This window comes from Streptomyces sp., assembly GCF_035563135.1.
In the GTDB taxonomy this organism is placed as follows: domain Bacteria; phylum Actinomycetota; class Actinomycetes; order Streptomycetales; family Streptomycetaceae; genus Streptomyces.
Genome location: NZ_DATMVN010000885.1, coordinates 1 through 45,545, shown reverse-complemented (window position 1 = coordinate 45,545; position 45,545 = coordinate 1). Strand labels below are relative to the sequence as shown.

Sequence of the window (45,545 nt, the reverse complement as noted above, 5' to 3'; positions counted from 1 at the left end):
CCGCTGGAGAGACGTACGGCTGCCCGGCGGTGGTCCGGTCCGCGCGCTCATGCCCCCGGCCGGCCTGTCCGGAGTCATCCCGCGGATGGGCCCCGTGCCCGCTCTGGGAGAGCACACCGACCGTGTCCTCGCCGAACTCGGATACGACACGGCCAGGACGGATGCCCTGCGCTTCGACGGCGTCATCTGACCGGTTCGTCCGCTCGACGCGTCCGGACCGGGCGGACATGTCGCTCCACCGGACAAGGAGGGCCGCAGTATGGGCACGCTGGACGTCCTGCCCGAGGACGAGAGACTTGTGGTGCGCACCGTGCGTGACTTCGTGGACAGGGACGTCAAGCCTGTTGTCCGCGAGCTGGAACACGCCGACACCTACCCGGAGTCGCAGATCGAGCAGATGAAACGGCTCGGCATCTTCGGGCTCGCCATTCCCGAGGAGTACGGCGGTACGCTCGTGTCCACCTCCTGCTACGTCCTGGTCACCGAGGAACTGGCCCGGGGCTGGATGAGCCTGGCCGGGGCGATGGGCGGCCACACTGTCGTCGCGAAGCTGCTTCTGCACTTCGGCACCCGGGAGCAGAAGCACCGCTACCTGCCGAAGATGGCCACCGGCGAGATCAGGGCGACCATGGCCCTCACCGAACCCGGTGGCGGCTCCGATCTCCAGGCGCTGCGTACGGTGGCCCGCAAGGAACCGGTCGGTGGATACGTCATCGACGGCGTCAAGACCTGGATCACCAACTCGCGCCGCTCGCAGTTGATCGCGCTGCTGTGCAAGACCGATCCGGCGGCCGCACCCGCGTACCGAGGCATCTCCATCCTTCTCGTCGAGCACGGCGCCGGCCTCACGGTCTCCCGAGATCTGCCGAAGCTCGGCTACAAGGGAGTCGAGAGTTGCGAGTTGTCGTTCGCGGGCTACCGGGCGCCCGCGGACGCCGTACTCGGGGGCGCCGAGGGCCAGGGATTCACGCAGATGATGAAGGGCCTGGAGACCGGGAGACTGCAGGTCGCCGCGCGGGCACTGGGCGTCGGCCGCGCAGCGCTTGAGGACTCCCTGACGTATGCCCAGGAGCGCCACTCGTTCGGCAAGCCCATCTGGCGGCACCAGTCGGTGGGCAACCACCTCGCGGACATGGCCACGTCGCTCACCGCGGCGCGTCAGCTGACCCTGTACGCCGCGCGCGAGGCCGACGCGGGGCGCCGCGTCGACATGGAGGCGGGCATGGCCAAGCTCTTCGCCTCGGAGACCGCCATGCAGATCGCCCTGAACGCGGTCCGGGTCCACGGCGGCTACGGCTACTCGACCGAGTTCGACGTGGAGCGCTACTTCCGCGATGCGCCCCTGATGATCGTCGGCGAGGGAACCAACGAGATCCAGCGGAACGTGATCGTGCGCCAGCTCGTCGAGCGCGGAGGCCTTGACGCGTGAGGAGGGTGCCGGCGGCAGGAACGGGAGGGCGGCGGACGCGTTGATGGTCCGTCGCCTTGGTGATCCCTCCCCCGCCGGCAGCCGTGTGCCGCCCACCGGGCCCCTGTCAGCGACGGCTTGAGGCGGCCAGCAGCGGCAGCGAGACCGTCTCCGCCTGCGCCCGGTGGCCCGCGATGTTCACATGAATGCCGTCGCCGATGTCGTAGCGCTTGTCGATGCTGTTGGGCGCGACCGGATCTTTGATCACGTGATCGAAGTCGATCACTCCGTCGCAGGCACCGCCGCAACTCCCCTGATTGCGCAGGTACGTGCCCACGTCCCAGCGGTAGCGGTTCATCCGGTCCGTGTAGATGGGGCGGGGCGTGGTCGGAACGACGTAGACCTCGATGCCCGCGCGGTGCAGCCGCGCGATGCTCTCCCGGTGGGCGGCGATCACTTGTTGCGAGGTGCAGCCGTGCTGGAGATCGTTCGTGCCGTAGAAGAAGATCACGCCGGTGACGCCGTGCAGAGCCAGGACGTCGCGTTCGAGGCGGGCGCCTGCGTCAAGTCCGGCGACCGACGACGGAGTGCCCGGGCAGTGCGCGGACGCGGTCGTGCCGTTGACTCCCGCGTTGGCGACGGCCAGCTGCCGGTCGGCGGGCAGCTCCCGGACGATGCGACGGGCGAGCACGTCGGTCCAGCGGTTGTCGGTGCTCGGCGGCTTGCAGCCGGGACCGCAGTCGGTGCTCCCGGCTCCGTCCACGACGGAGCTGCCGTAGGCGACGATCGTTCCCTTGACGCGCGGGTTGCGGACGTCCACGGCACTGACCAGGTAGGTGGCGTATGTCGTCTGCGTGTACGCCGTCGCTCCGGTGTCTCCGACGTGGTCACCGCTGCCCGGCTCGGTGAGGTAGTTGCCGCGCCAGGAGACGCTGTGCTCCCCGGGGCGGATGGTGCCGGGGACATGCAGGCTGACGGCGAGGTCCGTCTGTGGCGTGGTACCCAGGGACACCGGGTCGCTCCATACCTCGCCGCCGGCGGGCACCGTGACGCCGCGCTGCCCGCGGAAGGCGAGTGGGCGGGTGGTGCCGGGGCGGGTGGCCGGCCCGCCGGCGCTGATCGCCACCGCCCCCCGGCCGATGGTGAGAGGCCCGTTCGCGAACTTGTTCTGGATGCGCACGCGTACGGCGTCCCCGCCCTGGCTCAGGCGGGCGATGGAGCGGACTGTCTGATCGGTGAGGGACGCCGATGCGAGACCCTGCTGGGACTGCGCCCACGCGGTGTGCCAGGCCTGGCCGCCCGGCGCCCCGACGGTCCCGCCGGCTCCGAAGGCAGGTGCCGAGGCCGTGAGGGAGGCGAGGAGTACGCCGGTTGCCGCGAGTGTGCCGGTCTTCGTGGTGAGGCGCATTGTGATCCTGTCTCTCGGTCGGTTCCGATCACGCGGTGGGCCGGTGCCCGGGGCGCGTCCTGTGCGCGCTGTCAGTCCGTTGCGGTGAGGTGCTGGCGTCCGGCACTCGCGAAGGAGCGCAGCTCGCGCCGTACGTCGGGACCGGTGGGCGTGTAGACGACCTCCTGGAAGCCGTAGGAGGCGAGCCGCGCGAGCTGGACACCCACCCGGTCCGGGCCGCCCACCATGCGCCTGACATCGATGTGTTCGAGCAGCCGCCTGTCGCGGGGGAGCAGGTGGGTGACGTGGCCCTCGTAGGCCAGCAGGTGGCGTTGGTCCTCCGGGGCGAGCGACTCCAGTTCTTCACGCCAGGCCCGGCCGCCGGGCAGCGCGTCGACGCCTTCCGCGCCCTTTGTGGCATAGGCGTTGTGCCAGTCGACGACCCGCCATGGTCCGACTGCTTCGCGGACACGGTCGGAGGCCGGGTCCTCGCCGGATTCGAGCACGGTGCCGGATGCGATGGTCGCGGTGGGCAGGGTGGGATGGGGCGGGCCGATGACGCCGTCGGCCGCTTCGGCCGCGAGAGCGGTACCGCGCGGTCCGAAGGCACTGATCCACAGGGGTACCTCGACCGGCCGTGGTGCCGTGAGCCCGTCGGCGTGCAGCATCCGGGCCGGGGCACCGGCCACCTCCACGACGTCCCCTGCGAGCAGGCCTCGCACCGCACTGACGTAGTGCCCCAGCCGGACCAGCGTCATCGGACGCTGCCCCATGGCAAGGCGTGCGGTGGAACCCGTCCCGAAGCAGGCCCGGAACCGGCCCCGTGAGATGCGGGCCACGGTGGCGATGGCAGAAGCCATCGCCATCTCCGACCGCTCGTCCGGGATGAGGACGGCGGTCGCCAGACCGATCCGTGTCGTGCGCCGCGCGGCGAGGGCGAGGTGGACGAAGGGGTCCTCCCACAGCGGCGCCGAATCGTAGATCCACACGCGGTGGTAGCCCAACTGCTCAGCCAGAGCGGCCAGGTCGGCGAAGTCGGGTCCCGGTGGCAGGCCGCAGGACAGCTCCAGATCAGCCATGCCGGTGACCGCCGCTCGTATGTCCGCCCTGACGGTTCCTCACCGTGTGCCCTCCTGACCCGGGGCCCGCGCCGGCGGGTCGAAACCAGCGACGATGACGGCGTTGGTGACCGCTGCGGCCTGCCGCAGGGGTCTGGCCTCCTGGTAGCCGGCCGACTCGTACCAGGCACGTGCCGCTTCCACCGAGGCGAACTCGACGACGACGGTCCGGTCGCCGTGCCATTCGCCTTCCAGCACCTGGGGGCAAGGGTCGACGGCCCGGACGCGAGCGCCGCCCTCCACCATCGACGCGGCGGATGCCTTGCCGTAGGCGGCCATGCCCTCCTCGTCCCGGATGGCCTCGGTCATGATGACGTAGCCCTTGGGCATCGGGTCTCCTTTTCGTTCGGCCGAGCGTCAGCCCGTTGTCGTGATGGCGTGCTCGGGGCACATGGCGGCGGCCCTGCGGACCGACTGTTCGTGCTCGGCGGGTATCTCGGACAGGAGCACCACGGAGAATCCGTCGTCGCTCAGGTCGAAGACCTCGGGACAGATGCCGCAGCACACACCGTGTCCGCGGCAGCGGTCGTCATCGACCGTGACCTTCATCGCCCCTCGCTCTCGGCGGTGTCGAATTCCAGGTGCAGTTCGGTCAGCCCGCGCAGAATGAACGTCGGGACGTAGCTGTAGTGCCGCGCGTCCACCGGGCCGTGCGCCCGCTCGGAGATCCTGATGTCCTTCGTGCGGTCCAGGAGGCGTTCGATCACCACCCGTGCCTCGGCCCGGGCCAGTGGGGCGCCCGGGCAGCTGTGGATCCCGCGGCCGAAGGCGAGATGGCGCCGTGCGTTGGAGCGCTCGACGTCGAAGACCGCCGGATCCTCGAACTGGCGCGGGTCGCGGTTCGCCGCACCGTTGACGAGCATCACCGTGGTTCCGGCGGGCAGCTCGACACCGCCCACGGTCGTGGCCTTCCTCGACAGCCGGAAGTCGCCCTTGATCGGGCTCTCCGTGCGCAGCGACTCCTCGATGAACAGGGGAACACGCCGGCGCTCGGCCCGCAGCAGCCGCTGGAGGTCCGGGTTCTCGGCGAGGGTCCGGAGCGCCGAACCGAGCAGGCGCACCGTGGTCTCCTGGCCGGCCGCGAACAGATTGGCGGCCACGCGCACCACGTCGGCGACCTCGGGCGTCGTCCCGTCGGGGAAGGTGGCGGCGGCCAGCCCGGTCAGCACGTCCTCGCGTGGATGACGACGGCGCTGCTCGATGTACGTGGTGAACCGTCCGTAGAGGAACTCCAGGGGCGTGTGCTCCATCGTCTCCTCGCCGGTGCTGCCGATGCCGGGCTCGTCCGCCTCCGGGCGCTGGAGCCTGGCCCGGAACTCTGCCCGGTCCTCCTCGGGCACGCCGAGCAGGTCGGCTATGACGAGCATGGTGAACGGTCCCGCGAAGTCGCGGACGACGTCTCCCTCTCCCCGGGCCAGATAGGTGTCCAGCAACTCGTCGGCGATGTGCCACATGGCGGCCTCGTTCTCCTTGAGGCGCTTGGGTGTGATGAGCCGCATCAGCAAGGCGCGATGGGCGGTGTGCACGGGCGGGTCGAGGGTCGGCAGCTGATCGCTCATCGGCAGCTCGTCACGGTGCCGTGTGATCAGCTCGCTGACGTCGTCCCCCTCCAGGGGGACCGGGAATCCGGGGAACGGGCCGGTGACCGAGGTGCATGACGAGAACGTCTCGTGGTCGTTGTAGATCTGTACCGCCTCGTCGTAGCCCGTGACCATCACCACGTCATGGTGCGGTTCACGCTGTACAGGACACCGCGTGCGCAGATGTTCGAAGTAGGGATAGGGGTCCGTGACGAGCGCGTCGTCCCGGAAGAAGTCGATCGCGTCGTAATCCGTCATGGGTGGGAACCCTCCATTCGTCGTGCCGTTTCGGGTGCGCCGACGGCTCAGGGCCGCGTCCGGGGGAGGAACGGACAGGCAGCCCGACCGCACGGACCGGGCCGTACAGCGTGGGCCCCCGCATGACGCGTGCCACCGCGTCACCTCCTGTGTGTCACGGACAACGAGGACGATAGCTTGCCTCTCCCTGTCGGAGAAGAGCGTTATCGCCAACCTGTCGGCGCTTGGCGGACGGAGCCGCCGTCCCGGGGCTGCGTCGACTCGGTCGCAACGGAAGTGCATGCGGGACGGCTTGACGATTACGCAAAATTGAGAATACCGTTCTCGCGATCAGAGATCGCTGTTGCCGAGTGAAGTGAACGAGCGGCGTCGTAAACTGGAGGAACCGACCCCATGGCGCATTTCAAGAAGCCCGAAGAGGGCACCTGGACCGAGCACCTCAAAGTCGACACGGAGCCGGTCTCCTACGCGGACTCGACCTCGCCCGAGCACTACGAGCTGGAGCGGGAGGCCATCTTCAAGCGGACCTGGCTCAACGTCGGTCGTGTCGAGCAGATCCCGCGCAAGGGCAGCTACTTCACCAAGGAACTGGACGCGGCACGGACCTCGGTCATCGTGGTGCGCGGCACCGACGGTGAGGTGCGCGCCTTCCACAACGTGTGCCGGCACCGCGGCAACAAGCTGGTGTGGAACGACTTCCCACGCGAGGAGACCAGCGGCGTCTGCCGCCAGTTCACGTGCAAGTACCACGCTTGGCGCTACGACCTGGACGGCAAGCTCGCCTTCGTCCAGCAGGAGGGCGAGTTCTTCGACCTGGACAAGTCGGACTACGGGCTCAAGCAGGTCCAGGCCGAGGTCTGGGAGGGGTTCATCTTCGTGAACCTCGACACCGAGAACACCACGCCGCTGCGGGAGTACATGGGCGAGCTGGGCAAGGGCATCGAGGGCTACCCGTTCCACAAGCTCACCCAGGTGCACAAGTTCCGGGCCGAGATCGGCAGCAACTGGAAGCTCTTCATCGACGCGTTCGCCGAGTTCTACCACGCGCCGATCCTGCACTCCGGCCAGTACATGCCGGACCAGGCACGAAGGATCCAGAAGTACGGCTACGAGGGGCTCCACTACGACATCGACGGCCCGCACAGCATGGTGTCCTCCTGGGGAGGCATCGCGCCGCCGCACGACCGCGAGATGGTCAAGCCCATCGAGGCGGCGCTGCGCAGCGGTCTGTTCGGCCCGTGGGACGCCCCGGACATCGGCATGACCACCGACGAGCTGCCGCCGGCCGTCAACCCCACCCGGGACCCGCGCTGGGGCATGGACTCCTTCGTGTTCTTCCCCAACTTCATGCTGCTGATCTGGCGGCCGAACTGGGTGCTCACCTACCACTACTGGCCGACCTCGTACAACACGCACATCTTCGAGGGGACGTGCTACTTCGTCCCGCCGAAGAACGCCTTCGAGCGGCTCCAGCAGGAACTGGCCGCCGTCTCGTTCAAGGAGTACGGCCTCCAGGACGGCAACACCCTCGAAGCGACCCAGACGATGCTCGAGTCGGGCACGGTGGACCGCTTCCCACTGAACGACCAGGAGGTGCTCCTGCGCCACCTCCACCGCTCCGCCGAGGAGCGCGTCCGCGACCACCAGCGTCGTACGTCCGGCGCCCCGGCAGCGTCCTGACCCCGAGGAGGACCACACCATGGCCAGTGCATTCCCCGAGGGCTTCGAAGCCCTGGACCCGTTCGTCGACTGGGCGGTTCCCACGGAGAAGGCCCGGTACACCAAGCGGATCACCAGCACGATGGACGAGCTCGACGCCTTCTACGACGTCGCCTTCCCCCTGCTGAAGTCCGGCACGGCCTACCTGGAGAAGACCTCCATGGAGGGCATCTCCGAGCCGGACAAGCGGCTGCTGTGGCTGTTCTGCTCGCTGGTGACCGTCGCCTTCTCCGTGGAGGCGTGGCGCCAGCCCAGGGTCCCCGACTCGGGACCCTCCGCCATCGACGCGATCGTCGAACCGGCCGTCTGACCGTTCATGCGAAGAAGCGCCGTGACCCGCCGATCCGTTCGCCCGGTGGGTCACCGGCGCCCCGCACGCCTCCGTACCTTCCGCAAGCTGTCCCCAGGGATTCCCCATGTCCATTTCGACGAGGCTGCCCGGACCGCGGCGGCTCTTCGCGTCCGCCACCGCGGCAGTACTGCTCATGACGGCCGGCTGCTCCGGCGGGGGGCCGGACTCTCCCGACCCGTCGCAGAAGGCGACCAGACTCTCGCTCTCCATCCAGGGCGCCCCCGCGTCGTTCGAGCCGACCCGCATAGACGCGGGTCAGTCGTCGTACGTCTGGAGGGCGCTCTACGACACGTTGCTCCACATCGACAACGACGGCCGACTCCAGCCCCACGCGGCGCAGCGCTACGAGTACTCCGCGGACCGGCGCACCCTCACCCTCACCCTGCGCAAGGGCATGACCTTCTCGTCCGGGGCACCGGTGAACGCGGCCGCGGTGAAGGCGACCCTGGAGCGCATCCGTGACACCCCCGGCCCCAACCAGGCGAACATCGCGGACGCGGTGGCCTCGGTGGAAGCCCCCGACGACCTGACCGTCGTCGTCGGACTGAAACGCCCGTCCGGCTCGCTGCTGTGGAACCTCGCGGGCGTCAACGGCGTGATCGCGGATCCGGCCACCATGGCCCGGGCGAGCACGGCGACGGATCCGGTCGGATCGGGGCCCTACACCCTGGACAAGGGTGCCACCGTGAACGGTTCGGACTACACGCTGAAGAAGCGCAAGGGGCACTGGAACGCCGACGCCTATCCGTTCGAGACCGTCCGGGTCCGCGTCATGGGCGACCGGGCCGCCGTGGTCAACGCGTTGCGCGCCGGCGAACTCAACGCGGGCAGTGTCGATCCCACCCAGGTCGGTCCGCTGAGGTCGGCCGGGCTGCGGATCAGCCCGGTGAAGGCCTTCACGGTGGGCAACCTGGTGCTCGCCGACCGCGCGGGCACGTCACTGGAGCCGCTCGGCGACGTACGGGTGCGACGGGCGATCAACATGTCCTTCGACCGCACCAAGCTGGTCGCCGCCTTCCTCAAGGGCGTCGGCGTGCCCTCCACCCAACTGTTCAACCCCAAAGGGCAGGCGTACGACGCACAGCTGGACAAGGCCTACCCCTTCGACATCGCCGCCGCCAGGAAACTCATGGCCGAAGCCGGTTACGCCCAGGGCTTCCCGGTGAAGATGCCGAGCTTCGTCACCACCAAGCCGTTCGAGCCCGTCATCGCCCAGAGCCTCGCCGCGATCGGCATCAAGGTGACCTGGGAGGCGGTGCCGATCCAACGGCAGGCCACCACGCTCGCCGCGGCGAAGTACCCGATGTACTTCGTCATCTACGGCCTCGACACCGATGCCGTCCTGACCACCCTGTACACCATGCCCGGCACTCCCACGAACCCCTTCAAGTCTTCCGACCCGGATCTCACCGCGCTGATCGGCCAGGCGAACAGGGCCGGCGACCCGGCCGGGGCAGGTGCCGCCTACCGAGGCATCAACAAGTTCTTCGTGGACAACGCCTGGTTCGCCCCCCTCATGGACATCGGGGTCACCTGGGTCACCGGCAAGGGCGTCAAGCACCTCGGCGACGGCTCCTCGACCGCGATCGACATCCGCAATTTCGGCACCGCCGGCTGAGACCGCTCCGGGCGGACCCGGGGGACCGCCCGGAGCTTCGATCCGTGAGCCGAAGGACACGTGACATGCTCTTGTACGTCGCACGACGCCTGGCCACCGGGCTGGTGTTGGCACTCCTGGTGACCCTGATCACCTTCCTCCTCCTCGCACCCTCCTTCGACGCCATCGTGGGCAACCGGCTCGGCGCGGGGGCCACCGCCGAATCGATCCGGGCGATGAAGACCCAGATGGGCCTCGACCGGCCGGTGCTCGCCCAGTACTCCGACTGGCTGGCACGCGTGGCCCGAGGCGATCTGGGCGATTCATTCTTCACGGGCGAGCGCGTCGGACATACCGTCGGGCAGCACCTCGGCGTGACGATGTCGATCGTGCTCGTCACCCTGGCCCTCTCCGTCGCGTTCAGCGTCGCGCTGGGCGTTACGGCCGCCTGGCGCGGGGGCATCGCCGACCGTGTGGTCCAAGCCGTGTCCCTCACCGGGCATCTCGTACCCAACCTGCTCGTCGCCATAGCCCTCGTGTACCTGCTGTCGATCCGCCTCGGCCTGCTCCCCGCGACCGGCTTCACCCCTCTCACCGACGATCCCGCCACGTGGGCCCGGTCCATCGTCATCCCGGTGACCGCACTGCTCATCGCCAGCATGGCGGGACTGACCGCACAGATCCGCGGCGCCATGACCGACGAACTCCGCAAGGACTACGTGCGCACGCTGCGCACGCGTGGCATACCGGCGCGCTCCATCATCCTCCGCCACGCCCTGCGCAACGCCTCCGGGCCCGCCCTCACCGTGCTTTCCTTCGAGTTCATCGCGATGCTGGGTGGCGCCCTCATCATCGAGAAGGTGTTCGCCATACCGGGCTTCGGCAGCTACGCCTTCGACGCCTCCCTCCAAGGAGACGTCCCGGTCATCATGGGGATCACCCTCTTCGCCGTTCTGCTGGTCGTGGTGGTCAACCTCGCCGTCGACCTCGTGAACGGGTGGCTCAACCCGAAGGCGAGGATCCTGTGACCGACGGCCTCGGACCCACCCGCCCCCGCGCCCCGCGCCGCACGGCGGCCCTGCGCAAGTTGCTGCGTGACCCACAGGCGCTGACCACGGCGACCGTCCTGCTGACGGTCGTCGCCCTCGGCCTGCTGGCACCCGTGCTCACCCAGCACGGCGTCAACGAGGCCTCGCTCGAGCACGTCGACGCGGACCCCGGCACCGGCGACTACCTGCTCGGCGGCGACCGCAGCGGCCGGGACATCTGGGCCCGGCTGCTGGGATCGGTCAACACCAGTGTCGTCTCGGCGCTGATCGGAACGGGCGTCGCACTGGTCATCGGCCTCACGGCTGGTCTGGTCGGCGGCTACTACGACCGCCTCAGGAGCATCACGGAATGGGTGTTCAGTCTGGTCATGACCTTCCCCGGGCTGCTGCTCCTCATCGTGCTCATGCCGATGACCAAGGGCGACCACCGGGTGACCATGCTCATCTTCGGTGTGCTGCTGTCGCCCGGCGTGTACCGGTTGGTGCGCAATCTCGTGCTCGGGGTGAAGAACGAGCTGTTCGTGGACGCGGCCAGGGTTTCCGGGCTGCCCGACGCGCGCATCCTGCGCCGGCACGTGCTCTTCGCCATCCGCGGCCCGGTCATCATCGCCGCCGCGTTCCTGTGCAACGCCTCCATCGGAGTCCAAGCGGGCCTGGCTTTTCTCGGCGTCGGATCCGCCACGGTTCCCAGCTTCGGCTCCATGATCTCCGAGGGCTTCGCCAACCTGTACATCGAACCCTTGCAGATCGTCTGGCCGAGTCTCCTGCTCGGCGTCATCACGGTCTCCCTCGTCCTCTTCGGCAATGCGCTGCGCGACGTCCTGGAGGGAACCGTTTCCGCGCCGTCCAAGAACACCGCTCGATCGTCCCTCGCCACTCGCACCGCCCCGGTGGGGGCCACGCCGCCGGAGCTGCTGGTCATCGAGGACCTGACGATCGCCTATCCCACGCCCTCGGGCGAACTGAAGGAGGTGGTCAGCGGAGTTCACCTGCGCCTGGAGGCGGGGGAGACGCTCGGTCTCGTGGGCGAATCCGGTTCGGGAAAGACGCAGACGGCCTTCGCGTCACTCGGCGTACTGCCGCGCGAAGCGGTGGTGACACGCGGCTCCATCCGCCTGGAGGGGCGTGAGCTCCTCGGCGCGAGCGAGCGGGAGCTGCAGCGCCTGCGAGGCCGAACCATCGGATACGTTCCGCAGGAGCCCATGTCCAACCTCAACCCGTCCTTCACGGTGGGAGCCCAGTTGGCCGAGGGCCTGCGGGCGGCAGCCGACGTCTCACGCGCTGAGGCCCGGGAGCGCATGCTGACCCTGCTGGAACGGGTGGGGATCCCAGATCCGCCACGGACCTTCGCCTCCTACCCCCACCAGATTTCCGGTGGCATGGCCCAGCGCGTGCTCATCGCCGGAGCCGTGGCGGCCGGGCCGAAGCTGCTGATCGCCGACGAACCGACCACCGCCCTCGACGTCACCGTCCAGGCCGAGATCCTCGACCTGCTGCGCGACCTCCAGAAGGAACTGCACATGGCGGTGCTGCTGGTCACCCACAACTTCGGGATCGTCGCCGACAGCTGTCGCCGGATCGCCGTCATGCGCCAGGGCGAGATCGTCGAAACGGGCACCTGCCTCGACATATTCCGGGCGGCCGAGCATCCCTACACAAGGATGCTGCTGGACTCCGTCCTCGATGAGCACAGCGTACGCAGAGATCCCCCGCCCTCCGTGTCCCGCATCCTGGCGAAGGAGGAACGGTGACCGTACCCCTGCTGGAGGTGGAGGACCTCCGCCTCACGTACCGGAGCCGCGGCCGGAGCCTGCGAGCCAGACCCGTGGAGGTGCTGCACGAGGTGTCCCTCACCGTGGCCGAGGGGGAGACTCTCGGCCTGGTCGGCGAGTCCGGTTCCGGAAAGACCACCATCGGCCGGGCCGTGCTCGGCCTGGCCCGGCCGAGCGCCGGCAGTATCACCTGGGACGGCCAGGACATCACCCACGCCGGCCGCAGGGAACGCCGTGCCCTGGCCCGTGACATCCAGGTGGTGTTCCAGGACCCCTACAGCTCACTGAATCCGGCGCTGACCATCGGTGACACCCTCGCCGAGCCGCTGACCGTCCAAGGTGTCGGCGCGAGGGAGGCCCGCCGAAAGGTGGGCGCGCTGCTGGACCGGGTGGGCCTGCCCGCTGACGCGTCCCAGCGGCTGCCGCGCGAGTTCAGCGGCGGCCAGCGGCAGCGCGTCGCCATCGCCCGTGCTCTCGCCCCCGAGCCACGCCTGATTGTCTGCGACGAACCCGTCTCCGCACTGGATCTGTCCACTCAGGCGAGGGTGCTGGATCTGTTCATCGACATCCAGCGCCGCACCGGAGTCGCTTACCTCTTCATCTCCCACGATCTGGCCGTCGTGCGCCACATCAGCCACCGCGTGGCGGTTCTGCACCGCGGCGAAGTGGTGGAGACCGGCCCCGCCCCCGCCGTCACCTCTGCCCCGCGGCACCCCTACACCCGGCGACTCGTGCTTGCGTCCCCGGTCGCGGACCCGGTCGAACAGGAGAAACGCCGGGCCGCGCGGGGACGGCTCACCGTCTCGGTGGAAACGTCGCCGACGCCGGACAGTACGGGGGCGACAGCAGTGCAGAAAACGGACTTTCACCGCGGAACCCGATGACCGGTGCGCGAACCGGGCCAGAAACCGGTGACGGGAGGGGCGGCCCGGCCCGGCCCTTGGTCTGGACGGGCCGAGTGCTTCGAAGCGGCGGACACCGGTTTCCGCTTGTGCCCAGGTCAGGCACACGTCCGGGAACGGGTACGCCGGGCGGCCCGTACGACCCGTGCCCCACAGCGAACAGGAGCTGCGCCTGATGGAGATTTCTTCCCCCTCCGCCCCCTCCTGCTGCGCGCCCCGAAGCAGCGAGGCGGCCCGCCGGCCGCTGACTGTGCCACCGGCCGACCACCGGGGCTCCCTGGACGGCATGATCCGTGTTCCCGGTGGTGACTTCCTGATGGGCACCGACGACGAAGAGGGGTCCCCGGCGGACGGTGAAGGTCCCGTGCGGACGGTGCGGGTCAGCACCTTCCACATCGACGCGCACGCCGTCAGCAACGACGAGTTCGCCGCGTTCGTCGACGCCACCGGCCATGTCACCGAGGCCGAACACATCGGCTGGTCCTACGTGTTCGCCGGCTTCCTGCCCGGCCCGCTGCGGCGCGGAGCACCCCGCCCGGCCCGCACCCCCTGGTGGTGCGGGGTCACCGGAGCACGCTGGGACCGGCCCGAGGGCCCGGGCAGCACACCGGACCGTCGCGAGAACCACCCGGTGGTGCACATCTCCTGGAACGACGCCGCCGCGTACTGCGCCTGGGCAGGCAAGCGGCTGCCCACCGAAGCCGAGTGGGAGTACGCCGCGCGTGGCGGCCTGGAACAGAAGCGCTACCCGTGGGGTGACGAGCTCGACCCCGGCGGCACATACCGGTGCAACATCTGGCGGGGCGCCTTCCCCACCAAGAACACCGCCGCGGACGGCTACCGGGGCACCGCACCCGTCGATGCCTTCGCACCCAACGGTTACGGGCTGCACAACACCTCGGGCAACGTGTGGGAATGGTGCGCCGACTGGTGGAGCACGGCCCACCCTGCCGGGACGAGGACCGACCCGAAAGGGCCGGACAGGGGGCAGGAGAAGGTCATCCGCGGGGGCTCGTACCTGTGCCACCGGTCCTACTGCAACCGCTATCGCGTCGCCGCCCGCACCGCCTGCACACCAGACGGAGGCAGCGGGCACACCGGGTTCCGCTGCGCCCGGGACGCCTGAGAGACACGTGACCGACAGCCGAAGGAGCACCGCGGCATGAAAGCCATCATGGTGATGTTCGACAGCCTCAACCGGCACATGCTGCCGCCCTACGGCTGTGACTGGACGCACGCCCCCCACTTCACACGGCTGGCCGAACGGGCCGCGACGTTCGACAACTGCTACGCGGGCTCCATGCCCTGCATGCCGGCCCGGCGGGAGATCCACACCGGACGCCATAATTTTCTGCACCGCAGCTGGGGCCCGCTGGAACCCTTCGACGACTCGATGCCCGAACTGCTCAAGCTCGCAGGTGTGCACACCCACCTGGCGAGCGACCACCCCCATTACTGGGAGGACGGCGGCGCTACCTATCACAGCCGTTACAGCACCTGGGAGTTCTTCCGCGGCCAGGAGGGCGACCCATGGAAGGGGCACGTCGCCGACCCGCCCACGCCCGAGGCGGACGTCAAGGAGCTGCGCCCGGAGAGTTATCGGCAGGACTGGGTGAACCGGCTGTACATGCAGACGGAGGACCGCCACTCGCAGACCCTCACCTTCGACGCGGGACTGGAGTTCATCCGCACCAACCACGAGCAGGACCGCTGGTTCGTGCAGATCGAGACGTTCGACCCGCACGAACCGTTCTTCAGCCACAAGCAGTACAAGGACCTCTACCCGCACGACTACGACGGCCCGCACTTCGACTGGCCCGACTACCGGCAGGTCACCGAGACCGACGCACAGACCGAACACGCCCGTCTCGAGTACGCCGCGCTGCTGTCCATGTGCGACAGGTCGCTGGGCCGTGTCCTCGACGCGATGGACGAACACGGCCTCTGGCAGGACACCCTGCTGATCGTCTGCACCGACCACGGCCTGCTGCTCGGTGAGAAGAACTGGTGGGGCAAGTCGGTGCAGCCCTGGTACAACGAACTGGTCCACCTCCCGCTGTTCGTCTGGGACCCCCGGACGGATACCGCCGGCACGCGTCGTGAGGCTCTCGTGCAGACCATCGACCTGGCACCCACCCTGCTGGAGTTCTTCGGCGTGGACCGCCCCGCCGACATGCAGGGCGTCCCCCTGCCCGTCGCCTCCGACCGCCCGGTCCGTGAAGCAGGACTGTTCGGCATCCACGGAGGACACGTCAACGTCACCGACGGCCGCTACGTGTACATGCGCGCACCCGTCTCCGCCGACAACACACCGCTGTACGAGCACACGCTCATGCCCACCCACATGCGCGGGCGCTTCACCACCGAGGAACTGACCGACCTCGAACTGGCCGGACCCTTCACCTTCACCAAGGGCGTCCGCACACTCCGGACGACCGGGCGGACCTTCTTCAACCCGCACCGGTTCGGCACACTCCTCTACGACCTGTGGTCCGATCCGCAACAGCGCTCACCGATCGTCGACGACGAGGTGGAGCTTCGCATGGCCGGCCTGCTCGTCACCCTCATGCACGCGAACGACGCCCCGCCGAGCCAGTACGAACGCCTGGGCCTGCCCGCTGACGGCCCGGCGGACACCACTCACCTCCTGGTGCGCGAGCAACGCCACCAGGCGCAGCAGGCCGCCGAGCCACTGCCCCGGCCGGAGGACTTCCCCGCCGGCCGTTTCTCCCTGCGCACCCCGATCTCGGCTCTTCTGTCCGACCCCTCGGCCGTCGAAGTCCTGCGTGGCCACCTTCCCGCCCTCGTCGACACCGAATTCCTCCAGACGATCAGTTCGACTTCCCTCATTTCCCTCGCCGCCCTGTCCGGCGGCATGATCCCCTCCAAGACCCTGCACCTGCTGGCGGAGGAACTCGCCGCACTGTGAAACGGGGCAGGACACAACAGGGCCCTTGGGCCGAGGCGGGGAGGTGAGGAAGAACGGGGCCGGCACGTCGGATCGCGGCACGGAACAGTCTGGCCCGCCTGCCACCACGGAGACGAACATGACGGCTTCCCGCCACGGGTCCCGCGTGCCGCACGCAAGGCCGCGGGACCGCCGGCTGCTGATGCGCGTCGGGTCACGATCCAGATGCCCCTCGTAAACGTTTCCGGTGTGCATTCCTCATCCACGACTTCGCCTTGTTCTTGATGGTGTGCCATCCGTGATGACGAGGAAAACAGCAGTGGGACCTGCTGGAATCGACGTTGCGCAATGCTTCACGATTTGTCACCGCCGGATGTGGGGCAGGGCGGCAGGGCCAGGACGCAGCCGCCGACGGGAACGATGGGGACCGGCCGGGGAACCGTGAGTCCGCCGCGCGGACCGTGTGACGATCACCGCCCTCGGGCGTGTCCCGCCCCAGGGGCCACCCGACGTTTTCTGTTTCGGGGGACTGGCGCGACAATGCGCGTATGGGCACCTCGACAGAACTCCCGGCCGACGGCCTGGCGATCCGGCAACCGCGCCAGGAACGCACCCGGCAGGCATGGGCGCGCATCCTGGACGCCGGTGTGAAGATCATCGAGGAGGGGGGCTACGAAGCGTTCACCATCGCCGCTGTGTGTGAACGTGCCAAGGTAGCCCCCCGCGCCGTCTACGACCGCACCTCCAGCAAGGACGCTCTGTTCCTGGCCGTGTACGAACACGGTGTCGCTCGTGTCCTCGTCGACCAGCAGGTCTTCACCGAGCCCCGCCGCTGGGAGGGCTTGCCACCGGCCGAACTGATCACCGACGTGGTCACGGAACTGACCGCTTTGTTCGCCCGGCACACCGCCTTCCTCAAACCCGTCCTCCTGCTGTCCGGCGCCCATCCCGAAGTCCTGCGTCGCGGACGCGGCCATGTCCACCTGCTCGCTGACGCCGTCACCGGCCTGTTGCTCACCGTTCGGGGGCACTTCACCCACCCCGATCCCGAGGCCGGGGCCCGGCAGTGTTTCGCCACTGCCTTCTCCGCCTGCGTGGTCCGCACCGCCCACGGCGCGGACTTCGCCACCGCACCGGTCGACCACGACACATTCACGGCTCACCTCGCCCTGAGCATCACACGCACGCTGCTCGCTCCTCATCCCGCCGCGTGACCGGAACCGGTCGCCCGGATTCGCGGCGCGGACGACGCCGGAGCCGCGACGAGCGGAGGCCGGGCCCCGGCATCCGTGACGTGGATCGTCCGGCATGTGCACAAGCGATCTCATACTCCCTGTCAAGGCGGTCACCTGCGAAGTTACGCTCCGCTGGTGACAGTGACGTGGCAGATCAGCAAGGGCGTGGCGACGGTTCGGCTGGACCGGCCGCCGGTCAACGCCTTGGACATCGCGACCCAGGACCGCATCCGGGAGATCGCTGAGGAAGTCGGCCGGCGGGAGGATGTCAGGGCGGTCGTGCTCCGGGGCGGCGAAAAGGTGTTCGCTGCGGGTGCGGACGTGAAAGAGATGCAGCCCATGGACCACACGGCCATGGTGCTGAGGGCACGCGCCCTGCACGAGTGCTATGACGCCGTGGCCGGCATCCCCCAGCCCGTGGTGGCCGCGATCACCGGCTACGCGCTCGGCGGCGGCTGCGAGCTGGCTCTGTGCGCCGACTACCGCATCGCGGCGGACACCGCGCGTCTCGGGCAGCCGGAGATCCTGCTCGGGCTCATCCCCGGCGCGGGCGGCACGCAGCGCCTGGCCCGGCTCGTCGGACCGTCCAAGGCCAAGGACCTGATCTTCACAGGACGCCAGGTGAAGGCCGAGGAGGCCCTGCGGCTCGGACTCGTCGACCGGGTCGTCCCTGCCGACGAGGTGTACGAGGCCGCCTTCGCCTGGGCGGCCCGACTGGCCGCCGGGCCGGCACTCGCTCTGCGAGCCGCCAAGGAAGCCGTCGACCAGGGGCTGAACACCGATCTGGCGACCGGGCTGGCCATCGAACGCGCCCTGTTCTCCGGCCTGTTCGCCACCGAGGACCGTGAGACCGGTATGCGGAGCTTCATCGAGGAAGGGCCAGGGCGGGCCCGGTTCCGCTGACCGGGCGGCGCGGCGAGCGGCAGGAGGGGGAGGAGCGCCGCAGCGCTCCTCCCCCTCCTGCTCGTCCCGCCCGTACTCGCTCGTCGGTGACGCGGCGATGCGGCGGGAGCCGCATCCGGCACGGACTGCGCGGCCGGAGCGGCCACCGGGACGACCGGTTGCTGCTCGGCCGTTCAGTCCAGCCGCTCAGCGGAGCCCTGCGTGCGGATCAGTACGGCTCGGCCAGCCGGGCATGAGCCGCGGGCATCGGGATCTCCAGCATCCTGCGATCCTGCTCGGTCGGGGTACCCGACTCGGTGCGCAGCAGCGCGGCCGAGTACTGCTGGACGAATCCGGCCCGCGGCATGCGCCGCTCCCACCAGGACCGCAGCGCCTCGTCCAGGTCGTCGGACGCGTCGAGGCACCGGGCGAGCACCACGGCGTCCTCGGCGGCCATGGCCGCGCCCTGAGCCATGTGCGGGCTGCTGGCGTGGGCGGCGTCCCCGGCCACCGCGATACGTCCGCGGTACCACGGCTCGTCCACCGTCACCTGCTCGATCGGGCTGTAGGCGGCCGGCGCCTTCTCGCTCAGCGTGCCGCCCAGCTCGCCGATCCAGCCGCTGAACTCACCCAGCAGGGACTGGATGCGCTCGACGATCTGCGCGGAGGACGGTCGCGGGCGGATGCTCTCCTCGGGGACGACGAGCGCCACGTAGCAGCTGGTCTCGCTGAGCGGGATGAGGGTGGCCTTGATGCTCCCGGCGAGGGCGTAGACGATCCGGTCCAGCTCCGGCGGGCGCGGCAGACTGATCCGCCAGCACGCGAACCCCGTGTACTCGGCGTCGTACCGGTCGCCGAAGAGGTGGCGGCGAACCTGCGAGCGGATGCCGTCGAAACCGACCAGGAGGTCGTACCGCCCGTTCGCCGGCACGGCGGCGTCCGCCATGGCAGCGCTGAACGTGACGTCCACACCGCCGGGGCCCTCCGAGACGGAGGCGATGGTCGAGCCGTGGTGGAGCCGCGCCCCGGCATCACGCGCCGCGCCGAGCAGGACGCGGCACAGCTCGGCCCGCTGGATCGCGTTGTTCGGCGGCATGCCCTGGAACAGGGAGGGAGGGATGTCCACCATCGTGCTGCTGTCGGACGCCGCCATGCGCAGGTCACTGAACTGGTAGCCGGCCCGCAGGCATTCGTCGAGGACGCCGATCTCCTCCATGACGCCCAGTGCGTTGCCGGGCTGGTTCAGGCCCACGCCGAGCACGGAACCGGGCGGACGGTGCTCGACCACGTCGACATGGACGCCTCGCCGGGCCAGCGCGGTGGCGGCCACGAGGCCGCCGATGCCGCCGCCCTGGACCAGGACACGGGAAACGGATGTCATGAGGGGCTCCCGGCGGGGTGCGTGCGACGGCTGCGCGCAGGCGGCACGGGATGCACCTCCGGGCCTGCCACCAGCCGGTTCTCGATGTGGCCGATGCCCTCGGTCTCCATGCGGACGACATCGCCCGGCTGCAGAGGGGCCGGGGCGGTGTCAGGGCTGGTCTTCCACAGTTCGCCGAGGCAGCCGGTGCCGCAGGTGCCGGAGCCGAGGACGTCGCCCGCCCGGACCACGGTGCCGCGTGAGGCGTACGCGAGCATTTCGGGGAAGGTCCAGGACATGTGGGCGGAGCTGTCACCGCCGGTGCGCTTGCCGTTGAGGAACACCTGGGAGGTGAGGGACAGCACACCGTCCTCGTCCCACACGTCGGCGAACTCGTCCGCGGTGACCAGCCAGGGGCCGAGTGTGGTCGCGGTGTCCTTGGACTTGGAGGGGCCGAGCGGCAGGGTGAGTTCCCGGGTCTGGAAGTCGCGTGCCGACCAGTCGTTGAGGATGGTGAAGCCGAGGATGTGCTCCCGGGCCTCGGCGACCGAGAGGTCGGAGCAGGCCTTCCCGACGACGGCGCCGAGCTCCAGCTCGAAGTCGAACCGCTGGGCGCCCGGCGGCACCGCCACCGGGGCGTAGGGAGCGACCACCGCGACGGGGTTGGAGAAGTAGAAACCGGGCTCGGCGAACCATCCCTCGGGGACCTCATCCATGAGGGCCGTGACGTGGTTCTCGTACGTGAGGTAGTCGCGGATGGACGGCGGCTGCAGGAGCGGGCCGAACACCGCCTCGTCCAGCGGGAGTACGGCACCTCCGAGGACCCGGCGGGCCACGTCGTCGAGAGCCTCCTGCCCGCCCTCGACGACCTGGAGCAGGGTCTCGGGAGTGGGCAGTACGCGGACGCTGTCGCCGTCCCGCACCCCCACCCGGGGCCCGTCGGGGGTGAGAAGCGTGGTGAGTTTCACGGGTAGGACGTCCTTGTCACAGGATGTGCGGACCGGAGCGGTCGCACGGCGCGACCGCTCCGGTGATGGTCATTTGACGGCAATGGGGTTCACCGGGGAGCCGACCGCACCGGTGAAGGGCAGGGGCTGGGCGGCGAGCAGGAACTCGTACACGCCGTCGCCGGCGCAGTCCTCCGCCAGCACCTCCGGGTCCCACATCTCACCGACGAGCAGGCCGATGTGCGGCAGGGCGACCTGGTGCAGCGGCTGGAACGAACCGGGGAACTCGTTGGGGCGGACCTCGAACCCCCAGGTGTCGGTGGCGATCGCAGCGATCTCGGAACCGTGCAGCCAGCCCGCGGTGCCGAAGGACAGGCCCGGCGCGGGTCCGCCCGCGTAGGTGCCCCAGCCCTCGCCGCGCGACAGCGCCCGTCGCACGCGGGCGAGCTGACCGGTGCGCACCAGCACGATGTCGCCCCGGCGGATCTCCGAGGTCGGACCCTGCCGCTCCACCGTGGCACGCAGGTCGTCGGTGGTGATGGCGTGACCGTCGTCCAGCTCTCCGTCCGGCCCGCCGAGCGCCCGGCCGACGTCGAGCAGGACCCCGCGCCCCACCAGGGGAGCCGCCAGGTGCTCGATGCCGGTTGCGGAGTCGCCCTCGCTCGTGACGGTCTCCGCTCCCTTGCGGCCGTTCCAGCCGATGCCGTGATCGAAGACGTGGCCGAGACCGTCCCACTGGGTTCCGCACTGGAGCGGCATGAACACCGCGTCGTCAGCGGCGGTGAGGCCGTGCGGGGTGCCCATCTGCTCGGCGGTGTCCTGCCCCGTCGACATCATGGTGTGCACCGGGTTGACCCGGCGCTTCCAGCCGTTCTGCGGGCCGTTCGCGTCCAGGGGGAGTGACAGGGAGAAGGACGTGCCTCGCCGGACGAGCGCCGCGGCGGCGGAACGCGCCTCATCGTGCAGGAAGTTGACGGTGCCCAGGGCGTCGTCCTCGCCCCAGCGGTTCCAGTTGCTGTAACGGGCCGCTGCCGTGGCGATGGCGGCCTCCGGGTCGGTCCCGTACTCGTCGAGAACGTTCATGGCCGGCCTCACACGGGGGGTGCGACGAAGCAGCCGCGGTCGACGTCGTTCTGGGACTCCTTGGCCACCAGCTCGCTGAAGGGGTTGGCGGTGCCCCACTGATCCTGGTTCTCCGGCTTGGACACGTCGTACTGGCTGGGGTGCCAGATGTCCTCGTCGAGCAGCTCCAGCTCGGTGGTGTACTCGATGGTGTTGCCGTGCGGGTCGAGGAAGTACGAGAAGGTGTTGTCACCCGCCGCGTGACGTCCCGGGCCCCACACCTTGTGCACGCCCGCCCGCAGCAGCCGGCCGGAGCCGCGCATGTACTCGTCCAGGCCCCGCATCTCGAACGAGATGTGGTGCAGGGAGGTGTGCGGACCGCGGGCGATGGCCATGCTGTGGTGCTGGGGGTTGCAGCGCATGAAGTACATGAGGGCGCCCATGTGCGGCAGGGTCAGCGCGTCCGACAGGTCGAAGTCGAGGTGCTTCTCGTACCAGGCGCGAGTGACCTCCGGGTCCGCGGAGTTGACCACGACGTGGGAGATGCGCACGGGGATCGCCTCGCGCTCCTCGATCCTGCGGTGCTTGCGCTCCGCGACGCCGGAACTGACCTCGATGGTCCGGCCGTCGACGTCGAAGAAACGGAAGCCGTAACCGCCGCCGGCCGTCCGCAGCTCGCGCGGTTCGTGCACCAGCTGGACACCGTCGTGCCCCAGGCGTGCCGCCAGCGCGTCGACGGAGGCCCGGTCCTCGGCGCCGTAGGCGATCAGGTCGAGCCGCTTCTCCTTGTCGCGGCGCAGCCGCACGATGTACTGCTCCGGGGAGCCCTCGGCGGCCAGGAAACAGACGCCGTCGTCGTCGGCGACAGGGGTGAGTCCCCACAGGGTGGTGTAGAACTCGCGCTGCTTGTCGAAGTCGGGCACCGCGAGGTCGACGTGGCGCAGATGGGTGATCAGGCGTTCCTTCATCGGACACCTCCGGTGGGTACGGACGGGAAGCCGGGCAGGGGGCCCAGCAGCCGTTGTGCGTTGCCGCCGCGCACGGCGGAGACGGTAGCGGTGTCGAAGCCGGCGGCGAGCAGTCGCTCGACGGGGTTGTCGACGCCCATGTCGAAGGGGTAGTCGCTGCCCAGGGTCACCTGGGTGGGGCCCATGACGTCGACGAGGTGGCGCAGTTGGTGCGGTTCGTAGACGAGGGAGTCGACCCACATGCGGCGCAGCTGGGCGCTGGGCGGTTCGGCGGTGGTGCGCGCGTCGGGCCGGACGTGCCAGGCATGGTCGGCGCGGACGATGTAGGAGGGGAGGTAACCGCCACCGTGAGCCGCCCAGATCCGCAGACCGGGGTGCCGTTCGAGCAGCCCGGAGAAGGCGATGCGAGAGAGGGCGAGTGCGGTCTCGACGGGGTTGCCGACGGTGTTGAACAGGTAGTAGGCGTTGAGCCGTGCGCCGAGCGTGCAGCCCCAGGGATGGATGAGGACCGCGGCGCCCAGTTCCTCGGCGGCCTGCCAGAACTCGGCAAGGCTCGGGTCGTCCAGTTCCACGCCCGGGGCCGCGGCGGTGGAGATCTGCACCCCGCGCACACCGAAGGACGTGACGGCTTCCCGGAGCTGTCCGACGGCCAGGTCGGGGTACTGGAGCGCCACGGTGCCGATCGGGACGAGCCGGTCCGGGCGCCGGGCGCAGAACTCGGCCACCGCCTCGTTGGACAGGGCCGCGATCCGCTCGGCGAGGTCCCGCCCGGCCCAGGCGTGGGGCAGGGGGACGGCGCTGACCGCCTGGATGTCCACTCCGCCCGTGTCCATCGCCGCCAGGCGCAGGTCCAGGCCGGTCAGGCGCGGGCCCAGCGCTCCGATCTGCTCGATGTTGGCGGCCATGGACGCGGGTCCCTGGGCGGCGGCATCGGTCTCGCGCTGCCGGGCCAGCCCGGGTTCGTTCTCGATCAGCGCGTCGACGGCCGGCACACCGAGGTGGGCGTGCAGATCGACGCTGGGTACGGCCGGCGGCTGCACGGACATCACGCCGCCGCCACGCAGCGGCTGCGCTGGGCACCGAGGCCGGTGATGGTCGCGTCCATGACGTCGTCGGGGCGCAGCAGCCGGCCGTGGACCAGGCCGTTGCCGGCCGGGCTGCCGGTGAGCACCAGGTCGCCGGGGAGGAGGGTGGCCATCTTCGAGCAGTGGGCGACGATGCGCGCCACGTCGAAGATCATGTCCTTGGCGGACTCGTCCTGCATGACCTCACCGTTCAGCTTGAGCGTCAGCTGGAAGTCGGCCGGGTCGGGGGCTGCCGAGCGGGGCACGATCACCGGACCGACCGGCAGGAAGGTGGGCGCGTTCTTGCTCGCCATCCAGTCGGCACCGAGCTCGGGCATGTCGCGGCGCAGGACGAGTTCCCGCAGGGTCAGGTCGTTGACGATCACCCAGCCCGCCACCGCGTCCAGAGCCTGGGAAGGGTCCAGGTCGCGGGCCGGCCGGCCGATGACGGCCGCCAGCTCCAGTTCCCAGTCCGGCTGCTTGCCGTACGCGGGCAGGACGACGTCGTCGTACGCCCCGCAGATGGCGCTCGGCAGACCGGTGAACACGTACGGCGGATGCTCCAGTCGCTGGTCCATCTGGTCCACGGCGTCCGCGCGCACTTGTTCCGGGGTGCGCCCGTCGGACGGGTCGTGGTGCTTGACCGCGAGATCGATGACGTGCGTGCGGTAGTTGGCACCGGCCTGGAAGATCTGCCGGGGCACGACCGGGGCCGCGACCTGGAGCCCGTCCAGCGGGGTCCACCGCTCCCGGTCCGGGTCTGCCGCGAGGGACTCCAGCACGGGCCGGACGGTGTCCCAGTCCTCCATCAGGGCCAGGACGGACGCGGGCCGGCCGGCCTTCTCCTCGGCGGCGAGATCGAGAACCCGGTCGCGGCACAGCAGCCCCGGGAACGGGGACCGCCCCGCCCGGGAGAAGCTGCCGAGCGCCCATGGTCCGGCGTGGTCGATCGAGGACACCATGCACGTGCTCCTTCGCAGGCTGTTCGGCCGACGCCATGTAACGTCGACGTGAACAGCAGCATGCGGGCCGGCCCTGTCGGCAGGCCAACAAATGATCCGTATGGTGAGCCATCCATGGAGCCGATGGCCGCTGAACGACCGCCTACGGAGGGCACGTTGGAGCTTCCCGCGCTCGATCTGAACTTGATCGTCGTGCTGCACGCACTGCTCCAGGAACGCAATGTGACCCGGGCCGGGGAACGGGTCGGGCTCAGCCAGCCGGCCACCAGCGCCGCGCTCGCCCGGCTGCGGCGGCACTTCGACGACCAGCTCCTGGAGCGGACCGGCAGTCACTACGAGCTGACCCCGCTCGCCCAGGGGCTGCGGGCGGAGCTGGGGGAGACGGTGGAGCAGCTCTCACGCCTGCTCACCGCCCAGCCCCGATTCGATCCGGCGACCACCACCCGCCGCTTCACGGTGCAGTGCTCCGACTCCGTCCTCACCGCGCTGGGCGCACCCCTGGTCGCCTCCCTGCACCGAGCCGCGCCGGGTGCGGGCATCGACTTCCGGCCGGTCAGCCGCAGCATGCTGGGCGATCCGCTGCTGGCCCTCAGCGACATCGACGTGCTGGTCATGGCCCGGGGCCTGCTGTCGGACCTGCCCAACGAGGATCTCTACACGGACCGCTGGGTGTGCGTGGCCTGGGCGGAGAACGCTACCGTCCCGGACGTCCTGACCGCCCGGGACGTGCGGGAGAGCCACTGGGTCGTCCCCTACGGCCCGTCCCCCCAGGCGTCTCCGGCCGACGCCCATCTGGCCGCCCTCGGTCTCGAACGACGCGGCACCGTGACCGTGCAGAGCTTCACCGCGCTCTGCCGGCTGGTGGTGGGCGGCGACCTGCTGGCCCTGGTCCACCAGCGTGATCTGCTCGCCGCGCCGGACGTGCCGCTGCGCAGCGTCGCACTGCCGACGAAGATGCCGGCCCTCAGCCAGGCTGCATGGTGGCACCCCCGACGGCAACTGGACCCCGGGCACCGGTGGCTCCTGAGCCTGCTCTCCGACACGGCGGCGGCACTGCCTCCTCTGTGATCACGGAGGGCGGGGACCGTCCGGAGCGGTGCTCCCGGCCGCCCCGCCGTCGAGCCGGGGTGGCATACGCCCTCCGGGAACCCATCGGGGAAACATCGCTCGGGCCCGTTGACATCACCTGGGCTGGTGACCAATGCTCGCGATACCGTAGTGCAAACTACGCTTTGGTCACCCGGTACGAGGCGGTCTCCGCCTCTGCATGAAGGCGACCGGGCTGCACTCAGCAGGGTGAGTGCCGTCCTGCCGGGCCGCCCGCTTCCGACTCTTCGGTCCGAGGGCCACCCACATCACCGAGCCGACGCCCCCTGTCGCGCATCACGGAGGGACCCACCATGAGCACCCGCACCGTCAAGCCGGGCCGCGTCGCCGTCATAGGCGCCGGCCCGGCGGGCATGGCCACAGCCCTGTCCGTCCACCAGGCCGGCCACGAGGTCGCCCTCTTCGAGCGTTACCCGCAGGCCCGGCCGGCCGGCAACATCCTCAATCTCTGGCCGGCGCCCATCAAGGCACTCGGGCTGATGGGCGTCGACACCGATGACCTCGGTGCACCCTGCAAAACGGTGTTCCGCAACGTCCGTGGACGGCAGCGCGTGGTCGTGAACCTGCCCGAGGACATCATCCGCGACTACGGCGGCGGCTTCATCGGCCTGCTCCGCCCCGAGCTGTACGAACGGCTGCTGGCCGCACTGCCCGAGGGCGTCCTGCGCACGGACCACGCCGTACGGCGCGTGGAACAGGACGAGTCCGGCGTCCGGCTGCACTTCGCCGACGGAAGCACCCACGAGGCCGACGTCGTCGTCGGGGCGGACGGCATCAACTCACTGGTCCGGAGCACGCTGTGGGGTGAGAGCCCGCTCCGGCAGCACAACCTGCACATCTTCGGCGGCTTCCTCCTCGACGACGACGACATCCCCGCCGAGCCCGGCCTGTGCCTGATCGCCCACGACCGGTCGGTGCAGGCGAGCGTGACGGAGATCCGGCACCACGGACGCTCCGGCCGGCAGTGGTGGCTGCTGGAAGCCCACGACGCGCGCGAGGAGTACACCGGTGACCTCCACGCCCGTGCCACGGAGCTGGCCCGCCGCTTCAAGTCGCCGGTTCCGGAACTGGTGGCCGCCACCGACCCGTCCCATGTGCAGCACTGGCCCATCCGCGACCGCAAGCCGATCAAGCAGTGGTCCAAGGGCCGCGCCACTCTCGTGGGGGACGCCGCACACCCCACCTCCCCCTACGCCGCGTACGGAGCCGGGATGGCCACCGAGGACGGCTACTTCCTCGGCCGCCGACTGGCCGGTGTGGACCTGAGCGACCACGCGCAGGTGCGCCGGGCGCTGCAGGACTTCGAGACGCCGCGCAAGCCGCACACCGCCCGGCAGTCGCAGACCGCCTACGTCCTCGGTCAGGTCTTCCACCACGCGCCGAAGCCGCTGCGACCGGTCCGGGACGCGATCCTCGACCGCACGCCGCTGCTGCAGAAGGTGGTCGGTGAGGGGACACCGGGGGAGATCCTCAAGCAGATCGACGAGATCGACCGCGCGGAGGCGGAGTTCGACAAGCTCTCCGGCACCCGCAAGCACGCGGGCTGACCCGGGACCGGAGAACGGACCGGTCCTGCCCGGCACCACTGCCCGGCCGCCTCCCGCGAGGGACGCGCGGCCGGGCGGACGTCATGCGCCGGCGTCGATGCCGCCGAGCAGCGTGTCGTGGAAGTACCGGGCCACCTCGGCCGCCGAGCGTCCGCCGCCCGGCCGGAACCACTGGTAGGCCCAGTTGCACATGCCCAGGATCGCCATCGTGGTCAGGCGGGGGTCGGCGATGCGGAACTGCCCTGCGGCCATGCCCCGTTCAAGGACGTCCAGCAGCATGCCCTCGTACCGGTCACGCTTGCCGGCGACCTCTTTGCGGACCGGCTCCGGCAGCTCGCGGTAGTGCTCGAAGAACACGCGCAGGTGGCCGGGGTGGGTCTCCATCAGGGACACCAGATCCGTCATGATCGCCAGCAGCAGGCCGCGCGGGTCGAGCGCACCCTCGTCGAGGCGGCGCTGCTGCGCTTCGACGATCAGGTCGATCATCTCCTGGTGCATCTGCACCAGGAGCGCGTCCTTGCTGGGGAAGTAGTAGTACAGCGACGGCTTGCGGATGCCGACCTGCTGGGCGATGGCCTCCATGGACGTCTCCTGGTAGCCCCGTGTGTCGAACAACCCGGCCGCGACCTTCATGATCTGCGCCTTGCGCTGCTCGCCCGGCATGCGCGTGCCGTCGCTCCGTGCGTCCGCCACCAGTGAACTCCCGTTTTTCCGTCGTCTGCCCGCTCAATCTATGCCACGTGCCGCTGCGGGGGAGGGGCGTGGCAGCCCGTCGAGCGGCCGCAGGCCCAGGGCGTTCGTCAGGCAGGCCACCTTGTGGTACTGCGTGACGACGAGCAGCAGTTCCACGATCTGCTGTGCCGTGTACACCTCGGACAGGGCCGCCCACAACGCGTCGGAGACCGTGGAACCGTCGTGGATCTCGTCGGCGAGCCGGATCACCAGGGCGTCGTGCGCCGCCCACGGGAAGATCTCCCGTGGTTCCGTCGTCGCCTGGATCTCGGCTTCATCGAGACCGGCTTCGGCGGCGAACATGCGCACATGGATGCCCCATTCCGTCTCGGCTCCGGCCCGGGCGCACACCCGCAGCACGGCGATCTCCCGGGTGCGCGCGTCGAGCACGGGGGCGCCGAGGCAGGCGGCGGTGGCCCGGCGCAGATCGTCCAGCGCGGCGCGGCTGTGGGCCACGGCTTCGAAGAGAGGGAGCGGGCGCCCGTCGGGGAGACGGTAGGGGTCCAACAGCCGGCGAATCTCCGGATCGTCCGGAAGGGTGTCGGGCAGGCGTCCGGTCATGCGGCGGCCACCCGTGTCAGATCCATCTCCGTCACACCGGCCGGGACCCGCACCGCGCAGGCGGTCCTCTCCCGGACGTCCGCAGCGGTGACGCCCGGAGCGGTCTCGCGCAGCACCAGCCCCTCGCCGGTGACGTCGAACACGGCCAGGTCGGTGATCACCCGGTGCACGACGGCCGCGCCGGTGAGCGGCAGGGTGCAGCGGTCGAGGATCTTGGGCTCGCCCTTGCGGGTGAGGTGTTCCATGGCCACGATCACCCGCCGGGCACCGTGCACGAGGTCCATCGCCCCGCCCATGCCCTTGACCATCGCCCCGGGGACGGCCCAGCTCGCCAGGTCCCCGTCCGCCGAGACCTGCATGGCCCCCAGCACGGCGACATCGACGTGGCCGCCGCGGATCATGGCGAAGGAGGTCGCGGAGTCGAAGAAGGAGGCTCCGGGAAGCACCGTGACGGTCTCCTTCCCCGCGTTGATCAGATCCGGGTCGGCCTCTCCCGGCAGTGGGTAGTCGCCGGTGCCGAGGATCCCGTTCTCACTGTGCAGCCGGACACGGACCCCCGGCGGGAGCAGCCCGGGGACGAGCGTGGGCAGGCCGATGCCCAGGTTGACGTACTGGCCGGTCCGCAGCTCCAGGGCGGCGCGCCGGGCGATCTGTTCACGGGTGAGGCTCATCGGGCCGTCTCCTCCTGTGCGGCGGGCCGGCGTTCGGTCAGCTTCTCGATGCGCTTCTCCGTCCCGGGGCCGTCCGGTCCGACCGGCACGACGCGCTGGACGAAGATGCCGGGGAGGTGCACCTCGTCGGGGTCGAGTTCGCCGGGCGCGTACAGCTCCTCGACCTCGGCCACGGTGACGCGGCCGGCCATGGCGCACAGCGGGTTGAAGTTGCGGGCGGCGCGACGGAAGACGAGGTTGCCGTCCGCGTCGCCCTTCCAGGCGCGTACGAGGCCGAAATCCGCCTGCGTGGCGCGCTCCAGGACGTACGTCCGGCCGTCGAAGACCTCTGTGCGGCGGGGTGGTGAGGCCAGCGCGACGGAACCGTCGGACGCGTAGCGCCACGGCAGACCGCCCTCGGCGATCTGCGTGCCCACGCCCGCGGGCGTGAAGAAGGCGGGGATGCCCGAGCCGGCGGCGCGCAGCCGCTCGGCGAGCGTCCCCTGCGGGATGAGCTCCACCTCCAGCTCACCCGACAGGTAGCGGCGGGCGAACTCCTTGTTGTCCCCGACGTACGACGCGGTGACCCGGTCGATCTGCCCTGCTTCCAGCAGGAGACCGAGGCCCCAGCCGTCGACGCCGCAGTTGTTGGACACCACGTGCAGCCCGCTCGGGCCGGCCGTGCCGAGTGCGTCGATCAGCAGGCTGGGGATGCCGCACGATCCGAAGCCGCCGACCGCGAGGGTGGCCCCGTCGGGGATGTCGGCGACGGCCGCCACGGGGTCGGTGACCACTTTGCCCAAGGTGGTGTCGCCTGTCACGGGTGATATGTCCTGGAGGGGATCCACTGGCATGACCCATCCGTCCTTCCGGTTCCTGAACGGTTGTCGGAGGTTGTGGTTCATCAGCACGGTTCTGGGGGGGGCGGCCCCCTGGCGCGGGCGGTCCGGCGCGGCCCCCGGCGCACCGCCGTGACCCGATGGCGGGCTGTTGACACTGCGGCGTGGTGCACTCTACGTTATCTACCGTCTGGAAGGTAGATGATATGAGCCAGGATTCGGCATCCCATGAGGTGCCCGCCGCCGCCCTGAACCTGGTGCGCGGACTTCTCTCAGACGCGACCGCCATGGCCCGCTCGGGCCTCGCCTCGTCCGCCGACATCGACACCGCCATGCGGCTCGGGGCGGGCCACCCCATCGGCCCGCTCGCCTTCCTCCGCGGCCTGGCCCCCGAGGTACGCGCCCGCCACGACCTCGCCGAACCGCCGGCCGGGAACACCGGCGGCGACCGGACGGAGGAGGGACACGAGGCCGGCGTCTGGACCCACCCCGTGGGTATCGCCGGTACCGGGACCATGGCATCGGGGATCACGGAGGCCATGGTGCGCGCGGGCGTTCCCACCGTCGTACTGGCCCGTTCACGCGGCTCGGCGGACCGGCTGGTCGCGGCCGTCACCAGGAGCATGGACGCGGCCGTCGCCAAGAGCCGGCTCGCCGCGTCCGACCGGGACGGCGCCCTCTCCCTCCTCGGAACGACCACGCGGCCCGACGACCTGGCCGGCTGTGGGCACGTCATCGAAGCCGTCGCCGAACACCGCGACACCAAGAAGGAACTGCTGGCCCGGCTGGACGAGGCGCTGCCCGCCGCCACCGTCCTGGCCACCAACACCTCGTCCCTCACCGTCGGTGAGATCCGCGCGGACCTCCCCGAGCGGCGGACCGTCATCGCGCTGCACTTCTTCAACCCCGCCAAGGCGATGAAGCTGGTGGAGGTCGTCGGCGCCGGACAGGACACGACCGTCCTGGACACGGCCTGCGCCTGGGTGCGTCGCATCGGTAAGGTGCCGGTGCGCTGCGGGGACGAGCGCGGGTTCGTCGTCAACCGTCTGCTGATCCCCTACCTGAACGACGCCGTACGGGCCCTCGACTCCGGCGCCTTCACGGTCGCCGAGGCCGACGCGCTGATGCGCCGGGCCCTCGGACACCCCATGGGCCCCTTCGAGCTCATCGACCTCATCGGCACCGATGTCACCGCCGCCGCCCAGTCGATGCTGTACGAGGCATCGGGTGACCCACGCCTCGAACCCGCCGACGGCCTGCTGAGACTGGTCGCCGAGGGACGCCTCGGCCGTAAGAGCGGCACCGGATTCCACGACCACACCACCCCTTCCTCCCGGAGCACGGCATGAGCACCCGCCCCACCCCCGATCCGTCCCTGACCGAGCGCAACGCCCTCTACATCGGGGGAGACTGGCGCCACCCGGCCGGTGAGGCCACAGACGTCGTGGTCAACGCCGCGGACGGCACCGGGCTCGGCACCGTCCCCCGAGGCACGGCCGCCGACGTGGACACCGCGGTCCCGGCGGCCCGCACGGCCGCCGACGCCTGGGCTTCCTCCTCGACGGCCGAACGCGCCGACGCGCTGCGCGCCCTGAGCGCGGGCCTCACCGAGCGGCAGGACGCGATCGCGCAGGTGATCAGCCTGGAGGTCGGCACCCCGCTGAAGATCTCCCAGCGGGTCCAGGTCGGACTGCCCTGTGCGGTGCTGAACTCCTTCGCGGACACGGTCTCCTCCTACGCGTGGGAGCACCAGGTGGGCCATTCGCTCGTCGTCCGGGAGGCGGCGGGCGTGGTCGGTGCGATCACGCCGTGGAACTACCCGCTGCACCAGCTGATCGCCAAGGTCGGCGGCGCCCTCGCGGCGGGCTGCGCGATCGTCGCCAAGCCGGCCGGGGTGGCCCCGCTGTCCGCGTTCGCGTTCGCCGACGTCTTCGCCGAGGTGTCGGCGCGGCTGGGGCTTCCCGCCGGGCTGTTCAACCTGGTGTCCGGGCCTGGCTCCGAGGTCGGTGAGGCGATCGCCGGGCACCCCGGCGTGGACGTCGTCTCCTTCACCGGATCCACCGCGGCCGGCGCGCAGGTCATGCGCACCGCCGCCGCGAACATCACACGCGTCTCGCTCGAACTGGGCGGCAAGTCCGCCAACGTCATCCTCGAGGACGCGGACCTGGGCCGCGCCGTCAAGACGGGCGTGAACAACGCCTTCCTCAACTCCGGCCAGACCTGCTCCGCGTGGACCCGCATGCTGGTACCCCGTGAGAAGCAGGACGAGGTCGTCGAACTGGCCCGGGCCGCGGCCGAGCGCCTCACCCTCGGCCATCCCCTGGACCCGGCCACCCGGCTCGGCCCGCTCGCCTCCGCCCAGCAGCAGGCGGCCGTACGCGACTGCATCCGGCTGGGCGAGACCGAGGGCGCCAAGCTCGTCCTCGGAGGGGCGGAGACGCCGGACGGTCTCGACCAGGGCTTCTACGTGCGCCCGACGATCTTCGCCGATGTCGATCCCTCCTCCCGGATCGCCCAGGAGGAGATCTTCGGCCCGGTGCTCGTCGTGATCCCCTTCGACAGCGAGGACGAGGCCGTGGCCATCGCGAACGACAGCCCGTACGGCCTGGCCGGCGGTGTGTGGAGCGGTGACGAGGGCCGGGCCCTGGCTGTCGCCCGACGCATCCGCACCGGCCAGGTCGACATCAACGGCGCGGCCTTCAACCCGGCCGCCCCCTTCGGCGGCTACAAGAAGTCCGGGCTCGGCCGGGAGTTCGGCACGCACGGCATCGACGAGTTCACCGAGACGAAGGCGATCCAGCGATGACCACGCCCGCACCGGCGGCCACCGGCCACCTGCTCACGATCAGCCGTTACTACGACGGATGCAGCACCGGTGACGTCGACTTGATGTGCGCCACCCTCGCCGACGACGTCGTCCACTTCTTCCTCACCCCCAACCCCGGCTCGGCGGCCGTGCGCGGCGGTGAGCACCTGGCGCGCTACTGGCGCAAGGTGCACCGGATGATCGACGCCGTCTGGATCGTGGACCACATCCTCGACAAAGACGCCGAAGCCGTCATCGAGTGGACGATGTTCTGGACCCCGCCGCAGACCGGGCGACGCGTGACCACCCGGGGTGCGGAGTGGTTCACGTTCGGCGAGGACGGACGGATCACCGAGATCCGCTCGTACTACCGCCAGGAGACCGGCCAGGACACGGAGCTGGACGGTTTTCCGTACGCGGACCGCGCGTACTCCCGCCACGGTGCCGAGCACAGTTCGCTGCACCCCGGCCCGGCTGCCGAGGAGGCCCGGCGATGAACACGGTCACCACGACCCGCAAGGGACCCGTCGAGTGGATCGTCCTCGACCGCCCCGACCGGCTCAACGCCCTGGACGAGCCGACCCGCCGAGCCCTGCTGGCAGCACTGCTCCGGGCCGAGGACGACCCGGACGTCCGCTGTGTCGTCCTCACGGGCGCGGGCCGCGCCTTCTGCGTCGGCCAGGACCTCGCCGCCCGCCACGAACTGGACGACGCGCAGGCCACCGTCCGGGACACGTACAACCCACTCGTCACCGTCATCACCACCATGGACACGCCGGTCATCGCGGCGGTCAACGGTCCGGCAGTGGGCGCGGGCATGGGGCTGGCCCTGGTCTGCGACCTCGTGGTCGTCGCCGAGAAGGCGAGCTTCGCATGCGCCTTCGCCAAGGTCGGACTCGTTCCCGACACCGGCGTCTCCAGCGTCCTGGTGGGCGCCCTCGGTCATGCCCGGGCTTTCGAACTCGCCGCGAGCGGGAGGTCCTTGAGCGCGGTCGAGGCGCACGGGCTGGGCCTGGTCAACGCCGTCGTCCCGGCCGAAGAGCTGGAGAAGGAGGCACAGGCCCGTGCCGAGGCACTCGCGGCCGGGCCCGCCACCGCGCTGGCCTTCACCAAGCGGGTCTTCCGCCTGGCCTCGCACGCCCCGGTCGCCGAGGTGATCGCGGCCGAGGCGGATGCGCAAGGAGTCGCCGCCCGCAGCCCTGAGCACGCCGAAGGGCTGACGGCCTTCACCGAGAAGCGCGCCCCACGCTTCACCACCGCCCGCTGAAGCACGCCACGGCTACAGTCGGTAACCGGCCGGGGAGGCCTCCGCTCGCGGGGGCCCTCCCCGGCCGACGACCTCCCCCATCCGCACCGCCACCGCCTTCGCGCAGCAGGAGCAGCTCACATGGTCATCGAGCACGCCGAACTCACCATCACCCCGGGCCGGGAGGCAGCCTTCGAGGAGGCGTTCACCCGCGGCCACCGAGTGATCGCCAAGGCGCCCGGCTACCGGTGGGCGCGGCTGGTCCGGCAGGTGGAGAAACCGAGTACCTACCTGCTTCTGGTCGGCTGGGAGACCATCGAGGCCCATACCGTCGAGTTCCGCGAATCCGAACTCTTCGCACAGTGGCGCGGAGCGGTGGCCGAATACTTTGCCGCGTCCCCCGGCGTCACGCACTATGAAAACCCATGGGAAACCGATCTGCCCACGTGACCTGCAGTGACGACCGGGTCGTGGTCCGGGGCGGCGATCGTGCGCCCGCAGGACCGCGGGCCTCCGTACCTTCCCCTCCCTGGAGTGACCGCCATGTCCGTCACGCACAACCTGATCGCTCGCGCCATGCAGCTTGTCGCAGGCCGGTTCGCAGGCCCCATCCCCGAGCTCCGGTTCACCGACCTGCCCGGACACACGCGTACGCTCACCGTCCCCACCGAATCGGGCTCCGTGCCCTGCACCGTCTACGAGCCCCGGCCGGAGCCCGGAACCCAGCCGCCTCCGGTCCTCCTGAACCTCCACGGCGGCGGTTTCGTCCTCCGCCACCCCGAGCAGGACGATCACATCTGCCGTTACCTGGCGGCGAACGCCGGCTGCGTGGTCGTGAACGCCGACTACGCCACCGCTCCCCAGCGCCCCTTTCCCACCGCCCCGCGACAGGCGTACGGGGTGTGGCAGTGGCTCGTCGCCCATTCTGCCGAGCAGGGCTGGGACGGGAGCCGGCTGGCCGTCGGCGGGCACAGCGCGGGTGGAAACCTCGCCGCAGGCGTCGCCCGCCAGGCCCGGGACCACGGCACGTTCGCACCGCTCCTCCAGATCCTCGACTATCCCGCGACGGACCTGGCCAAGGACCCCGCCACGAAGCGGGCCCGCACCGGCAAACCCGTGATCAGCGCCCGCAGTGCCGCGATGTTCACCAACGTCTACGTGCCCCGCCCAGCCGATCGCCTGGACCCGCTCGCCTCCCCGGTCCTCGCCGACGACCTCGAAGGACTCGCACCCGCCCTCGTCATCACTGCCGAACTCGACTCGCTGCGCGACGAGGCCGACGACTTCGCACAGGCGCTGGCCGCTGCGGGAGTGCCTGTGACCCACCGGGTCATGGAGGGCGTCGATCACGTCTTCACCCACCATGGCCCGGCGGACGCGGCCAAGGAGGCCATCGAGCTCATGGCCCGGTCGTTGCGGACTGTCTTCTCCGACCAGCGCCGCTGAGCACAGGGCTACGTCAGTCGTCGAGGCCGCCCCCGGCGTCACCGTCGAGGACACATCACGGCCCGCACCGACGCACCCCTGCCTGGACAACGCCACAGCCGCGTGCCGGGCCCCGCGGGGCGGTGGGCCTGCCGCGGGCCGCTCCCAGCCGAGCTTGAGCGGAGCGACGCCCCGACTGGCGGCGGCCTCCTCGTAGTCCCCTCGCGCCTCGGCGACCTGCGCGCGGGCCAGACAGACCGATACCAGCACATGACCTCGTAGTGAGGGAGGTCCGCGGCGGTCTCGGCGGCGCGGTGGCCGGCTGCCGCCCAGTCGTCGCGCAGGGCGTGGATCGGCCTTCGTGACGGCGGAGACGCGGGTGACCGAGCCGCCGCGCGCGGTCCTGGTGGATCTCCGCGGCACGGCGGTGCCGTTCGGTACGCAGGGTCAGTAGTTGGAGCATCCTGTTCCTCGCCACGTACGCCATCACGGTGGCCGCATCGGTGATCCTTCCCGCCGTGGCCTACAGCCTGTTCTGGAAGAGTTTCCACCGCACCGTCCTGCTGTGGATGGTCCACGGCGGGCTGATCTGCTGCACCGTGCGCCAGCTGTCGAGCCCCACGGTCTCGGGCGATCCGACGGCTCTCTTCGCCGACCTGGACTTCCAGTGGTTCCCGCTGCGGCACATCGGGATCGTCGCTCTGCCGGCCACTCTCCTGCTCGGCTGGGCCGGGAGCCGTATGAGCCGCCGAACCTCCGCGGAAACGGTCAGGGAGGCCGAGGCCCGTGTGCTCACCGGCCTCGACACCACCTGACGGCATGACGTGGAGGCTCCGGTCGGTCATCGGGCAAGTTCGCCGAACCGACCGAGGCGACGATGCGGGGGTCATCGAGGCGGCCCGATGACCCCCGCACGTCGTCAGGATCGCCGCGACCGGCCGGGAACGCGTCGGGGAGACCGTGAAACGAGCCACCGGCTGCCGCACAGGCACGGCGATGTCCGGACGGGGCGCCGGAGCAGGTGGTCGCAACCAGGTCGTCGTCGCGAGTTGCCGGGCCGGGACACCGCCGCTTCGTCGACACCGACCACGGAGCCCACGAAGAAGGACCGCAACGCGTGGATGACGCAGCAGAGCAGCGGTCCGCCCGGCAACCGAGTGGATGATGGAGGCATGCTGTCGGCGAACGATGCCGGAAGCGCCGACCCGGTCACAAGGTGGCGTTCGGCGCCGTCACGGAGATCGACGGACGCCGGCGTCGCGAACCGCATCGTGGCGAAGCCCTGAGCGCCGCGACCTGGCGGTGAGCGGGGCCCGTCGCTGATGACGGGCCTGGTGCCGAACGGTCAGCCGCGCAGCGCGTCGGCGAGGTCGAGGTGAAGATCGGCGGCGTGTTCGGGGGCGACGGTGCGTCCCGATGCCAACAGGCGGCGTGTTATGAGGTGTTCGCGGTTCCGGTTGAGCGACTCCACCGCTCCCAGCCGGCCGTCCGGACGGAAACGGAACACACTGAACGCGGTGCCGGAGGGGTCGCCGCGAACGACCAGGTGGTCGTCCGCGCGGCTGAAGCCCGCGATGTTGAGCCGGTGCGTGCCCCAGTGGCTCCAGAACCATGGCTGCATGGCAAACGGGTCGCCGGTCCTCCCGGTGATCCGGTCGGCGAGGTAGCGGGCCTGTTGCTGGGCGTGGGGGACCGACTCGATTCTGATTCTGCCGCCGGGAACCTCGGGGTCAGGGATGCTCGCGCAGTCGCCGAGGGCGTGGATCGCCGTATCGCTGGTGCGCAACCACTGGTCGGTCTCGATGCCGTCGTTCACCGCCAGCCCGCACCGGGCCGCGAGCTCGATCCTCGGTGAGACGCCGATACTGGCCACGGCCAGATCGCTTGTCACGTCAGGGCGCCCCTCGACGGCGACGGACGTGATCCCGCCCCGTCGCGTCACCGACACGAGCCTGGCCTCGCAGAGCAGGTCGACGTCGAGTTCGCGCATGATCCGGCCCACGGCGGCCGAGACGTCGGGGGCCAGTCGCCCCAGCGGCCGGGACTCATTGGTCAGCACGCTCACCGCGACGTCGCGGCCTCTCGCGGCCGCTGCCAGCTCCAGCCCCAGGAAACCGGCCCCCACCACAGTCAGCCGGCTGCCAGGTACCAGCCGGTCGCGGACCGCGGCCGCGTCGGCGCTGGTGCGGAAGGTCTGCAGCTCCCGGCCGCCGGCCACCGGCAGCTCGCGCGGCTCGGCGCCGGTGGCGAGGACGAGCACGTCGTACGACAGCGTCCTGCCGCTGTCGAGCTTCACGCTGCGGCCCTCACGATCGATCGCTGCCACGCCGTGCCGGTGCAGCGTGATCCGGTGTTCGTCGAACCAGGCCGGGCGACGCAGAGGACTGTGGGGGACCTGCGGGCCGGTCAGGAACTCCTTCGTCAGCGGGGGACGCTCGTACGGTGTGTCGGAGTCCTGGTCCAGCAGGTCCACGCGGCCCGTGAAGCCCTGCTCGCGCAGCCGGCCGGCCAACTCCATGCCGGCGTGGCCGGCACCGACGATCACGACCGACGCCGGATGCGGCTCAGTACTGGGTGTCAGGGACATCGACGATCAGGCTCGTTTCAGGAGTCACGGGAAGCTGGCAGGCCAGGCGGCTGCGCACCGGGTCGCGGTCGGTGATCACGACGTCGAGGATGTCGAGTTCCTCCTCGTTCGGAGCCGGCAGACCGCCGAGGTACTCGTCGTGGACCTTCACGTGGCACGTACCGCACATCGCCTGTCCGCCGCACTCGCCGATGATGCCGGGGACACCGTGTTCGACGGCCAGCCGCATCGCGGTGGTCGGCTGTGTCACGGACACGGCCCTGGGGGCGGTCCCCGCGCTCACGTACACGACGCTGCCCGCGTCGGCCTGATGGACGATGCGCTCCTGCTGGTTGCTCTCGGTCACGTCGTTCCTCACTTGGTGTTCTCGGTTTCCCATGTCACGGGCAGGCCGGGCAGTCCACGGAAGAAGAATCCGTGGAAGCGCGCATCGTCGTCGACGGGTGTCAGGCCGGGAAGCCCGTCGTACAACAAGGGCCACGCGACCTCCGCTATCGAGCTCCGGGCGGCCCAACTGCCCGCGCAGATATGGGGTCCGGAACCGAAGGCGAGGTGAGGTCTGCGCGGGCGGGACACCACGAACCGATCAGGCTGTTCGAAGTGACGGGGGTCGCGGTTGGCCGCGCCGAGCAGGATCCACACCAGCGACCCCGCGGGCATCGTGACACCGTTCAGTTCGACGTCCACGCGCGCCCGGCGCATCAGCGTGTGGATCGGCGGCATCCAGCGCACCACCTCGTCGAAGACCTGGGTGTAGGTGTACTCGCCGGCGCGTACGGCGGCCAGTTGGTCAGGATGCTGGGACAGCGCGTGTACACCAGAGGTGAGCACGTGCTGCGGCTCGTTGACCCCGCCGGAGATGGCCAGCTTGGCGTTGGCGCGAACGAGGTCCGGCGGCAGGCCCGCGCGGAGCATGACGGAAATCATGGAAGGGTCCGCCGAGCCGGCCAGTTCGGCCATGCGCCGGTCGATCGCGGCGTCCGCCTCGGCGTTGGCGATGCGGTTGGCCTCGGAAACCCGCGGGTCCTCCTGGACGTTCGCCACCGCGGCGATGAACGCGAGCGACCAGCGCTGCACGTCGGTCCACGGCACGTCCGGCAGGCCCACCACCACCCCCAGGTTCATCGCGGCGTAGGGGAGCGCGAAGTCGGCATTGATGTCGGCGCCGGGGCCGAGCCCGCGGAACCGCTCCAGGACCTGCCTCGCATGGGCCTCGAAGTGTGCGCGCCACACCTCGGCGATGACTTTGGGCCGTAGGGCCGGGTTGATGGCTGCTCGCTCCACGCCGTGCTCGGGTTCGTTCTTGCTGAGCATCACTTCGCCCATGGCCCGTTTCAGGGGGCTGTCCTCCTGCTCGATCTCGAACAGGTCCTCGTTGGCTTCGACGAAACGGCAGTCGTCGAGCCCGGTGAGGAGGAACCGGCCGAGCTGTGGAGCCCACGTCACCGGCCCTACCGCCCGAAGCCGGTCATAGACGGGGTAGGGGTCCTCGGCCAACTGCTCCAGGGTCACCCAGTCTGCGGTCGGCACTGTGTTCACCGGCATGTCCTGACCTCCTCGTCAGTTCGTGTGCCACAGCATGGACGACTCCGTTTCCAGCGGTAAAGAGCGATATCGTGCTCTGAATCCCCGGGATTTCGGAGGAATGATGGGCTTCGACGACCACCGCCGCTTCACCCTGCGCCAGCTCGCGGTCTTCGTCGCGGTGGCCGAGTCCGGCTCGATCAGTGGGGCATCGGGCGCACTGGGCATGTCCGAGACATCCGTCTCCTCGAACCTGACCGATCTCGAGCGGGCACTCGGCCTCCGGCTGTGTATCCGGCGCCGCGCCCGAGGCGTGGAGCTGACCACACACGGCCGTGACGCCCTCGACCGCGCGCGGACCCTGCTGGACGCCGCCGAAGACCTGCACGGTGATCTGGCCGCCCAGCACAGCCGTCTCACAGGGGTCGTCCGAGTAGGGGTCATGGCCGGCCTCGCGCCGTCGCTGGCCCCTCCGGTGGTCGACGCGTGCCGAATCCGGCACCCAGGGGTGGTCATCGACCTGGTGCTCGGCAGCCAGGACGATCTGATCGGCCGGCTCGGCACGGAGATCGACCTGGCAGTGGTCCTCGGTCGCCACCTCCCGCGAAGCGTGCCGCGGCGTGAAGTGTTCGAAGTGACCGTGCACGCGATACTGCCCGCGGACCACCCCCTGGCCGCGCGGTCGAGCGTCGCCCTCCGTGACCTCGTCCACGAGCCCCTCCTGCTGGTGGACACGCCCGCGTCGGTCGAGCACGCCCACGCGATGTACGAGTCGATCGGCGCCACTCCCCACGTGGGCTTCAGAAGCAACAGCTTCGAGGTCACCCGCTCGCTCGTGGGGCGCGGCCTCGGGTTCAGCCTGCAGGTCCTGCGTCCCCATGGCGACCACACCTACGAAGGGCTCCCCCTCGCCGTACGCCCGATCGATGACGTCGACCTCCGAGAGATCGTCGTCGTCGCGTGGTCGGCAGAAGTGCAGCCCTCCTCCCGGGCCTCGGCGCTGATCGATCTCACGGCCGAGGCACTCGACACCGCCGATGTGCGCTCTGCATGGAGCGTGTAGGCCTCGTGCCGGACCGCTCAGCCGCCGGTTCCACTCCGAGCCGCACGACGTCCGGACGCCCCCTGCTGAGGGGCGAGGAGGACGACGCCGCACACCGCACGGGTCACGCCCGCGTCGAGCACGCGATCGGCCGGATAAAGAGAGTTGACCCCCAACTGCTCACCGTGTGATTCGGATTGACGCCAGAACAGGAAACGGGCGACGAGCACCTTGCGGCTGTAGTCATCTGTGCGGACGTCGGCATGAGGCACAGGAACTTCCGGTTGGACGCGGGGACGCCGGACACGCCTGCCCCGGAGGTCTCCGACGTGATCAAGCCACCCTGCCGACCGTCAGCAACTATTTGTACGAAACATCTAGCATCTGGGCATGACCGCGCTTACCATCCGGGCATGACCGACCGAGAGAAGCGCGGCGGTCCGAGCCGTCCCGCTGACTGGTTCCTTGGAGGACACCGGGGAGGTTGAGCCTCACGTCCGGACACGGCGTTGGCCTTCTCCGGTTCCAGCCCACCTGTTCGAAGCTGGCGTAGCGCCGTGGTCATCGGCCGAGGCGACCGGGCGCCGTCGGCAGAGCAGGGCGTCGGCGTCTTCCCGCTGAAGGCGAGGGCCACGGCTGACGCCTGCGGACCACCACACCTGACTCGGACCGGCCCACTTCCCTTGACACGGTCATCGGCCCGCCCACATATTCCGTCTTCGGCAGCTGCCGTCGGCGGCCTCCTCCCGCCGATCCGGCGGAGCAGAAAGGAGCGCGCGAGCGCGTGTACACCGAACCTTGGAACACTCACATCGAAGACAAGTTCGCGACACCGGCCTTTCGGCACGCAGCCGAGTTCTGGGTCCCCAGGAAGCCACTGGTCATCGTCCCTTCCCGGCTGATCGACGCTTCGGCGCCGGTCTACGGCTACGGTGAGGTCGGCGCCGGCGACAACGATCTCCTGTCGCAGCACGACGGTGTGCCGATGGGCGAGCAGATCATCGTCCACGGCCGGGTCACCGACAGCTGGGGACGTCCCGCGCGTGACATGCTCGTCGAGATCTGGCAGGCCAACGCCGCGGGCAAGTACGTGCACGACCACGACCGGACCCCGAAGCCGCTCGACCCCAACTTCACGGGCGCGGGGCGCACACGCACCGATGCCGACGGCGCGTACACGTTCAAGACCATCAAGCCGGGCGCCTACCCCTGGACGAAACACCGGGAGGCATGGCGCGCCCAGCACCTCCACTTCTCCCTCACCGGCCGGGGCCTGTCCGAGCGTCACGTCACGCAGATGCTCTTCCCCGGCGATCCCCTCATCAGCAGCGATCCGATCGTCACCACCATCCCCGACGAGAAGGCACGCCAGCGGCTCGTTTCCCGGCTCGACTGGGAGGCCTGCATCCCCGAGATCGCCCTCGCCTACCGCTTCGACATCGTCCTCGGCGGCATCAACGCGACCCCTGCGGAGCATTGAGATGACCACGACTGCAGATGACGGGAACCGCGTCGCGCCCTCCGGGACCGACCAGCTCGTCCGCACCCCGCGCACCATCCTCGGCCCGTACTTCACGCTGGGCATGCCGCTGTGTTCGGCAGTGGAGCCCGAGGACGACCGCACCCCGTTCACCGTCACCGGACGCGTGCTCGACGGACTGGGCCATCCGGCCCCGGGGACGATGATCGAGACCAACCAGCCGGAGGGCTTGACGAGGTCCTTCACCGGCCCGGACGGCGCGTACTCGGTCACCACCGTGAAGCCGAAGGCTCTGTCCGGTCGTGCGCCGCACTTGACGCTGCTGATCACCACCGGGGCGATGATGCGTCCGGCAGTGACGTGTCTCTACTTCCCGGACGAGGCGAACGACACCGACGAGCTGCTCGCGCAGCTGTCGTCGCAGCAGCGCACCACGATGCTTGCTCGCGCCACCGACGACGGCTATGAGTTCGACATCCACCTGTCCGGTGAGTCCGAGAGCACCTTCCTCGGCTGGCCCGGACTCCAGGGTGACGTGGAATCAGTGGGTGAGGAGCCGTGATGACCGGAACGTACGGCGTCGTCACGATCCCGAACGGCGAACTCGCCTGCTGCGACACCGGCGGGCCGGGGCCGGTCGTCCTCCTGGTCCTCCCCGGAGCCTGAACGAGGGAGATGTGCGGAACTGCCGTCTTGGTTCCCCGAGTTCGGGCCGAGCTGCCGAGCTGCCGAGCTGGCGCATCCGGCAGGCCACCGCCCGCAGCCGAGCATCTGACATGGCTGCCGAACGGCCAGGTGCGTGAGTGTGCCGGACGGAGGCCACACCCTCGCCGGGGAGCGGCCGGACGAGCTCGACGGCGCCCTTGTCGCATTCCTCCGCAGGGTTCGGAGCGTTCCTGTGTGGCAAGCCGGCGGAGTCGTTCGCGGACCGGAGGGCGGCGGTGAGGCGCTGGTGCGTTCCGCCGCTCTTCGCGTCTTCGGAGGCCCCGTCGAGGGGTTGACCTGCCTCGTGAACTACCGGCGGACGCACGCCCCGTGGCGGCATTCGACCTGGGACCGGGGTGCTCGTCGGGCCGCCCGCCGCGGTACCCACCGGGAGATGAGGTACGTCTACAGCCGTCCTCGGCATCTCCTTGCCAGGCTTCAACCGTTCGGTTAAAGTCGGGATCCTGCTGACTGAGACACGCCTACTTCCATGCATAGGAGCTGTCGAGTGAAGACCTTTGACGCATTGGCTCGGCGCCTTATTCATTACGGCATCGAGCCCCTGTTCGGTCTCATGGGTGACGCCAACATGCAGTTCATCGCGAGTTACATCGATGAGCACGGTGGGCGGTACATCGGGAGCACTCACGAGGCCGGTGCGGTGGGCATGGCGGACGGTTACGCCCGCGCGACCGGGACGGTCGGCGTCGCCACGGTGACTCATGGCCCGGGAACCACGAACACTCTTACGGCGCTCACGGAAGCCGTTCGTGCCGGAACGCCTCTCGTGCTCATGACGTCGAGCACCCCGAGTTCGAATCCGAATCATATTCAGAAGATTGATCTGGAACGTCTGACCGAGCCGACCGGAAGCGCCTTCAGGAGGCCGCTTCGAGCGCAGGATGTTCCCGACGAGCTGGGGCGCGCATTGGCTCAAGCCCGATCCGAATCGCGCCCTGTGGTGCTGGACATCCCCGTAGAATTCCACGGAGTGGAGATCGAGGACACGGCCGCTGCTCCACGTGAAGCGCCGGTGGCTGAGGCAGACCTTGATCCGGAACTGCTGGATGCCGCACTCGGAGTGATCTCCTCGGCGCGTCGCCCCCTTGTGATAGCCGGGCGCGGCGCCGTCGAGTCGGATGGTCACGAGGCCATCACCGCGTTCGCCGATCTGATCGGGGCCGCGGTAGCGACGACGGTGGCGGCCCGCGGCTTCTTTTCCGGCCACGAACTGGACCTCGGCATCTGCGGGAACCTTGCTCACCCGGACGGTCTCACCGCAGTGCTCGACTCCGATTGCGTGATTGCTTTCGGCGCCAGTCTCAATAGTTACACCACAGATTCCGGATCGCTCTTCGAGGGCAAGCCGGTAGTGCACATCGATCGATCCGCCGATCATCTCAACAGGTATCACCAAGCGGAGGTCGGGCTCTGCGGAGACGCTGCCGCCGTTGCCACGGCCATGACCCAGGTTCTCATTTCGGAAGAGATCGAGTTCGCGTCAAACCGCGCCGGCCTGGCTGAAAAGCTTCGGAACCGTGTCCCCTCGGATGATTTCGTCGATGCGAGTGGCCCGGACACCGTTGACATGCGGTCGGCGATGCTGCGACTGAGCAAGCGCCTTCCGCCGAACCGGGCGGTCGTGACGGATGCCGGCCGTTTCTTGAGGTCGGTGTGGCGGTACATCGACGTGCCCCACCCCCGGCACAGCGCGGTCACACACAACTTCGGATCCATCGGCCTGGGGATCGGGTGCGCGACAGGCGTCTCCGTGGCGGCACCCGACCTCGTGACCTTCGCCTTCGTGGGAGACGGCGGAGGGATGATGAGTCTGACGGAGTTCAACACCTCGGTGAGGTACGGACTGCCGCTGGTTCTCGTTGTCATCAACGATGGCTCCTACGGTGCCGAGTACTCGAAGCTGCAGGGGTTCAACGCTGATCCACGCCACTCCCTGGTGCAATGGCCCGAATTCTCGGACCTGGGGGTCGCGTTGGGCGGAAACGCCGTGACGGTGCGGTCCCTGGAGGAGATCGACAAGCTCGACGAGTCCACGTGGGCTCCGGAGAACCTTCCCTTGCTCCTCGAGATCAAGGTCGATCCTTCCATCGACTACTACGCGTAGCACGCGACGGCTCGGAGACGTCGGGGCTTTCCCCGGAGCGCCGGGCTTGTACGCACGGTGCGGTGAAGAAACCCGGCGACGTGCACCCGGGCTGATGACCGGTCTTCGCCCACCGGTGGCGGGCCCTCGGAAGGCTCGCCCAGATTGTGCCAGTCAGCTGCCGCTCTGCTCCAAAAGACGGTGCGGCCGCGAACCTGCTTGGCCAGGAGACTGTCGCCGGAGAACGTGCCGGGCCGGCGTTACCGGCCCGTACCCGCGGTGGCACCTGACCGGTGCCCGTACCGCGTTGTGTTCCTCCATGTCTTCCAGGCCCCGCTCGGCACGACGCGCCCCGCGACTGTCCGTCGTCAGGGGGCGTCACCCGGGCAGCTCCGCGGCGTCCTTGCGCCGCGGGCCGGCGGGCTACGGCACGCGAGAGGCGTGACGTCGGCCGGAGTGTCACACAGGGGCACAAGACTCCAGCGCGATGCGCTGGTCAGACACTTTTCGCTCGAGATGGACCAGACAGTGACGGTAGTAAGGAGATCGGCGTGAGCTTGAGGATCGTTGTCTGTGTGAAGTACGTGCCCGACGCCACCGGCGACCGGCACTTCGCCGATGACCTGACCCTGGACCGTGACGACGTCGACGGTCTGCTGT

General features: G+C 69.9%; 42 protein-coding genes and 3 pseudogenes. 27 read left to right on the top strand and 18 right to left on the bottom strand.

What is annotated here, in order from left to right; translation table 11 throughout:
* Both VN520_RS39325 and VN520_RS39320 read left to right on the top strand, forming a co-directional pair.
* Positions 1-190: pseudogene (locus VN520_RS39325) on the top strand (CoA transferase); the annotation flags it as partial.
* Between the two features lie 69 nt (positions 191-259).
* Positions 260-1,429: an acyl-CoA dehydrogenase family protein gene (locus VN520_RS39320; protein ID WP_325751756.1), complete on the top strand. Its 1,170-nt coding sequence runs from the start codon at positions 260-262 to the stop codon at positions 1,427-1,429.
* A gap of 106 nt (positions 1,430-1,535) precedes the next feature.
* Here the strand turns inward: VN520_RS39320 and VN520_RS39315 are convergent, their stop codons facing one another.
* From VN520_RS39315 to VN520_RS39295, 5 genes are all read right to left on the bottom strand, one after another.
* A complete protein-coding gene (locus VN520_RS39315) occupies positions 1,536-2,816 on the bottom strand; it encodes a GDSL-type esterase/lipase family protein (RefSeq protein WP_325751755.1) in 1,281 nt (426 codons plus the stop codon).
* A 71-nt stretch (positions 2,817-2,887) separates the two neighbouring features.
* A complete protein-coding gene (locus VN520_RS39310) occupies positions 2,888-3,874 on the bottom strand; it encodes an LLM class flavin-dependent oxidoreductase (RefSeq protein ID WP_325751754.1) in 987 nt (328 codons plus the stop codon).
* 39 nt (positions 3,875-3,913) lie between these two features.
* Positions 3,914-4,243, bottom strand: coding sequence for a DUF1330 domain-containing protein (locus VN520_RS39305; RefSeq protein WP_325751753.1), 330 nt, complete (start codon positions 4,241-4,243; stop codon positions 3,914-3,916).
* Between the two features lie 27 nt (positions 4,244-4,270).
* Entirely contained in the window at positions 4,271-4,462 is a 192-nt protein-coding gene (locus VN520_RS39300; RefSeq protein WP_325751752.1) for a ferredoxin, read from the bottom strand.
* Complete coding sequence (locus VN520_RS39295; RefSeq protein ID WP_325751751.1) at positions 4,459-5,751, bottom strand: cytochrome P450; 1,293 nt, start codon at positions 5,749-5,751, stop codon at positions 4,459-4,461. Before VN520_RS39295 ends, VN520_RS39300 begins: the two co-directional genes overlap by 4 nt.
* 393 nt (positions 5,752-6,144) lie before the next feature.
* On the opposite strand from VN520_RS39295, the gene VN520_RS39290 reads away from it, so the two are divergent.
* The 10 genes from VN520_RS39290 to VN520_RS39245 all read left to right on the top strand — a co-directional run bounded on the left by VN520_RS39290 (position 6,145) and on the right by VN520_RS39245 (position 18,188).
* A complete protein-coding gene (locus VN520_RS39290) occupies positions 6,145-7,431 on the top strand; it encodes an aromatic ring-hydroxylating dioxygenase subunit alpha (protein WP_325751750.1) in 1,287 nt (428 codons plus the stop codon).
* A 19-nt stretch (positions 7,432-7,450) separates the two neighbouring features.
* Positions 7,451-7,780 carry a hypothetical protein gene (locus VN520_RS39285; RefSeq protein ID WP_325751749.1) on the top strand — a complete coding sequence of 110 codons (330 nt, stop codon included), beginning with the start codon at positions 7,451-7,453 and terminating at the stop codon, positions 7,778-7,780.
* 106 nt (positions 7,781-7,886) lie between these two features.
* A complete protein-coding gene (locus VN520_RS39280; RefSeq protein ID WP_325751748.1) occupies positions 7,887-9,440 on the top strand; it encodes an ABC transporter substrate-binding protein in 1,554 nt (517 codons plus the stop codon).
* Between the two features lie 65 nt (positions 9,441-9,505).
* Complete coding sequence (locus VN520_RS39275) at positions 9,506-10,447, top strand: ABC transporter permease (RefSeq protein ID WP_325751747.1); 942 nt, start codon at positions 9,506-9,508, stop codon at positions 10,445-10,447.
* A complete protein-coding gene (locus VN520_RS39270; RefSeq protein WP_325751746.1) occupies positions 10,444-12,219 on the top strand; it encodes a dipeptide/oligopeptide/nickel ABC transporter permease/ATP-binding protein in 1,776 nt (591 codons plus the stop codon). Before VN520_RS39275 ends, VN520_RS39270 begins: the two co-directional genes overlap by 4 nt.
* Entirely contained in the window at positions 12,216-13,124 is a 909-nt protein-coding gene (locus VN520_RS39265; protein WP_325751745.1) for an ATP-binding cassette domain-containing protein, read from the top strand. The genes VN520_RS39270 and VN520_RS39265 overlap by 4 nt, the downstream gene beginning before the upstream one ends.
* Positions 13,125-13,317: 193 nt before the next feature.
* The gene (locus tag VN520_RS39260) at positions 13,318-14,268 is read left to right on the top strand and encodes a formylglycine-generating enzyme family protein (protein ID WP_414720088.1); all 951 of its coding nucleotides are present in this window, start codon (positions 13,318-13,320) and stop codon (positions 14,266-14,268) included.
* Positions 14,269-14,304: 36 nt separating this feature from the next.
* Positions 14,305-16,071, top strand: a complete 1,767-nt coding sequence (locus VN520_RS39255) for a sulfatase (RefSeq protein ID WP_325751744.1) — start codon at positions 14,305-14,307, stop codon at positions 16,069-16,071.
* 527 nt (positions 16,072-16,598) lie between these two features.
* Complete coding sequence (locus VN520_RS39250) at positions 16,599-17,264, top strand: helix-turn-helix domain-containing protein (protein ID WP_325751743.1); 666 nt, start codon at positions 16,599-16,601, stop codon at positions 17,262-17,264.
* A gap of 156 nt (positions 17,265-17,420) precedes the next feature.
* On the top strand, positions 17,421-18,188 hold the full coding sequence (locus tag VN520_RS39245; protein WP_325751742.1) for an enoyl-CoA hydratase/isomerase family protein: 768 nt from the start codon (positions 17,421-17,423) through the stop codon (positions 18,186-18,188).
* 208 nt (positions 18,189-18,396) lie between these two features.
* On the opposite strand, the gene VN520_RS39240 is transcribed toward VN520_RS39245, so the two are convergent.
* The 6 genes from VN520_RS39240 to VN520_RS39215 all read right to left on the bottom strand — a co-directional run bounded on the left by VN520_RS39240 (position 18,397) and on the right by VN520_RS39215 (position 24,530).
* A complete protein-coding gene (locus VN520_RS39240; protein ID WP_325751741.1) occupies positions 18,397-19,548 on the bottom strand; it encodes an FAD-dependent monooxygenase in 1,152 nt (383 codons plus the stop codon).
* On the bottom strand, positions 19,545-20,495 hold the full coding sequence (locus VN520_RS39235; protein ID WP_325751740.1) for a fumarylacetoacetate hydrolase family protein: 951 nt from the start codon (positions 20,493-20,495) through the stop codon (positions 19,545-19,547). The genes VN520_RS39240 and VN520_RS39235 overlap by 4 nt, the downstream gene beginning before the upstream one ends.
* 69 nt (positions 20,496-20,564) lie before the next feature.
* Positions 20,565-21,557 carry a cyclase family protein gene (locus VN520_RS39230; protein WP_325751739.1) on the bottom strand — a complete coding sequence of 331 codons (993 nt, stop codon included), beginning with the start codon at positions 21,555-21,557 and terminating at the stop codon, positions 20,565-20,567.
* 8 nt (positions 21,558-21,565) lie between these two features.
* The gene (locus VN520_RS39225) at positions 21,566-22,504 is read right to left on the bottom strand and encodes a VOC family protein (protein WP_325751738.1); all 939 of its coding nucleotides are present in this window, start codon (positions 22,502-22,504) and stop codon (positions 21,566-21,568) included.
* The gene (locus VN520_RS39220) at positions 22,501-23,550 is read right to left on the bottom strand and encodes an amidohydrolase family protein (protein ID WP_325751737.1); all 1,050 of its coding nucleotides are present in this window, start codon (positions 23,548-23,550) and stop codon (positions 22,501-22,503) included. The genes VN520_RS39225 and VN520_RS39220 overlap by 4 nt, the downstream gene beginning before the upstream one ends.
* Positions 23,550-24,530, bottom strand: a complete 981-nt coding sequence (locus tag VN520_RS39215; protein ID WP_325751736.1) for a fumarylacetoacetate hydrolase family protein — start codon at positions 24,528-24,530, stop codon at positions 23,550-23,552. Before VN520_RS39215 ends, VN520_RS39220 begins: the two co-directional genes overlap by 1 nt.
* Before the next feature lie 123 nt (positions 24,531-24,653).
* Between VN520_RS39215 and VN520_RS39210 the strand changes: the two genes are divergently transcribed.
* On the top strand, positions 24,654-25,598 hold the full coding sequence (locus VN520_RS39210; protein WP_325751735.1) for a LysR family transcriptional regulator: 945 nt from the start codon (positions 24,654-24,656) through the stop codon (positions 25,596-25,598).
* Positions 25,599-25,930: 332 nt separating this feature from the next.
* Complete coding sequence (locus VN520_RS39205) at positions 25,931-27,184, top strand: NAD(P)/FAD-dependent oxidoreductase (RefSeq protein WP_325751734.1); 1,254 nt, start codon at positions 25,931-25,933, stop codon at positions 27,182-27,184.
* Positions 27,185-27,265: 81 nt separating this feature from the next.
* Here VN520_RS39205 and VN520_RS39200 read toward each other — a convergent pair whose 3' ends face one another.
* The 4 genes from VN520_RS39200 to VN520_RS39185 are packed head-to-tail and all read right to left on the bottom strand — an operon-like array spanning position 27,266 to position 29,981.
* Positions 27,266-27,877, bottom strand: coding sequence for a TetR/AcrR family transcriptional regulator (locus VN520_RS39200; RefSeq protein WP_325751733.1), 612 nt, complete (start codon positions 27,875-27,877; stop codon positions 27,266-27,268).
* A 33-nt stretch (positions 27,878-27,910) separates the two neighbouring features.
* The gene (locus VN520_RS39195) at positions 27,911-28,477 is read right to left on the bottom strand and encodes a carboxymuconolactone decarboxylase family protein (protein WP_325751732.1); all 567 of its coding nucleotides are present in this window, start codon (positions 28,475-28,477) and stop codon (positions 27,911-27,913) included.
* Positions 28,474-29,148, bottom strand: coding sequence for a CoA transferase subunit B (locus tag VN520_RS39190; RefSeq protein WP_325751731.1), 675 nt, complete (start codon positions 29,146-29,148; stop codon positions 28,474-28,476). The genes VN520_RS39195 and VN520_RS39190 overlap by 4 nt, the downstream gene beginning before the upstream one ends.
* Entirely contained in the window at positions 29,145-29,981 is an 837-nt protein-coding gene (locus tag VN520_RS39185; protein ID WP_325751730.1) for a CoA transferase subunit A, read from the bottom strand. Before VN520_RS39185 ends, VN520_RS39190 begins: the two co-directional genes overlap by 4 nt.
* Before the next feature lie 191 nt (positions 29,982-30,172).
* Here VN520_RS39185 and VN520_RS39180 point away from each other — a divergent pair, with 191 nt between their 5' ends.
* The 7 genes from VN520_RS39180 to VN520_RS39150 all read left to right on the top strand — a co-directional run bounded on the left by VN520_RS39180 (position 30,173) and on the right by VN520_RS39150 (position 36,258).
* Positions 30,173-31,315 (top strand): 3-hydroxyacyl-CoA dehydrogenase family protein, encoded by a 1,143-nt coding sequence (locus VN520_RS39180; RefSeq protein ID WP_325751729.1) that lies wholly within the window; start codon positions 30,173-30,175, stop codon positions 31,313-31,315.
* A complete protein-coding gene (locus VN520_RS39175) occupies positions 31,312-32,772 on the top strand; it encodes an aldehyde dehydrogenase family protein (RefSeq protein ID WP_325751728.1) in 1,461 nt (486 codons plus the stop codon). The genes VN520_RS39180 and VN520_RS39175 overlap by 4 nt, the downstream gene beginning before the upstream one ends.
* The gene (locus tag VN520_RS39170) at positions 32,769-33,269 is read left to right on the top strand and encodes a nuclear transport factor 2 family protein (RefSeq protein ID WP_325751727.1); all 501 of its coding nucleotides are present in this window, start codon (positions 32,769-32,771) and stop codon (positions 33,267-33,269) included. The genes VN520_RS39175 and VN520_RS39170 overlap by 4 nt, the downstream gene beginning before the upstream one ends.
* Positions 33,266-34,039 carry an enoyl-CoA hydratase/isomerase family protein gene (locus VN520_RS39165; RefSeq protein WP_325751726.1) on the top strand — a complete coding sequence of 258 codons (774 nt, stop codon included), beginning with the start codon at positions 33,266-33,268 and terminating at the stop codon, positions 34,037-34,039. The genes VN520_RS39170 and VN520_RS39165 overlap by 4 nt, the downstream gene beginning before the upstream one ends.
* A gap of 120 nt (positions 34,040-34,159) precedes the next feature.
* Entirely contained in the window at positions 34,160-34,468 is a 309-nt protein-coding gene (locus VN520_RS39160; protein ID WP_325751725.1) for an antibiotic biosynthesis monooxygenase family protein, read from the top strand.
* A 93-nt stretch (positions 34,469-34,561) separates the two neighbouring features.
* Positions 34,562-35,464, top strand: a complete 903-nt coding sequence (locus VN520_RS39155) for an alpha/beta hydrolase (protein WP_325751724.1) — start codon at positions 34,562-34,564, stop codon at positions 35,462-35,464.
* A gap of 470 nt (positions 35,465-35,934) precedes the next feature.
* Entirely contained in the window at positions 35,935-36,258 is a 324-nt protein-coding gene (locus VN520_RS39150) for a hypothetical protein (RefSeq protein WP_325751723.1), read from the top strand.
* 530 nt (positions 36,259-36,788) lie between these two features.
* Here VN520_RS39150 and VN520_RS39145 read toward each other — a convergent pair.
* Genes VN520_RS39145 through VN520_RS39135 form a run of 3 tightly spaced genes read right to left on the bottom strand, consistent with a single transcriptional unit; the run spans position 36,789 to position 39,575 of the window.
* Entirely contained in the window at positions 36,789-38,030 is a 1,242-nt protein-coding gene (locus tag VN520_RS39145) for an NAD(P)/FAD-dependent oxidoreductase (RefSeq protein ID WP_325751722.1), read from the bottom strand.
* Positions 38,008-38,376 (bottom strand): 2Fe-2S iron-sulfur cluster-binding protein, encoded by a 369-nt coding sequence (locus VN520_RS39140; RefSeq protein ID WP_325751721.1) that lies wholly within the window; start codon positions 38,374-38,376, stop codon positions 38,008-38,010. Before VN520_RS39140 ends, VN520_RS39145 begins: the two co-directional genes overlap by 23 nt.
* A gap of 8 nt (positions 38,377-38,384) precedes the next feature.
* Positions 38,385-39,575 (bottom strand): cytochrome P450, encoded by a 1,191-nt coding sequence (locus tag VN520_RS39135; RefSeq protein WP_325751720.1) that lies wholly within the window; start codon positions 39,573-39,575, stop codon positions 38,385-38,387.
* Between the two features lie 103 nt (positions 39,576-39,678).
* On the opposite strand from VN520_RS39135, the gene VN520_RS39130 reads away from it, so the two are divergent.
* From VN520_RS39130 to VN520_RS39105, 6 genes and pseudogenes are all read left to right on the top strand, one after another.
* The gene (locus tag VN520_RS39130) at positions 39,679-40,617 is read left to right on the top strand and encodes a LysR family transcriptional regulator (RefSeq protein WP_325751719.1); all 939 of its coding nucleotides are present in this window, start codon (positions 39,679-39,681) and stop codon (positions 40,615-40,617) included.
* A 50-nt stretch (positions 40,618-40,667) separates the two neighbouring features.
* Positions 40,668-40,757, top strand: a pseudogene (locus tag VN520_RS39515) (IS5/IS1182 family transposase); the annotation flags it as partial.
* A gap of 623 nt (positions 40,758-41,380) precedes the next feature.
* Complete coding sequence (locus VN520_RS39120) at positions 41,381-42,076, top strand: protocatechuate 3,4-dioxygenase subunit beta (protein ID WP_325751717.1); 696 nt, start codon at positions 41,381-41,383, stop codon at positions 42,074-42,076.
* 1 nt (position 42,077) lies between these two features.
* A complete protein-coding gene (locus VN520_RS39115; RefSeq protein ID WP_325751716.1) occupies positions 42,078-42,638 on the top strand; it encodes a hypothetical protein in 561 nt (186 codons plus the stop codon).
* A gap of 651 nt (positions 42,639-43,289) precedes the next feature.
* Positions 43,290-44,906, top strand: coding sequence for a thiamine pyrophosphate-binding protein (locus VN520_RS39110; protein ID WP_325751715.1), 1,617 nt, complete (start codon positions 43,290-43,292; stop codon positions 44,904-44,906).
* A 530-nt stretch (positions 44,907-45,436) separates the two neighbouring features.
* Positions 45,437-45,545: pseudogene (locus tag VN520_RS39105) on the top strand (electron transfer flavoprotein subunit beta); the annotation flags it as partial.

What these genes read in the sequence shown, in the direction of transcription:
- VN520_RS39320 (WP_325751756.1), top strand. Translation starts at nt 260, where the DNA reads ATGGGCACGCTGGACGTCCTGCCCGAGGACGAGAGACTTGTGGTGCGC.
- VN520_RS39315 (WP_325751755.1), bottom strand. Translation starts at nt 2,816, where the DNA reads ATGCGCCTCACCACGAAGACCGGCACACTCGCGGCAACCGGCGTACTC.
- VN520_RS39310 (WP_325751754.1), bottom strand. Translation starts at nt 3,874, where the DNA reads ATGGCTGATCTGGAGCTGTCCTGCGGCCTGCCACCGGGACCCGACTTC.
- VN520_RS39305 (WP_325751753.1), bottom strand. Translation starts at nt 4,243, where the DNA reads ATGCCCAAGGGCTACGTCATCATGACCGAGGCCATCCGGGACGAGGAG.
- VN520_RS39300 (WP_325751752.1), bottom strand. Translation starts at nt 4,462, where the DNA reads ATGAAGGTCACGGTCGATGACGACCGCTGCCGCGGACACGGTGTGTGC.
- VN520_RS39295 (WP_325751751.1), bottom strand. Translation starts at nt 5,751, where the DNA reads ATGACGGATTACGACGCGATCGACTTCTTCCGGGACGACGCGCTCGTC.
- VN520_RS39290 (WP_325751750.1), top strand. Translation starts at nt 6,145, where the DNA reads ATGGCGCATTTCAAGAAGCCCGAAGAGGGCACCTGGACCGAGCACCTC.
- VN520_RS39285 (WP_325751749.1), top strand. Translation starts at nt 7,451, where the DNA reads ATGGCCAGTGCATTCCCCGAGGGCTTCGAAGCCCTGGACCCGTTCGTC.
- VN520_RS39280 (WP_325751748.1), top strand. Translation starts at nt 7,887, where the DNA reads ATGTCCATTTCGACGAGGCTGCCCGGACCGCGGCGGCTCTTCGCGTCC.
- VN520_RS39275 (WP_325751747.1), top strand. Translation starts at nt 9,506, where the DNA reads ATGCTCTTGTACGTCGCACGACGCCTGGCCACCGGGCTGGTGTTGGCA.
- VN520_RS39260 (WP_414720088.1), top strand. Translation starts at nt 13,318, where the DNA reads ATGGAGATTTCTTCCCCCTCCGCCCCCTCCTGCTGCGCGCCCCGAAGC.
- VN520_RS39255 (WP_325751744.1), top strand. Translation starts at nt 14,305, where the DNA reads ATGAAAGCCATCATGGTGATGTTCGACAGCCTCAACCGGCACATGCTG.
- VN520_RS39250 (WP_325751743.1), top strand. Translation starts at nt 16,599, where the DNA reads ATGGGCACCTCGACAGAACTCCCGGCCGACGGCCTGGCGATCCGGCAA.
- VN520_RS39240 (WP_325751741.1), bottom strand. Translation starts at nt 19,548, where the DNA reads ATGACATCCGTTTCCCGTGTCCTGGTCCAGGGCGGCGGCATCGGCGGC.
- VN520_RS39230 (WP_325751739.1), bottom strand. Translation starts at nt 21,557, where the DNA reads ATGAACGTTCTCGACGAGTACGGGACCGACCCGGAGGCCGCCATCGCC.
- VN520_RS39225 (WP_325751738.1), bottom strand. Translation starts at nt 22,504, where the DNA reads ATGAAGGAACGCCTGATCACCCATCTGCGCCACGTCGACCTCGCGGTG.
- VN520_RS39220 (WP_325751737.1), bottom strand. Translation starts at nt 23,550, where the DNA reads ATGTCCGTGCAGCCGCCGGCCGTACCCAGCGTCGATCTGCACGCCCAC.
- VN520_RS39215 (WP_325751736.1), bottom strand. Translation starts at nt 24,530, where the DNA reads ATGGTGTCCTCGATCGACCACGCCGGACCATGGGCGCTCGGCAGCTTC.
- VN520_RS39210 (WP_325751735.1), top strand. Translation starts at nt 24,654, where the DNA reads ATGGCCGCTGAACGACCGCCTACGGAGGGCACGTTGGAGCTTCCCGCG.
- VN520_RS39205 (WP_325751734.1), top strand. Translation starts at nt 25,931, where the DNA reads ATGAGCACCCGCACCGTCAAGCCGGGCCGCGTCGCCGTCATAGGCGCC.
- VN520_RS39195 (WP_325751732.1), bottom strand. Translation starts at nt 28,477, where the DNA reads ATGACCGGACGCCTGCCCGACACCCTTCCGGACGATCCGGAGATTCGC.
- VN520_RS39190 (WP_325751731.1), bottom strand. Translation starts at nt 29,148, where the DNA reads ATGAGCCTCACCCGTGAACAGATCGCCCGGCGCGCCGCCCTGGAGCTG.
- VN520_RS39185 (WP_325751730.1), bottom strand. Translation starts at nt 29,981, where the DNA reads ATGCCAGTGGATCCCCTCCAGGACATATCACCCGTGACAGGCGACACC.
- VN520_RS39180 (WP_325751729.1), top strand. Translation starts at nt 30,173, where the DNA reads ATGAGCCAGGATTCGGCATCCCATGAGGTGCCCGCCGCCGCCCTGAAC.
- VN520_RS39175 (WP_325751728.1), top strand. Translation starts at nt 31,312, where the DNA reads ATGAGCACCCGCCCCACCCCCGATCCGTCCCTGACCGAGCGCAACGCC.
- VN520_RS39170 (WP_325751727.1), top strand. Translation starts at nt 32,769, where the DNA reads ATGACCACGCCCGCACCGGCGGCCACCGGCCACCTGCTCACGATCAGC.
- VN520_RS39165 (WP_325751726.1), top strand. Translation starts at nt 33,266, where the DNA reads ATGAACACGGTCACCACGACCCGCAAGGGACCCGTCGAGTGGATCGTC.
- VN520_RS39160 (WP_325751725.1), top strand. Translation starts at nt 34,160, where the DNA reads ATGGTCATCGAGCACGCCGAACTCACCATCACCCCGGGCCGGGAGGCA.
- VN520_RS39155 (WP_325751724.1), top strand. Translation starts at nt 34,562, where the DNA reads ATGTCCGTCACGCACAACCTGATCGCTCGCGCCATGCAGCTTGTCGCA.
- VN520_RS39145 (WP_325751722.1), bottom strand. Translation starts at nt 38,030, where the DNA reads ATGTCCCTGACACCCAGTACTGAGCCGCATCCGGCGTCGGTCGTGATC.
- VN520_RS39135 (WP_325751720.1), bottom strand. Translation starts at nt 39,575, where the DNA reads ATGCCGGTGAACACAGTGCCGACCGCAGACTGGGTGACCCTGGAGCAG.
- VN520_RS39130 (WP_325751719.1), top strand. Translation starts at nt 39,679, where the DNA reads ATGGGCTTCGACGACCACCGCCGCTTCACCCTGCGCCAGCTCGCGGTC.
- VN520_RS39115 (WP_325751716.1), top strand. Translation starts at nt 42,078, where the DNA reads ATGACCACGACTGCAGATGACGGGAACCGCGTCGCGCCCTCCGGGACC.